Annotated in this window: 45 protein-coding genes and 5 pseudogenes (2 of these 50 running past the window's edge); 14 read left to right on the plus strand and 36 right to left on the minus strand. The window is 69.5% G+C overall.

The genetic code is table 11. The features are described 5' to 3' along the window. The 3 genes in view from OHA72_RS10025 to OHA72_RS10035 are tightly spaced (each overlapping or abutting the next) and all read right to left on the minus strand, a layout consistent with a single transcriptional unit that may run on beyond the window. Nucleotides 1-275 carry the 5' portion of an ATP-binding protein gene (locus tag OHA72_RS10025; RefSeq protein ID WP_327007561.1) on the minus strand. 3283 nt of this gene lie to the left of the window's left edge, so the window shows 275 of its 3558 coding nt (coding positions 1-275); the start codon lies at nucleotides 273-275; its stop codon lies off the left edge, out of view. Beyond that, nucleotides 272-997, minus strand: coding sequence for a DUF4194 domain-containing protein (locus OHA72_RS10030; protein WP_327007562.1), 726 nt, complete (start codon nucleotides 995-997; stop codon nucleotides 272-274). Before OHA72_RS10030 ends, OHA72_RS10025 begins: the two co-directional genes overlap by 4 nt. Next, nucleotides 994-2529 (minus strand): DUF3375 domain-containing protein, encoded by a 1536-nt coding sequence (locus tag OHA72_RS10035; protein WP_327007563.1) that lies wholly within the window; start codon nucleotides 2527-2529, stop codon nucleotides 994-996. Before OHA72_RS10035 ends, OHA72_RS10030 begins: the two co-directional genes overlap by 4 nt. Before the next feature lie 920 nt (nucleotides 2530-3449). Here OHA72_RS10035 and OHA72_RS10040 point away from each other — a divergent pair. After that, entirely contained in the window at nucleotides 3450-4277 is an 828-nt protein-coding gene (locus OHA72_RS10040) for a tyrosine-type recombinase/integrase (RefSeq protein WP_327007564.1), read from the plus strand. 15 nt (nucleotides 4278-4292) lie between these two features. Here OHA72_RS10040 and OHA72_RS10045 read toward each other — a convergent pair whose 3' ends face one another. Next, nucleotides 4293-4991 (minus strand): site-specific integrase, encoded by a 699-nt coding sequence (locus OHA72_RS10045; RefSeq protein ID WP_327007565.1) that lies wholly within the window; start codon nucleotides 4989-4991, stop codon nucleotides 4293-4295. After that, nucleotides 4882-5268, minus strand: coding sequence for a site-specific integrase (locus OHA72_RS64585; RefSeq protein WP_442788551.1), 387 nt, complete (start codon nucleotides 5266-5268; stop codon nucleotides 4882-4884). Before OHA72_RS64585 ends, OHA72_RS10045 begins: the two co-directional genes overlap by 110 nt. A 314-nt stretch (nucleotides 5269-5582) precedes the next feature. Between OHA72_RS64585 and OHA72_RS10050 the strand changes: the two genes are divergently transcribed. Then, nucleotides 5583-6875, plus strand: coding sequence for a hypothetical protein (locus OHA72_RS10050; RefSeq protein WP_327007566.1), 1293 nt, complete (start codon nucleotides 5583-5585; stop codon nucleotides 6873-6875). Between the two features lie 442 nt (nucleotides 6876-7317). Here the strand turns inward: OHA72_RS10050 and OHA72_RS10055 are convergent, their stop codons facing one another. The 3 genes from OHA72_RS10055 to OHA72_RS10065 all read right to left on the minus strand — a co-directional run bounded on the left by OHA72_RS10055 (nucleotide 7318) and on the right by OHA72_RS10065 (nucleotide 11982). Beyond that, nucleotides 7318-8748: an argonaute/piwi family protein gene (locus OHA72_RS10055; protein ID WP_327007567.1), complete on the minus strand. Its 1431-nt coding sequence runs from the start codon at nucleotides 8746-8748 to the stop codon at nucleotides 7318-7320. Further along, on the minus strand, nucleotides 8745-10103 hold the full coding sequence (locus OHA72_RS10060) for a DUF4365 domain-containing protein (protein WP_327007568.1): 1359 nt from the start codon (nucleotides 10101-10103) through the stop codon (nucleotides 8745-8747). The genes OHA72_RS10055 and OHA72_RS10060 overlap by 4 nt, the downstream gene beginning before the upstream one ends. Nucleotides 10104-11124: 1021 nt before the next feature. Beyond that, on the minus strand, nucleotides 11125-11982 hold the full coding sequence (locus OHA72_RS10065) for a hypothetical protein (protein WP_327007569.1): 858 nt from the start codon (nucleotides 11980-11982) through the stop codon (nucleotides 11125-11127). Nucleotides 11983-12377: 395 nt separating this feature from the next. On the opposite strand from OHA72_RS10065, the gene OHA72_RS10070 reads away from it, so the two are divergent. Then, entirely contained in the window at nucleotides 12378-13190 is an 813-nt protein-coding gene (locus OHA72_RS10070; RefSeq protein WP_327007570.1) for a hypothetical protein, read from the plus strand. 458 nt (nucleotides 13191-13648) lie between these two features. Here OHA72_RS10070 and OHA72_RS10075 read toward each other — a convergent pair whose 3' ends face one another. Continuing rightward, on the minus strand, nucleotides 13649-13978 hold the full coding sequence (locus OHA72_RS10075) for a hypothetical protein (protein WP_327007571.1): 330 nt from the start codon (nucleotides 13976-13978) through the stop codon (nucleotides 13649-13651). A gap of 474 nt (nucleotides 13979-14452) precedes the next feature. On the opposite strand from OHA72_RS10075, the gene OHA72_RS10080 reads away from it, so the two are divergent. Beyond that, nucleotides 14453-15598 carry a hypothetical protein gene (locus OHA72_RS10080; protein ID WP_327007572.1) on the plus strand — a complete coding sequence of 382 codons (1146 nt, stop codon included), beginning with the start codon at nucleotides 14453-14455 and terminating at the stop codon, nucleotides 15596-15598. Nucleotides 15599-15795: 197 nt separating this feature from the next. Here the strand turns inward: OHA72_RS10080 and OHA72_RS10085 are convergent, their stop codons facing one another. Beyond that, nucleotides 15796-16791 carry a competence protein CoiA gene (locus OHA72_RS10085; protein WP_327007573.1) on the minus strand — a complete coding sequence of 332 codons (996 nt, stop codon included), beginning with the start codon at nucleotides 16789-16791 and terminating at the stop codon, nucleotides 15796-15798. A gap of 100 nt (nucleotides 16792-16891) precedes the next feature. Further along, nucleotides 16892-17338: an STAS domain-containing protein gene (locus OHA72_RS10090; protein ID WP_327007574.1), complete on the minus strand. Its 447-nt coding sequence runs from the start codon at nucleotides 17336-17338 to the stop codon at nucleotides 16892-16894. 392 nt (nucleotides 17339-17730) lie between these two features. On the opposite strand from OHA72_RS10090, the gene OHA72_RS10095 reads away from it, so the two are divergent. Continuing rightward, nucleotides 17731-18372, plus strand: coding sequence for a hypothetical protein (locus OHA72_RS10095; protein ID WP_327007575.1), 642 nt, complete (start codon nucleotides 17731-17733; stop codon nucleotides 18370-18372). A gap of 438 nt (nucleotides 18373-18810) precedes the next feature. On the opposite strand, the pseudogene OHA72_RS10100 reads toward OHA72_RS10095, so the two are convergent. From OHA72_RS10100 to OHA72_RS10115, 4 genes and pseudogenes are all read right to left on the minus strand, one after another. Beyond that, nucleotides 18811-20209 (minus strand): annotated as a pseudogene (locus OHA72_RS10100) (IS1380 family transposase). Between the two features lie 122 nt (nucleotides 20210-20331). Continuing rightward, on the minus strand, nucleotides 20332-20685 hold the full coding sequence (locus tag OHA72_RS10105) for a hypothetical protein (RefSeq protein ID WP_327007576.1): 354 nt from the start codon (nucleotides 20683-20685) through the stop codon (nucleotides 20332-20334). 81 nt (nucleotides 20686-20766) lie between these two features. Further along, nucleotides 20767-22992 carry an SF1B family DNA helicase RecD2 gene (gene recD2 / locus OHA72_RS10110; RefSeq protein ID WP_442788552.1) on the minus strand — a complete coding sequence of 742 codons (2226 nt, stop codon included), beginning with the start codon at nucleotides 22990-22992 and terminating at the stop codon, nucleotides 20767-20769. A gap of 81 nt (nucleotides 22993-23073) precedes the next feature. Further along, nucleotides 23074-23937, minus strand: coding sequence for a hypothetical protein (locus tag OHA72_RS10115; RefSeq protein WP_327007578.1), 864 nt, complete (start codon nucleotides 23935-23937; stop codon nucleotides 23074-23076). A 244-nt stretch (nucleotides 23938-24181) separates the two neighbouring features. Between OHA72_RS10115 and OHA72_RS10120 the strand changes: the two genes are divergently transcribed. Then, complete coding sequence (locus tag OHA72_RS10120) at nucleotides 24182-25591, plus strand: restriction endonuclease (RefSeq protein WP_327007579.1); 1410 nt, start codon at nucleotides 24182-24184, stop codon at nucleotides 25589-25591. A gap of 85 nt (nucleotides 25592-25676) precedes the next feature. Here OHA72_RS10120 and OHA72_RS10125 read toward each other — a convergent pair whose 3' ends face one another. Together OHA72_RS10125 and OHA72_RS64590 are read right to left on the minus strand one after the other, a co-directional pair. Continuing rightward, a complete protein-coding gene (locus tag OHA72_RS10125; protein ID WP_327007580.1) occupies nucleotides 25677-26723 on the minus strand; it encodes a helicase associated domain-containing protein in 1047 nt (348 codons plus the stop codon). Between the two features lie 130 nt (nucleotides 26724-26853). Next, a pseudogene (locus tag OHA72_RS64590) lies at nucleotides 26854-27165 on the minus strand (hypothetical protein); the annotation flags it as partial. Here OHA72_RS64590 and OHA72_RS10130 point away from each other — a divergent pair. Beyond that, complete coding sequence (locus tag OHA72_RS10130) at nucleotides 27079-27456, plus strand: hypothetical protein (protein ID WP_327007581.1); 378 nt, start codon at nucleotides 27079-27081, stop codon at nucleotides 27454-27456. The pseudogene OHA72_RS64590 and the gene OHA72_RS10130 overlap by 87 nt on opposite strands. 18 nt (nucleotides 27457-27474) lie before the next feature. Here OHA72_RS10130 and OHA72_RS64595 read toward each other — a convergent pair. Further along, nucleotides 27475-27978 (minus strand): annotated as a pseudogene (locus tag OHA72_RS64595) (DEAD/DEAH box helicase family protein); the annotation flags it as partial. Nucleotides 27979-28355: 377 nt separating this feature from the next. Continuing rightward, on the minus strand, nucleotides 28356-28649 hold the full coding sequence (locus OHA72_RS10140) for a hypothetical protein (RefSeq protein ID WP_327007583.1): 294 nt from the start codon (nucleotides 28647-28649) through the stop codon (nucleotides 28356-28358). Between the two features lie 99 nt (nucleotides 28650-28748). On the opposite strand from OHA72_RS10140, the gene OHA72_RS10145 reads away from it, so the two are divergent. After that, complete coding sequence (locus tag OHA72_RS10145) at nucleotides 28749-29597, plus strand: hypothetical protein (protein WP_327007584.1); 849 nt, start codon at nucleotides 28749-28751, stop codon at nucleotides 29595-29597. A gap of 13 nt (nucleotides 29598-29610) precedes the next feature. Here the strand turns inward: OHA72_RS10145 and OHA72_RS10150 are convergent, their stop codons facing one another. Further along, nucleotides 29611-31530: a protein kinase domain-containing protein gene (locus OHA72_RS10150; protein ID WP_327007585.1), complete on the minus strand. Its 1920-nt coding sequence runs from the start codon at nucleotides 31528-31530 to the stop codon at nucleotides 29611-29613. 340 nt (nucleotides 31531-31870) lie between these two features. Further along, nucleotides 31871-32152, minus strand: coding sequence for an ATP-binding protein (locus OHA72_RS10155; protein ID WP_327011523.1), 282 nt, complete (start codon nucleotides 32150-32152; stop codon nucleotides 31871-31873). A gap of 232 nt (nucleotides 32153-32384) precedes the next feature. On the opposite strand from OHA72_RS10155, the gene OHA72_RS10160 reads away from it, so the two are divergent. Beyond that, the gene (locus OHA72_RS10160; protein ID WP_327007586.1) at nucleotides 32385-32939 is read left to right on the plus strand and encodes a hypothetical protein; all 555 of its coding nucleotides are present in this window, start codon (nucleotides 32385-32387) and stop codon (nucleotides 32937-32939) included. Between the two features lie 31 nt (nucleotides 32940-32970). Here the strand turns inward: OHA72_RS10160 and OHA72_RS10165 are convergent. The 5 genes and pseudogenes from OHA72_RS10165 to OHA72_RS10185 form a co-directional block, all read right to left on the minus strand. Then, nucleotides 32971-33193: pseudogene (locus tag OHA72_RS10165) on the minus strand (ISNCY family transposase); the annotation flags it as partial. After that, nucleotides 33194-33418, minus strand: a pseudogene (locus tag OHA72_RS10170) (DUF4158 domain-containing protein); the annotation flags it as partial. A gap of 758 nt (nucleotides 33419-34176) precedes the next feature. Then, a complete protein-coding gene (locus OHA72_RS10175) occupies nucleotides 34177-34734 on the minus strand; it encodes a hypothetical protein (RefSeq protein ID WP_327007587.1) in 558 nt (185 codons plus the stop codon). A 566-nt stretch (nucleotides 34735-35300) separates the two neighbouring features. Next, nucleotides 35301-36911, minus strand: coding sequence for a hypothetical protein (locus tag OHA72_RS10180; protein WP_327007588.1), 1611 nt, complete (start codon nucleotides 36909-36911; stop codon nucleotides 35301-35303). Continuing rightward, the gene (locus OHA72_RS10185; RefSeq protein ID WP_327007589.1) at nucleotides 36908-40144 is read right to left on the minus strand and encodes an AfsR/SARP family transcriptional regulator; all 3237 of its coding nucleotides are present in this window, start codon (nucleotides 40142-40144) and stop codon (nucleotides 36908-36910) included. Before OHA72_RS10185 ends, OHA72_RS10180 begins: the two co-directional genes overlap by 4 nt. Nucleotides 40145-40662: 518 nt before the next feature. On the opposite strand from OHA72_RS10185, the gene OHA72_RS10190 reads away from it, so the two are divergent. Beyond that, entirely contained in the window at nucleotides 40663-41346 is a 684-nt protein-coding gene (locus OHA72_RS10190) for a hypothetical protein (protein WP_327007590.1), read from the plus strand. 756 nt (nucleotides 41347-42102) lie between these two features. On the opposite strand, the gene OHA72_RS10195 is transcribed toward OHA72_RS10190, so the two are convergent. Beyond that, complete coding sequence (locus OHA72_RS10195; RefSeq protein WP_327007591.1) at nucleotides 42103-42303, minus strand: hypothetical protein; 201 nt, start codon at nucleotides 42301-42303, stop codon at nucleotides 42103-42105. A 75-nt stretch (nucleotides 42304-42378) separates the two neighbouring features. Then, nucleotides 42379-44079: a hypothetical protein gene (locus OHA72_RS10200; protein WP_327007592.1), complete on the minus strand. Its 1701-nt coding sequence runs from the start codon at nucleotides 44077-44079 to the stop codon at nucleotides 42379-42381. 294 nt (nucleotides 44080-44373) lie between these two features. On the opposite strand from OHA72_RS10200, the gene OHA72_RS10205 reads away from it, so the two are divergent. The 3 genes from OHA72_RS10205 (at nucleotide 44374) to OHA72_RS10215 (ending at nucleotide 46031) form a co-directional block, all read left to right on the plus strand. Next, nucleotides 44374-44517, plus strand: a complete 144-nt coding sequence (locus tag OHA72_RS10205; RefSeq protein WP_327007593.1) for a hypothetical protein — start codon at nucleotides 44374-44376, stop codon at nucleotides 44515-44517. Between the two features lie 330 nt (nucleotides 44518-44847). After that, complete coding sequence (locus tag OHA72_RS10210) at nucleotides 44848-45447, plus strand: hypothetical protein (protein WP_327007594.1); 600 nt, start codon at nucleotides 44848-44850, stop codon at nucleotides 45445-45447. Nucleotides 45448-45605: 158 nt separating this feature from the next. After that, a complete protein-coding gene (locus tag OHA72_RS10215; protein WP_327007595.1) occupies nucleotides 45606-46031 on the plus strand; it encodes a hypothetical protein in 426 nt (141 codons plus the stop codon). 116 nt (nucleotides 46032-46147) lie between these two features. Here OHA72_RS10215 and OHA72_RS10220 read toward each other — a convergent pair whose 3' ends face one another. The 3 genes from OHA72_RS10220 to OHA72_RS10230 all read right to left on the minus strand — a co-directional run bounded on the left by OHA72_RS10220 (nucleotide 46148) and on the right by OHA72_RS10230 (nucleotide 49820). Next, nucleotides 46148-47317 (minus strand): IS110 family RNA-guided transposase, encoded by a 1170-nt coding sequence (locus OHA72_RS10220; RefSeq protein ID WP_327007596.1) that lies wholly within the window; start codon nucleotides 47315-47317, stop codon nucleotides 46148-46150. A 394-nt stretch (nucleotides 47318-47711) separates the two neighbouring features. Then, the gene (locus OHA72_RS10225; protein WP_327007597.1) at nucleotides 47712-49169 is read right to left on the minus strand and encodes a nucleotidyl transferase AbiEii/AbiGii toxin family protein; all 1458 of its coding nucleotides are present in this window, start codon (nucleotides 49167-49169) and stop codon (nucleotides 47712-47714) included. 243 nt (nucleotides 49170-49412) lie between these two features. Next, the gene (locus OHA72_RS10230) at nucleotides 49413-49820 is read right to left on the minus strand and encodes a hypothetical protein (protein WP_327007598.1); all 408 of its coding nucleotides are present in this window, start codon (nucleotides 49818-49820) and stop codon (nucleotides 49413-49415) included. A 348-nt stretch (nucleotides 49821-50168) separates the two neighbouring features. On the opposite strand from OHA72_RS10230, the gene OHA72_RS10235 reads away from it, so the two are divergent. Then, complete coding sequence (locus tag OHA72_RS10235) at nucleotides 50169-51209, plus strand: hypothetical protein (RefSeq protein ID WP_327007599.1); 1041 nt, start codon at nucleotides 50169-50171, stop codon at nucleotides 51207-51209. Between the two features lie 242 nt (nucleotides 51210-51451). On the opposite strand, the gene OHA72_RS10240 is transcribed toward OHA72_RS10235, so the two are convergent. The 5 genes from OHA72_RS10240 to OHA72_RS10260 all read right to left on the minus strand — a co-directional run. Then, nucleotides 51452-51940, minus strand: coding sequence for a hypothetical protein (locus OHA72_RS10240; RefSeq protein WP_327007600.1), 489 nt, complete (start codon nucleotides 51938-51940; stop codon nucleotides 51452-51454). A gap of 216 nt (nucleotides 51941-52156) precedes the next feature. Next, nucleotides 52157-52996, minus strand: coding sequence for a tetratricopeptide repeat protein (locus OHA72_RS10245; protein WP_327007601.1), 840 nt, complete (start codon nucleotides 52994-52996; stop codon nucleotides 52157-52159). Nucleotides 52997-53341: 345 nt separating this feature from the next. Further along, on the minus strand, nucleotides 53342-54577 hold the full coding sequence (locus tag OHA72_RS10250; RefSeq protein ID WP_327007602.1) for a hypothetical protein: 1236 nt from the start codon (nucleotides 54575-54577) through the stop codon (nucleotides 53342-53344). Continuing rightward, a complete protein-coding gene (locus OHA72_RS10255) occupies nucleotides 54574-57129 on the minus strand; it encodes an AfsR/SARP family transcriptional regulator (protein WP_327007603.1) in 2556 nt (851 codons plus the stop codon). The genes OHA72_RS10250 and OHA72_RS10255 overlap by 4 nt, the downstream gene beginning before the upstream one ends. Beyond that, a protein-coding gene (locus tag OHA72_RS10260) for a hypothetical protein (RefSeq protein ID WP_327007604.1) crosses the window boundary here: on the minus strand, nucleotides 57126-57671 show its 3' portion. The gene runs 1422 nt beyond the window's last position; only the last 546 of its 1968 coding nucleotides appear in the window; the start codon falls outside the window, past its right edge — the gene reads right to left on this strand; its stop codon occupies nucleotides 57126-57128. The genes OHA72_RS10255 and OHA72_RS10260 overlap by 4 nt, the downstream gene beginning before the upstream one ends.

The raw sequence follows: 57671 nt of genomic DNA on the forward strand, positions 1-57671 counted from the left end.
ATCAACGCGATGTACGCGTCGAGCAGGGTGCTCTTGCCGGTACCTGACGCCCCTGACACCAGCGTCGCGCCTGGGTGAAAGTCGAACTGGACCCGGCCCTCGAACCCGCCCCAGTTCACCAGCTGGAACGACTCAGCCTTCCACTGCAACGTGCCCTCAGTGGCGCCGGCGACATAGAACAGCGGGGCCGGTGGCTGGCTGCGCGGCTGAGGGAGCGACTGCGCGATCAGCGAGACCGGCAGCAGCGCGAACTGGTCAGGATCACTGATCGTCACTGCACATCCTCGTCACTGATCGCGTCGTCGGTGACCGGCTCGCTGCCGTCCTCGCCGGTCTGTGTACCTGCGGTGCCTTGAAGCCAGCGCAGCAGTTCCTGCAGCCGTTCCAACGGCAGGACCACGTCGATGGCCGGGCTGATCTCGAACCGGTCGGCGGTGCTCGCCCCGATCAACAGCCCGGCCCGGTTGAGGCTCTCGATCGCGTTCATCGTGCGCCGGCCGTCGGCGACGTGGTCGGTGGCGTGTGCCGGGCGCAGCGCGGCCACATGGTCGAGCATGTCTTGGCGCTCCACGAACGAACGTGATGTCCCGGCTGCTTCTTCCGACCGGCTCCGGGTCCGCAGATACACCATCAAGGCCGTCTCCTCCCGGCTCCACGCGGTGTCGTGCAGCAACGTCGGGAACCTACCGCCTCCCTCAGGAACTACCTGCCGCTTGTACGCGACCTCCCGCACCACATCGAGGTGCAGGTCGAGGAACAGGTCGTTGAGCCGGGACCGGATCGGACGGGGATTCGCGACGAGCGTCTTCCACTCCTTCGGATGACTCCGTGCGGTGATGAACCGCTGCTTGAGTAGCGCCACCAGCACTCGGCGCTGCGGTAGTTCCAGCGCGCCCTCGTCGCCTTCGAACAACGCGACGCTGCTGGTTGACTCCCGTTCAGGATCGTCCCCGCCGTCGACCGCGCCGATGACAGGGAAGACACCGTCGACGCTCATGCCTGCTCCGATCCCGCGGATACGCCGGGCCTGTCGGCCACGGTGCCAGCGATCCCGTCGGGCTGTTGCCACATGGGTACGACCAGCGGAACCGTCAGCTCGCGTCGGGAGCCGTCCGGCCGGACCGTGTGGTAGATCTCCCGGCGTTCGTCGTCGCGCGCAAACCCGTCCATGTTCGTGATCAGATGCAGCAGGCCGAGGACTTCGACCGGTCTGCGCAGCGTCGCCGCCAAGGTGCCGAACAGCGACCCCAACGAGGTCAGCGGCCGGTCCGCGGCGAGGGCCTCGTCCACGGCCGTGCGGAGCTGATCGAGAGACGGGCCACCTTGCGCCAGCAGATCAGCGAGGGACAGCTCGTCGGGCCGCTGCCCGGTCACGTCCTGCAGCGGCGGCGGCCCGGCCTCTTCCTCCGGGTTATGGAACCGCTCCCGGAGGTGGTTGACCTCCACCCGGGCCGGCAGCAGCGGCAAGGGCACAGCAGTACGGGGGCCGGCGACCATCATCCATTGGGCCAGTTCAGCGTCGAGCTGGCGCAGCGTGCTGTCCAGCTCCCGGTCGCGGGCGGTGTTGTGGGTCTGGATGTACTCCCGCAGGGTCGCGGTGACCCGGTTGCGCTGGGTCAGCACCGCGTCGATGCCACGACGGATCAGCCCGACGGTGCCGCGCAGGTCACGACGATCGGCGTCGTTGAGGATGTCCTCGGCCGTCGGGTGGCTCAGCAGCGCCGACAGGTCCTCCCGCAGCTGCAGCAGCAACTCGTCATCGCGCAGCAGGGTGAACGCCCCCTCGAACGCCCGGCCCTCGGCCGTCGCGGTCATCAGCGAATCGCTACGGCGCAAATAGTCGTCGATCACATCACCGGCGTGGCGGTCCTCCGCCCGGAACGACCCGAGGATCTGCGCGCGCAGCGCGGTGAACGCCTCCTCCACCCGGGCGAAGTCGCTCGGCAGCGCCGCCACCAACTGCAGCAGCTCCCCGAACCCCTCTAGCATGTAGTCCGCCGACACCTGCGGCACGTCGCCCCCCTCGAGGAGACGGTCGCGCTCCCTCGTCAACCGCGCGATCTCGCTGTTGAGAATGTCCACCCGCGCGCCCCGGTCCGGGTTCGCCTCCGTGTTGAACCGGCGCACGGCGTTGACGATCGTGGCGATCCGATGCTCGCTCAGGCTCGCCCGCTCACGGGTCAGACTCGTCACGAGGTTGAGTGCGTCCTGCGCGTGACTGGTCAAGGTGTAGATCTCGGTGCCGTCGTCGTCGACGCTACGGACTAGCCACTGCCCACGCATCCACCGCAGGCACAACTCACGGCCCGAACCAGACGGTAGATCCGTGATACCGGCGATGCGCAGATGATCGAGGTAGGTATCGACCTGGGCATGCAGCCGCGCGGCCGGAATGCTGCGGTTATCCCGAGTGAACGCGCCACGGAACATCGCGATCACCACCCTCGCATGGTTCCTGTACAGCAGCGTGAGGGTTGGCTGGTCGAAAGCGCCGGCAACCCGCGCCAGCTCGCCGACGATGTCGGTCACAGGACAGGACACCTCCACACCGATGCACCCGACAACCGCAGGACAGCCGCGTCGGTTTCACAGATCCATTGCGCGCCGAGGCGCAGCCCACCGCCAGCCCTCATATGCAGTTGCATTCGAATCTGCATGTGACATCCCGTCGACGCCGCCAGTACGCATTGATGATGCCAGGCGGGTACGACAAAAATTGCAATCGTACATTTGTGCGATTACCCGTGGGGCCTTCGGAGCTGGGACCAGCTATGCCCCACAAAGGTCGGTGCCGCCGCATTGGCACCCCTCATCACGCCCTGACCGGACGGCCTACCCAAACGCCCAGGCCAAATGGCCGAACCTCTTCAAGATCAGCCTAATCTATCGACAACAGCCGATGATCTCTAGTTGCAGTCTGAGCGCTTCCCACCAGGCGCAGCAATCAGGAGGCATGTCGATGGCTACCAACTCGGCCGTGTTCAAGCGATGCGGGTGCACCAATCCAGCGACCGGCACGCAGATGGACCGATCGTGTCCGCGGCTGACGGAGCCGGAGCACGGCAGTTGGTACTTCTGCTGCGCTACCGCCGACGTGTTCGGCCGTACCGAGCGGATCCGTCGCGGCGGCCACCCTACCCGTGAAGCCGCGCTGGAGGCGCGACGGGCCTTCCTCGCCAGCAGCGTCGAGGAACGCAGGGCGTCGACCTGGACGGTGGCACGGTGGCTGCGGGTCTGGTTGTCCGGTCGCGTCGGGATCCGGCCGACCACCCGCTTGTCGCACGAGGGATACATCGAACAGTTCCTTGTCCCGCACCTCGGCCACATCCCGCTCGTCGAACTCAACGCCCGTCAGGTGGCCGCGATGTTCTCCCAGATCGGGCAGCGCACGAATCGATCTGGTCAGCTCCACACCCCATCCACATTGGCGCACATCCGCACCACCCTCCGTGCCGGGCTCAACGGCGCCGTCCGCGAAGGCCCTGCTCCGCGACAACCCGGCCCGGCACGTCGAGCTCCCCGCGCACCCGCGCCCGCACCCGGTGGTGTGGACCCGCGCCAGAGTCGCGGCGTGGCAGGCATCCGGCGCCCGCCCGCGAATCGCGGTATGGACACCGGTGCAACTGCAGCAGTTCCTCAAGTCGGTCCGCGACGACCGGCTCCATGGACTGTGGTGGCTGCTCGCGCTGCGCGGACTGCGCCGCGGTGAAGCCGCAGCGCTCCGCTGGACCGACCTGGACCTCGATCATGCCGAACTCACCGTTGCCCGCGCTCGCACGAGCGCTGGCTATCAGATCTTCGAGGACACCCCGAAGATCGAGGCAGGAGCACGGACCATCGCCCTGGACAAGCAGACCGTCACAGTGCTGCGCGCGCACCGCCGACGGCAGCGGGCCGAACATCGTCACGCCGACCGGCCGTGGCAGGAGAACGGGTACCTGTTCACCGCCGAAGGCGGCGAGCCGTTGCACCCGCAAACCGTAACCCGCCGGTTCAGCAGACTCGTGGCCGCCAGCGGGCTACCGCCGGTCCGCCTGCACGACCTCCGTCACGGCGCCGCCTGCCTCGCCCACGCAGCGGGTGCCGACCTCAAGACCCTGCAGCAACAGCTGGGGCACGCCAGCATCGCGGTCACTGCGGACATCTACACCACGATCCTGCCCAGCACACAACACCGGGCGGCGAAGGCCACCGCCCGGTTCCTCCGCAAAGCCGCCGACGCAACATCCAGGCGGAAGTCGAAGAAGGGTCGTACCAGGCCCACCCGGCGGGACTAGGGACACTGCGTCAGATCACGCCTGCGAGGCACCCTCCAACGACATCCGCACACGTGCATGCGACAGCAGCAACGCCGCCGTCGCATGCACCGACTCCTTCGCCAGTTGCCGGAACACCACCGCGTACGTGTCCGCAGTCGTGACCGCACTGGAGTGACCCAGGTCGTGCTGGATCACCTTCAGGTCCACGCCGGCCGCGCCGGCCAGACCCGCCGCGGCGTGCCGGAGGTCATGCAACCGCACCGGCGGCAACCCCAGGTCACCAACGAGTTTCCGGAACCGGCGAGTCAGCCAGTCGGCACGCACCGGCCGGCCATCCGGGCGGCGGAACACCCGCCCCTTCGGATCCACCCGCCCGAACCGGCGCCGATGCCCATCCTGCAGATCCTTCAGCATCAGCGTGGAGAACTCGTCCAGCGCCAGGGTCCGCACACCGGCCACCGACTTCGGCGGGCCTGCCTGCTCCTCACCGCCGATAACGAGGACCTGCTCCCGGACCGTCAGTTCGCCCGCGACCAGGTCGACGTCCTCCCACCGCAGGCCGACGATCTCACCGCGCCGCAGACCACGAAGCGCCACCAGCCAACACAACGGGAACAGCGCATCACCGCGCACCGCCCTCAGGAACCGAGCCAGCTCCGGCAGATCCCACACCGCCACCCGGGGCCTTACCCCGTTCTCCTGCCACGCCTCGATCCGCTCGGCGTCCCACACGACCGCGTGCGCCCGGGACCCGCCCGGCAGCCGCACCCCGCGCGGCGTTACGGCCGATCATGCCCTGCCGCCGCGCCTCCGACAGCGCGCTGCGCAACACCGCCCGGATCCGATGCACCGACGCCGGTGAGATCAACCGGCCACCACGCACCCGCTCACGCATGATCACATCCATCGCCCGCTGAACGTCACGAGTACTGAGCTTGCTCAGACGATGCCAGCCCAGACGCGGGACCAGGTACCGCTCCACGATGCTGCGGTAGTTCAGCACCGTCATCGGCCGCAGCCTGCCCTCAACCTCCGAAAGCCAGAACTCCAGCCACCGGCGGACCGTCCACGTCCGGGCCACCGCCTGCGGGGCAGGCACCTGCAACACGCCGGCGCTCACTGCGCCCTCAGGAGACCGCCGGGGCGCGCCGGTATATCTTCGATATACGGCACATACGGCACGTACTGCGAATAGCGGTCTTGGCCGGCACGCGTGCCTTACTGCGGTGCCAGGTCGGCTCGGGTCGTACGCACATATCCTCGGCGGGTCGCTCGTTGTGCAATCCGATTGAATGCCAGTCGTGTGGGCGGGAGTATGCCGAGGTGATCGGCGATGAACCAACGTGGCAGGACCTTGATGACCTGATCAGCCACGGCGGGTTGACGGAGCAGGGCGTGGCGACGGTGCGGTGGGCGCTGGCACGGCTGCGTACGCTGCTGGGCGACTCATGGCTTGCTCGGCAGTACCGCAAGCAGGGCCGCCTGCCCGGCGAACTGCTCCTCGCCGGCACCCACCGGTACGCCTTGCCGCAGGCGCTGTGGTTCATCCTGCGGCTCGACCGTGCGGTCACCGATCCGACGTTCGCCAAGGTCAAGGCCGAGTTCCGGCGCGGGGCCGACAGCGCCATGTGGCGGCATGCGCTGCTCCAGCTCGAGGTCGCTCGTGCCGTTCGGGACCAGGGCGATGACGTGGTGTTCGAGCCGGCGATTCCCGGCTCGACCAGGAACGGAGATCTCCTGGTCGCCGGTGGCACCAACCGGGCGTGGATGGTGGAGACGACGACCGTCCCTCGCGCTGCCGTCGATCTGCAATGGCAGGCCTACGAGGACTCGTTCCAGACCGCGATCCGTCAGATCGAGCTTCGACATGGCGTCACCTGCGTCGTCCTTCTCGAGGATCATATGGCCCTGGATGAGACTCGGGCCTGGCTCGCCGCCGTCGAGGACGCCGCGAAGTCCATGATCAGCGGGTCGGACGTATGCACGGTGCGCAGCGAAATCGGCACCGTGACGGCGCATCGGGAACCGGTCGCTGTGGGCACGGCCGTGTTCACCGGCGCGGCCCAGTACCGCAACGGTTGGCAACGCCTCGGCAGGACCCTGGCGGCCAAGGCCGAGCAGGTCCGCGGACCCTGGCCGGCCTGGATCCGCGTCGACTGTCTGGATGGCCTGTTCCAGTTCACCGACTGGATGAAGATGGCACCACAGGACCGCCTTGAAGCGATTGCCGAGGCGATCCGGAGCAACGTGCAGTGGCCGGACAACGCCGAGGGTGTCGTCCTGTCGACCGGACCGGCCGTCAGCCTTGGAGCGACCGACCGGGCCGCCGAGGAGGCCACTGTGCAGACGCCCGACGGGGCGTTCGTCCGCCGGCTGCTCACTCCGCATCTGGTCCGCGAGACGCTGGTGGTGCCGCTGCTCGGTCACAGCAGCGACCGCGCCGAGTGGTGGCTGAGCGCTTACGCACATGAGCCCGAGTGGCTGGACCAGGATCTGCAGGCGGCTGGCCAGCCGCAGCTGGCGCGGCTGTGGAAAACCGCGGCCCTGCCGCCCCACGGCGTCCCGGTCGATGGTGAGGTCGCACCCGGAGCCGCTGACCGTGCCGCGGACCCTTGACCGACCTCATGATCGCTGGAAGTCTGACCGTGAAGACCTGCCTGCGCAGTCCACCGGAGGCAGCGGTCTCAGGTCATATGCACGGACATCAGCGTGCCGTGCCGTGCCAGGACAGTGCGGGTGCCGAGGCCGCCACCTCGGCACCCGCACTTCGTACTGCAATCCGGACCGAGTCTCGGATCGCAACCGAATCGATCGTGAGACACCCCTGCATCACGGAGCGATTCTGCGCGGCTCGGGCACATACCCGGACCGCTTGTGCCGTTTCTCGAACCGCATCACCGGTTCAAGGAACAGAGTGCCGGATGCCCGTTACAGGCCCGTGACGAACTGAAGTAATCGGGTGGCACGCTGCTGTGATGCCGACCGCACCTGGCCCGCAGGCGCTGATCTCAGTGGTGTGTGTGAAGACACCTGGTCGAGTGTCTGGGTTCATCCGGTGTCACATGTAGAAGGCGTATCTGCCTTGGGGGCGGTCATGCGGGCCGAGGTGGCGCAGGATCTCACCGACACGGTCAGCGGTGCGCAGGGTGATGGGCAGGCGGCCGTCGAGCTGGGTTTGGTTCCAGTTCATCTTGGTCAGCGCGAGGAGCTCCTCGGCGAGGTGTTCGGGGCTGGACTCGGTCTCGACGAGCCGGAACGGCAGCGGGGTGGGGATGTACATGCCGGGGTAGGTGCCGTAGAACGGCACGCTGCCGCGGGTGTAGAGCAGGTGCCGGCGGTCGTCGAGGCTGAGCATGGTGCCACGCAGGGGCGGGTGGTTGGCGGAGCGGAACAGCCGGACGGGGTCGCTGGCGGGCAGCCAGAGCAGTTCGAGGGTGTCGATGCCGGCGTCGTCGGCGGCGGCGCGGAACCCGGCGAGTTCGTCGGGGGTGTAGGACGAGGTCTTGTGCAGCACGACCCGGGCGGGAAGTGTCCGGTGCTCGCCGCGGTACCGGGTCAGTGCTTCAGTGAGCAGGGTCCGGGCGTCGTGGTGGCTGAGGTGGGGCTGCCGGTCGTGGCGGGAGACCTTGGCGGGGGCGCCGCGGACGATGACGCCGTCGCCGCGCTGGTTGAAGACCTGGGCGACGCTGGTCTCCAGAGTGGTGTTGTCGCCGCTGCGGTAGAAGGTGACGCCGACGTAGCAGCTGCTCAGGTCGGTGGAGCTGCGGGGAAGCCGCCACGGCACGCCACCGGACTTGTAGTACAGGGCGGTGTGCAGGTTCCAGGCGCGGGTGGCCTCGTCCTGCACGCGGGGCTTCTCGGTGGTGACGGGTTTGAAGGTGGGGTCCCAGGTGGTGCGGCGGATGATCTGGATCGGGCGGCTGTAGCGCATGGCGCGGGCCTTGAGTACGGCGCGGAAGTCGTCGACCGGCTCGGGTGGTGGTGCCTTCTTCCATGGCGCCTCGGGGTCGGTCTCGCGGACGGGGCGTTCGGCGAGTTCGTCGGGACGGGCGACCAGGATGACGTCGCAGCCGGGCTCCTCGTCGAGGATGTCGAGTTCAGCGAGGTACAGGTCGATCGCGGCCTGGATGGCGTCCTGCGCCTTGAGCCCTTCGAGGCGCTTCAGGTCACGGTCGCGGATGGGTCGTTCCAGCCGGGAGTCCCAGATGAGTGTGGAGCGGAACCCGGCGCTGGTGTCGAAGCCGGGGAACGGCACGAACAGGTGCCCGAGGCGGCTGTCCTTGGCGTCGATGGGTCGGCGGCACCGGTCCAGCCAGCGGCGCAGGCCTTGGATGGCGGCGGGGGTGCCGACGATGCCGGCGCGGATGGTGCGCACGTCGGTGTTGGTGGCGTCGGCGGGGCCGTAGTCGGTGATGCCGTGACGTGGGTCGATGTGCCGGGCGCCGGCGCCGAACTCGAGGTTCGGTTCGTCGATGACGGTGAGTTTCATCGGGGTACCTCGAACAAGGCGAGTTCTTCCTCGGCGTCCTGGACGGCGATGGTGTCGTCTTCGAGGGCCTCTTCGTCGTCGGCGACCTTGCGGGGGTCGGACAGCCAGGCTTTGTCGTCGATGCCCTTGTCGGTGTCGAAGGTTTCGAGGAGGCCGTAGGTGAGGATGGTGCTGCGGGGGTCGAGGGTGTCGTCGTCGCCGTGCAGGTAGTGCGCCCACATGCGGGTCTGGTGGTAGACGGCCGGGTTGCGGTCCAGGCGCTTGATCCCGGCGAGGTACTCCGCCAGGTAGAGGGAGTCCCGGTACCCGTCGCGGGTGTAGTGGTAGGTGGGCACGAGCGCGCAGTACCAGCTGCCGCCGACGGTGAGGAACTGCCATTCCAGGGCCGCGTGCAGGCAGTAGCTGACCTGGCTGGGGTCGGTCTTCTTGTACTTCGGTGTGAACACCTGCCGAGTCCTGCCGCTGGCGCTGCGGATGCTCCGGGCGGTCAGGTCAGGCGTCGCGCGCCAGTAGACGATCTTCCGGCCGCCGTGCCAGGCGCAGTCGGCGGCGACGTCGGCGCGGAACGCCTGGTTGAGCAGGTGCACCAGCCAGCGTTCTCGCACGTCGTCGCCGGCGTCGGCCCACTCGGAGACCGCCATCTCACTCACCCCACCTGTGATGATCTTCCCGAGGGCGGAGAGGTGCGGAGGGCGCCAGGTGTAGATGCGGTCGCCGCGCAGGATGAAGTCCTCACCGATCTGCAGGGCCGGGTCGAGGTCGCGCTGGCGGGCGAAGACCTCGCGCGCGTCCTGGGTGTCGATCGGCGCGTGATAGATGACCTCTGGGGGGCTGATACGAAGGAGGTTGCTGGTCAGCGTCTCGGGCCGGTCCTCGGCTACGGGCACATGCGCGTCACCGTGCGGGTCGGCGAGGTTGAGCAGCCGATGAGCGGCCGACCGGTCGAACCGCTGCGTGTCCTTGTCGAAGTCGATCCGCCCGGACGCGCGGTGGGCGGGATCTGCGAACCAACCCTGGACGTGCATCCACCACGCTTCGCCGGTCTCCGGATGCGAGCAGACCAGCAGCACCGGCACCGGCGCACTCATCCAGTAGCCGACGTCGGCGTCACTGCACAGGAAGTGGAACGTGGTGTCGTTCTCACCGGGGAACCGCCGCTCACCCTTACCCTTGCTCTGCACGAACAGCGTCCGGTTGGCGACCTCACCGGTGACCGGGTTGCGCAGCTCGATCTCACCGTCGATGCCGGCGTCGGTCTTGCGCTCATGCCAGACGAAGCCCATCTCGTAGACGCGCATATGGATGAGCGCGATCCCGCCGTCGCCAGTGTGCGCGCTTTTGTCGATCTTCTTCACGACAACCTTTCCGGATCCGAGATGGTCGCGCCTCGTCTGGCTGGGGTCCACCGCTCGACCGTCAATGCACGCCGACCGGCCTGCGGAATAACGGTACGTCAGGGGTATGACACTTTCGGATGCTGCGGTGGCGCCCGCCCCGCCGTGAGCCGCATCCGCCTTTCCACCGCCGCACATCTTGAGGCTGCTGAGCCGGCTCACGTATCCCGCGTACGCCACGACGCGGTCATCGAGTTCAGTGCGGTGACGTTCTTCTCCGCGTCGGCTCGCGGCTGGTGGCCGCCGCGGGAGGACGCCTGAACAGGCGAGGCTGATCCCGGCGAGCCGACCAGTACGGCGGACCGCCGGCTGCACTCGGCGTGGACCGGCCCACGTCATCGCGCACGACGGACCTTGAACAGGTCTCCGCTCCTGGCCCGCTATGCGAGACTTGTCCGATAATTGGGAGGGTCTATGTGGAGTGACGGTGGGCTCACGCCACCGTGCGGGGTCCACCCCGCCGGTCTGGTGTTCAGATCAGTTGAAGAGGTTTGGATGGGTGGGGGCTATCGGAGATTGCTGTGGCTGGCCAACGATGCCGGCGAGTGTGTAAGCCATCTGTGGTTCTTCCGCGAGGTGCACGGCGACTGTCCGCGGAGCCCCGGCCCGGATACGTGCACGACATGGTCACGGCCACGCACCGGCAGCGTGAGGGCCTGCTGCGCGTATTGGTCGACTGGGCCCATGCTCACCAGCCGTCTGACAGCCCGCTGTATTGCGACGACCGCGGCCTGACCACGGATGGTGGTCCGGCGGCGGTGCGATTGGGACTCATTGCCGCGGCCGACTACCGCGCCGACCGATCGGATCGCAAGAGCTACCGGCAGCTGCGATCCAGCGACCATCTGGGCCACTCGATGGACCAGTTCGCGCGGTCACCGCAACTGCCTCGCGCAGCGCAAGCACCTGCTCCAGGTCCGCCCCTCGGGCAGCCTTCAATTGATCTCACTCAGCCGAGTGTGTCGGCAGCGGCGGTAGTACCTCACGACTCAGACATGATTGTGAAGATTTTAGGGAAAACGTCGTCAACCATGTGATAGTGAAAGTCGCCCAGGAGAGCCACCAAGTCCATGATGAAGGCTGGGTCAGCACGGTGACCAGGGTCATCGGTGAGGACGATGTTGAACTGGTGCTCGATGGCCGTTCCTCGACCCTCGTCGCTGCCCTCGATGTAGAACAGCACCGATCCGTCAGCCATGGTCCCGTCGCCCGGGTACAGCTTCCGTTGAGTCTCCCCGTTGCTGCCCCACGAGATCAGGTCGGGGAACCAGGCGAGAGTGGCCAGCCTGCGGTGCTTATCGATGTTCCACAGTCTGTCGAGACGGTGGAGATAGCTCCACGTAAAATTAGTCTCGTAGGTCCGTTTCGTCTGGTGTCCGAGCTCCTTCGAATCTTCCATGAAGATGAACGGCTGCACCGCCCGGAAGGCTCTTTTGGCCCGGTCGTCGTACAGCCCCGGTCGCTCCTTGTGGAAGGCGTCGAATACTTGAGAGTCCTTGGTGATCGGGAAGGTTGCCCGACGCTCCAGCTCGGCGGGGATGACGCCGCCGTGGCAGGCTTCCGCGACCCCGTAGGCCAAGCTCTCAAGCGCGGCCCGCAGATTGCTCAGCACATCACCGACGACGGCGCTGATCGACGTGGGGAACGGCCGACGGTAACGCAGCCGGTAGGCCAGGCGGTCCTGCCTGTCGGTGGGTTCTGGCGTGACAGTGTACGGCGTCGAGTCGCGGAACTCCTTGACCGCTGACCTCAGGTCGTCGAGGTGTTCATGGGCGCGGTTCGCCTTGACCCACCAGGAGGCGTTCTTGTCGTCCCAACGGGGACCGTAGTTGACAACCATCAGACGATCTTCCCACCGGTCGCCCACCCCGCTGCTCGAATAATGCGTGCCGCGCCACCGTCTCATCGATGGCGCCTACCACACCATGCGGCAACCGGTCGCTCCATCCGCGTACCCTCGCACCGTATGGAAGGAACGCGCGTGTTCGCTGAACAGGACGCTGCCGTATCCGGTGCGGACGCCGAGCATCCGCACCCCGATCGGCGGCAGCGCGGTGCTGGCCGTGGCTGAGCTCCCCATCCCGGAGCAGTTCCGCCGCCGGGTCCAGGCCGCAGCCGCGCAGTACCAGGTCCCACAACCGCGAGTCCAGGAACTCGCCGCGGCTATCGGCTCGATGCCCGGATGGCAGCAGACCGGCTACGTCGCTGGATGGACGCAAGCCGCGATTCCTGTCCGTGATCGAGCGGCACGCGGGCTGCCCGGAGCCGGACTGCGACACCTGCTCCGACCTCACCGACATCCTGGCCATCCTTCTGGCCGCGGACAAACTCCGCCTCGACGACGCGTTCGACACCATCGTGCGCGACGGCCTCGACACCGAAACGAGGGAACAGACGGTCGAGACGGCAGCAGGCCGCGCGGAACCCTCCACGCCGATCCCGTCGGCGGATGCCGCGGGTGCGGAACAGCTAGCACCCCCGACGGTGTGCGGTGCGGTCCCGCCTGACCAGGCCCCCGGCGAACCATCGTGCATCCGGCCAGAACGTCACTGGAAAACCGTGCCGGCTGGCGAGACCGGACACCTGCACCGGAACGGTTACCGACGCTGGCCGGCCACGACCATGCGTCGGACGGCGCCGCTGCGGCTGCTGCTGATCGGGGTCGTGACCGCAGTGGTTGTTACCGCATCGACGGTGACAGCGGGTGTGCAAGTGTGGCGGGCGCTTCCCACGCTCGGAGCGGACTCGCCACTCGCGCACGGAGCACTTGCCGGCCTCATCGCGCTGCTACCGACCGTCGCAGCCGGGTGGGCGTACACCCCGCGGCGTACGCGACTGCGGTGGCAACGGGGGCTTGCGCTCGCCGTCGGAGGTCTTACCCTGGCCCTGGACTTCACCGCATGGGTCGTCTACGCGAGTGCGGAACAGCTGCCGTCACCGTGGTTCGCGGCAGCGATGTTCACCTTCACCCACGCCTGCGGTCCGCTCACGCTGATCCTCCTTCTCCAAACATGGACGTCCTCGACGACCAGTCCAGGTAGTGGGTGACAGCCGCAGTCGCGGCCGACCGTCAAGCCGCCGAGCATTCGGCGTGCTCGGTGACCGGTCGGCTGGCCCTGTCGCCGCAATGACGCGACACCGAGACCGATGCGTCCTCAACGGAAAATACGCACCCGCCGACTGCCGGCTGCCCGCGAACGCCGGCGACTCGTTACGGACCGGCGCCCACGACGGATTCGAGGTCACCGACACCAACACCGCAACCTGACCGCGACATCTTCGTCGGGCTCGTCAACCGTGCCTTCGCCGGCACGACCCCAGTCCGGCACCGAGCACGTCGTCGTCGCACAATGCGCGCCCAGACCGACGACGTCATCATCGCGAGGAGAACATCCGCGCCACGAACGGATCACAACGGGTCGCACACGCACCCAACCTCAGCGCCGCCCGCCACTGCCCGTCCAGCGCACCAGTTCGACCGGAACCGGGCAACCAGGTGGCAGCCGTCAGCGGGCACCGGCCAGGCCGGCGAAGTGCAGCACGAGCGCCTTCGCACCGCGGGCGAGTTCGTCGGTGAGGTCACCGACGCGCTGGTGCGTCGGATGCCGCAGCATCCACACGGCGCTGAGCCTGATGATGGTGTCGATGCCGCTCGGGCGCAGCATCGCCGCGCGGTCCGCGCCGAGGGGCTCGGCCCGGCGGTGCTGCCACAGCCGCAACCAGGTCCCAGTGCGCTGGTCGAACGCCAGATGCCGGGTGCCCTGCGGATTGAGCAAGAAGATGGTGTTCGGATCGCTGTCCGCCGGCACCCAAGGTTGCTCCTCAGCGGTGGCCACAATGCTCCTTCCGACACAGCCGCAGGTCCCGAGCCTAGCGAAGTGCATGCCCACGCGACGCCCCGTGCGGGCGGCCGGAACACCACCTGCATAACGCGTCCCGACGGCCGGCAACGCACCTGCACGTCTGGGCAGCGGCCGGTGGCCGTCGGCCGTGTTGGTCGTCATCCCTGCCGGGCGGTCGTGTGCAGGGAGCGTACGGATGAGCCGGTTGCCGGGTGCCGGCCTGCGGCTTGACGGACGCTGTCGTGCTGACGGATCGTGGCGGGGTCAGCGCAGGCGGCGGGTGAGCGCACGGGGTAGCGGAGTGCACACCGGGCTCGCCTGCGGCAACCTGTTTACCCTGGTACCGGCCTGTGCCGTTGCATCTCCAGGCAGCGATGCAACGGTCGCGGCGGCCCGGGCGCGCCACACGACGCGTGGGCCGCACCTGCCCGGTGGTGATCGGCGGCGGGAGAGGTGGAGTGAGGTGAAGTGACGACGTATGCGTGGGACACCCGGTCCGGGTTGCTGCTGGCGGTGTGGGCGGCCGGTGTCGGCCACCACGCGGCAATGGTGTGCCAGCTCGGTTCCGCTGCCGCTCCGGAGGTCACGGCACGGTTGTGCGACGCCATGACCCAGTTGTCGCAGCACCTGTGGGACACCTACCAGCATCCCGCCGACGATGACGATTCCGATCTTCCCGACCTGGCGGCGCAGGAACGTGGTGAAGGGTTCAGCGGCGTGCTTGCCGCGGTCGGCCGGCCGCACCTGCCGGACACGCACGGGCTGCTGATCGTGTCCTACGATCCGGTGCTCGAGTCCGCCCACACGGTCGGCCGGGCGTTACACGAGCTCGGCGACGCCGAAGTAACCGTGGCAGTGACCGCCGAGGTCAGGACCGAGATCGACGCGGTAGGCCGGGCCGGCCTGGGCGATCTGTCCGGCCGCGCCGCGCAGGCGGTGTCCCTCGACCGGCTGGACGTGTCGCCGGTCCAGGTCGCCGCGGCCGACCGGCTCCTGCACGCCGATCCGCTGGGCAGCGACGCCCTGTTCACCAGCGTGGACCCCGCCGCGGCGTGCGTGGCCGCCGCGCATTGGCTGGTCGCCGCCGCCGAGGTCACCGCAGCCGCGGCCGGCATCGCACCGACGGACGTGTTCACCTACGCCGATGACCTCGAAGCGTTATCGGTCGAGGTCCCCTCCTACGTCGTGGATGTCGTCGTCGATCAGTCCGCGACGCCGCTGGAGGCGGTGACCGGGCTGCTCACCGAGGCCGCTGCGGTCCGCGCCGGGCGGATCCCGAACCCGACCGCGCTACTGCAACGGGTGGACGCCGCCCGGGAGCAGATCCTGCGGGTTGACGTCGGGCACCGCGAGCAGGCACTCGCGGTGCTGCTGGACCGGTTGACGCCGCTGGACCCGCAACGCCCGGCCCGGGATCTGCTCGAACACCTCCTCGACGGGCTGCGGGCGTGCCTGCTGGTGTACCGGGAGGAGAAGGCTGTCACCGCAGGCGTCACGACCGGCGCCGCCGACGAGGACGATCTCTTCGACACCACGACCGACCTGGCCGAGGCGGCGTTCACTGCCGCGGTCCGGCACCAGGCAGGCCGCGTCCACGACCGCCTGACCGGATGACGGCGCAGACGGCCGACTCGTGCCGTGATGATTGAACGGGTCCGGCCTGGGCCGACGGGGCCATCTTGTGCCGGTTCGGTTCGGCAGCGATCCCAGGGGTTCGCCGGTAAGGACGACGATCCCGATCGGATCACTGTGAGAGCGGGAATGACCGGGGTGGCTCCGCCCGCTCCTGGGTCGCCGCTACCGGCACCGGGTTACACCGGTTTCCACTGGTAACCGGGTTCGTCGAAGTCGTCGTCGGCGTTGGTGCGCGCGACGTGCCGCCATCGCCGGGCGGTCGGTAGGTGTTCGAGTTCGACGGTGTGGCCCTGCTCCATCAACTGCTGCGCCAGTTGCCACGCCGGTTCGTCGGTGGGGTCGGCGATGTCGGCGGTGGTGTGCGCCGTGTCGCGGCGGCTGGAGATCCGCCACGGCCGGTCGGGCACCGCAGCGGCCTTGAACGCGGCTGTGTAGTCCGGGTTCCGGGCGGTGGCGTACCGGCCGCGGACGGCTTCCAGCTCGAACGTTGCCGCGGCTACATGGACCTGGCGGGTGGCGACGAGCCAGCGGTCAGGTGAGTATTCCTCGTCGCCGTACTCGTTGTAGTAGGGCTGGCCCTCGCGGATGATCGGTGCGGTGGACACGAGCATCACGCGTTCGCGCTGGACGTCGAGCACGGCGACCGGGAGGCGCCAGCGACGGTCCAGGTAGCGGACCTCCTCCGGCAGGCGCAGTTCGGCGCCGGGGAGGCTGCCGCGGGCGCGGCTGAGCCGGTTGGTGGTGAACACCCACAGGGTGGCGAAGAACCCGGCCTGCTTGTCGGCGTGGTTGCGTCGTTGCAGCTCACCAACGGCGATGGCGCTGTCCTGGACTTCGACCGCGACCCGCACCGGGCCGTTGCGGCCCCGGATGGTGACCGCGACGTCGACCCGTCGCCGGCCGCCGCTGTGCGGCTCCTCCAGGGCCACGTCGTAGCCGTGTTCCCGGAACCGCTGGGCGAGGAGGACCTTCGCGCGCATGTGCGGGATCGACTCGCCCTGGGCGCCGCACCGCGGTCCGGCCGGTCGGTGCGCGAAGTGCGAGACGACCACCCGGCCGGGTTTGACGATGACCGTCCAGCCGCACACCGGGCAGCGGTAGTCGGGGGATGCCGGCAGGTGCTTCGACGCTTCGACCCGTTCCCCCGAGCGCGCGTGGACGGCCACGAGCATGCTGCAAGCCTGCCACGCACCGCTTCCACCACGCCACGTCGCGGAGACCACTCACCAGGGCCCGCCCGTGCGGCCGGTCCGCCCATACTGCCGGCAACGGCTACCGCAGGCTGGCACCCCGAACGGCGGGCGTGTCCCCCAGGGTGCTCACGGCGGGCCGGCGGGTGGGATCGAGCGGTGCGCCTGGGGTGTCGAGCAGGTCGATCGGGTTCGCGGTGATCGCGGTGGACACGGCCCCGTAGGTGGGGATGATCCGCATCGTCTGGGCGGCGCGGAGTGTGGCGCAGACTGGTCCGGGTGGGCGGGCCAGGCGCAGCGCACCGCCGGTGGTGGTGGCGGCCGCGGCGGCGGCGAGCAGCACGGCGATCGCGGTGCTGTCGCACTGCTGGGCGTTGCGCAGATCCACCACGATTACCGGATCCGGGCGCTGCAGTAGCAGTTCCAGCTGGGAGTGCAGGATCAGCGCGGTCGCCGCGGTGAGGTTGCCGTGCACCTCGAGCACGTCGACGGTGTCGGTGCGGCTGGTGGTGAGACGCAGCTCGGACATGCCCTCACCGTAGGTGAGCGTCCCTCACGTCGGTACCGCCGCACCGGTGGTCCTTCCAGCCCAGCGGCGGCGGACGGTTGCCGACCGGTGGCCCTCGTCCCCGGGTCCCGCGTTCAGCCATCCTCGTCGGCGCTTCCACGGTCCTGGCATCAACCCAACCGGCCCAGGACACACGGGTCCGGTAGTCCCGCCGGACTTGATCGGTAGCGCCGCGCCTCGTCCTGATCGGCCCCCCTCAGCCGACGCATCCTCGACGGCGGGGGGCGGGGCCCATTGCGTGACATTGATAAAATCCGTTGTCACGGGCGACCGGCGCAGCATCCGGTGGTGAGGAGGACCCGATGACGCCTGAACCGTGTACAACACGAGACGGCACGTTCCGGCACCTGTCCGTGGATCTCACCGCCGCGGCCGGCGGGGAGGACGGGAGGACGGGTTACACGCTGTGTTCGACTCCGGAGCGTCCGGTCCATGGCGCCGATCAGTCGAACATCAGCTGTGCGTTCGACGAGTGGCGCACTGACATGTGGGTCAACATCGCCGAATTGCCGCCGTGTGCGGAGTGCCTGAGGGTGGCGGAGTTGCTGGCCGACCCTGACACGGCACCGCCGCTGCATCGCAGTCCCCGGCTGGTCTACCCCTCCGTGCCGATCGGTGATTCGATTCGGGGCCTCCTGGAGCTCGACATCGCCACCGGCGCCCCGCCCGGCCGGCGGGCCGCCGTGCATCTGCTGACCTTCACCGCGATACCGGACCAGCCGGGCTTCACTGACCTCGTGGAGAGCATGGATCTGGTATGGGACATGGGTGACACCGTGCGGATGGGCCAGGTCAGAAATTGGGCGGCGGTGGTCGACTTCGCGGCGACCGCCGACGTACCGGACCGTGACCGGCAGATGATCGCCGTGGCCGCGAGCCTCGCCGGCGGGTCACCGGTCAGCCTCGAAGCCGCCGTCAGATTCGTCGACGATCCGGCGGCGGCCCGGCGGGTGAACGAGGCAATCGTGATCGCCACCGGTCACCGCGACCGGTGAGAGCTCACCGAGAGGCCGGCCCCGAGCGCCCACACCTGACCGCGGTCAGGGCTGTCCCGGACTCGGCGCGAACGGCACCGGGGTGGTCGAGTAGCAGCTGTACGAGCTGGATTCGGGAAGGATGCACCGCTGCCCGCCGAAGGTCGATTCCCGGCGGACGGTGGTCGTGCCGTCGTGGCGGGCTGGCTTGCTGCGGGCGCAGTCGGCGAAGTCATATGGAGCTGCCACGGCCGGGTGTACGTGTTCAGTGGGCACCGGGCCGCGAATGGGGCCGCTCGGCAACTGGGGCCTAGCCTCGCTCATTCGTTAGTAGTCGATCATGGCGGCTGAATGCCTGTTGATCTTTGTTTAGTCTGCTGGCGTTGAGGTGGGCGTGCTGATGGCCCGGCGCGCTGGCCGGGTCCCTCCGTGCGGTGTCGACGCGATGCGGCGTGGGTGTCAGCCGATCGGGCGGGGTAGTGCGGTGAGCCGGGTCAACGCGGTGGCGAGGTCTGTTGCCCAGGGCCAGGTTGCGGCGATCCGGAACTGGGTCTGCCGTGCGGTGCGGGTGATGCGGGCGGCGACGTGTAGCAGCCGGTAGCGCAGCTTCTTGGGTTCCGCGGTGGCGAGTTGACCGTCCAGGAGCAGGTGCTGGGTCCAGGCGAGGAGGTCGATGCCGGTGAGGGCGAGTTCGAGCCAGGCCTGGTTGATCGCGAAGACGCGGGATGGGAACCGGTCGAAGCCGCTGTCTTTGCCGGTGCGGATTCGGTCCTCGACGCGGGCGTGGCCGCGGTGGCGGGCTTCCAGGAACTGGATGTTGCCGTTGCCGGGTGGGGTGTCGGTGGCCATGACCTGGTGGCGGAGGCCTTCGATGGTGTCGAACAGGGAGAGTTGGGCGCCGGGGTGCGGGCGTTCCCGGCGCGCAATGAATCGGGTCTCGGCCGGGAAGCCGTCGTCTGGCACGAGACCGGTGAGTTCGCAGATCTCCGCGCCGTCGCGGAAGTCGCCGTCGGCGTCGAGGGCGGGGATCCAGTCGGTGGCGTGGCGGATCGCGGCCCGGACCGGTTCGGTGATCGCCGCCCCGACGGAGAACCGGGTGTCGAGTCCATCCTTGCGCAGGGCGCGGATGTGGGTGAGGAATCCTTGGGTGCAGCCGGCTGAGTCGCTGCGGATGAGGATCGGGGTGCCGTGCCGGTGCGCGTCGGGGATTTGGTGCAGGGCGCGGTCCAGGACGGTGATGTGGTCGGCGGTGGTGTTCGACCCGGCTCGGCCCTCGCGGAGCAGGCCGGATAGCGCTTCGCGGGAGCCGTCCAGGAAGCACAGCAGTGGGTGGAAGCCGAAGGTCTTCTTCCACGTCCGGGTGGCGGATTCCTTCTCCGAGTGGCAGATCACGATCGTGGCGTCCAGATCCAGGACGATGCCGGGCACCGGCTGTCCCGCCGCTGTTGAGGCCGGTAGCCCTGTTCGGGTCTCCGATGCCCGCGCCCAAGCCAGTTCCCGCGCCTGGGCGCGGGCGTCACGCAACCGGGCCAGTCCAGCATCGTCTACATTGGACAGCACCCGCCATGCGGTCGGGTCCGACGCGACCGGACCGAAGAGGCCGGGTTCGTTGCGCAGCACCGCCAGGTCGGAGATCGCTGCGCCGCCATCGGCGAGCAGCACCGCGAGGTCGACCGCGACACGGCCCGGGTCATGACCGGACTCCCGCACCCGCAACCCCCGCGAGCGCATCACTGAACGCGGACGTCAGGCCCGTGGCGTCGGCCAGGTCAGCGAGGAGGCGAGCACCGGCATGCCCGACGACACCCCGGCCGTCAGCACTGACCACGATCTTCGGACGTAAACCGGTAACCTTCACCTTGGAAGTGCCCCCTACGCCGGGATGGATAAGGCCCTAGACAAGTCCTGTCCTCCCAGATCAGAGGGCACTTTCGCGTTCCCGGGATGCCGCTCCGCCGCACCCTTGCCGAACGCGTGAGGCTAGATCTGGTGCGCACTGGTGTGGGCGGTCAGCACACCGCCGGTTGGTTCGTACACGCGGACCCGCCACCGTCCCGGCTCCAGCTGCTGCTCGTCCCAGGTCGGGAGTGGTTCGAGGAACTCGCTGAGCCGGTAGATGACGGCGAGCGCCGCCCGGGCGTCCGCCTCGGAAGGGTAGCTGTGCCTGGCACGGCCGGCGGCGTCTCGCCGCCCCCGGCATTCGTGCAGTTCCACCGACCAGACCCCGGAGCCGTCCACGAACTCCTCGACCCGCAGGAAGAGGTACCGGACTGGGTCTCGGTCGGGGCCGGTGACCAGCCAGCCGACCTCGCGCAGCTGCGGGATGCCCACCATCTTTCGGACCCTAACCGAGTCGCCGGCGCGCCGGGTTCGGTTCTCTGGTCGGCCTGCCGACGCAACAGCCCGGTCGGCTGGTCAGGTGGTGAGGCGGTGGGTGAGGGCGGTATGCCGCCGGCCGGCGCCGACGGTGCGGACGGCGGCGGCGAGGGCACGGCGGGACCCGACGAGGACGACGAGCTGTTTGGCGCGGGTCACGGCGGTGTAGAGCAGGTTGCGTTGCAGCATCATCCACGCGCTGGTCGTCAACGGGATGACCACGGCGGGGTATTCGGAGCCTTGGGAGCGGTGGATGGTCATGGCGTAGGCGTGGGACAGTTCGTCGAGCTCGTCGAAGTCGTAGTCGATGGACTCGTCCTCGTCGGTGCGCACGGTCAGGGTCTGCTCGTCAGTGGACAAGGCGGTGATGACGCCGAGGGTGCCGTTGAACACCCCGGCCTGCCCTTTGTCGTAGTTGTTGCGGATCTGGGTGACCTTGTCCCCGATGCGGAACACCCGCCCGCCGGACCGCCGTTCCGGCAGCCCGTCCCGGCCCGGGGTGAGCCGCTGCTGCAGCAGGCCGTTGAGCGCGCCTGCGCCGGCCGGGCCGCGGTGCATCGGGGCCAGGACCTGGATGTCGCGGCGCGGGTCGAGACCGAACTTGGCCGGGATGCGGGTGCAGGCCACGTCGACGGTCAGCGCGGCGGCCTCGTCGGTGTCCTCGCACGCGAACAGGAAGAAGTCGGTCATCCCCTGCAGTTGCGGTGGTTTCCCGGCGTTGATGCGGTGCGCGTTGACCACGACCCCGGACTTGGCTGCCTGCCGGAACACCTGCGTGAGCCGGACCTGCGGCACGTTGTCGGCGGCGAGGACGTCGCGGAGGACCTCCCCGGCGCCGACGGACGGCAGCTGGTCGACGTCCCCGACGAGCAGCACGTGCGCGCCGGGCGGGACGGCCTTGATGAGCTTGTTGGCGAGGATCAGGTCGAGCATGGAGGCTTCGTCCACGACGAGGAGGTCGACGTCCAGGGGGTTGTCCCGGTCGAAGGACGCGTCACCGCCGGGACGCAGTTGCAGCAGCCGGTGCACCGTCCCGGCCGGGTGGCCGGTGAGTTCGGCGAGGCGTTTCGCCGCCCTGCCGGTCGGCGCGACCAGGGTGACCTTGGCCTTCTTCGCGGCGGCGAGGGTGACGATGGAGCGGACGGTGAAGCTCTTGCCGCAGCCGGGGCCGCCGGTGAGCACGGCGACCTTCGACGTCAACGCCAGCCGCACCGCCTGTTCCTGCTCCGGGGCGAGGGTCGCGCCGGTGCGGGCGTGCAGCCAGGTCAATGCTTTGGGCCAGTCGACGTCGCCGAAGTGCGGCATCCGGTCGGCCGGCTCCCGTAGCAGCCGGTTCAGGGCTCCGGCGAGGGCGGTCTCGGCTCGGTGGAACGGCACGAGGTACACGGCGGTCACCGGCCCGTCCGGTCCGGGCAGCGGTTCGCGGACCACGCCCTCGTCTGCGGCGAGGGTGTCCAGGCAGGTCCCGACGAGCGCGGCGGGGACGTCGAGGATCTTCGCCGCGTCGGTGATCAGGTTCGCCTGCGGCAGGTAGCAGTGCCCGGAGTCGGTGGCCTCGGACAGGGTGTACTGCAGGCCGGCTTTGACCCGTTCCGGGCTGTCGTGCGGGATGCCGACCGCTTGGGCGATCGTGTCGGCGGTCTTGAACCCGATCCCCCACACGTCCGCCGCGAGGCGGTACGGCTCGTTCTGCACCACGGAGATGGAGGCGTCGGTGTACTGCTTGAAGATCCGCACCGCGAGGGACGTCGACACGCCGACACCCTGCAGGAAGACCATCACCTCCTTGATCGCCTTCTGTTCCTCCCATGCTGCGGTGATCTTCGCGGTGCGTTTCGGGCCCAGGCCGGGGACCTCGATCAGCCGGGCGGGTTCCTCCTCGATGACCCGCAGCGTGTCCAGGCCGAAGTGGCCGACGATCCGCTCGGCGAACACCGGCCCGATGCCCTTGACCAGGCCGGAACCGAGATAGCGCTGGATGCCCTGGATCGTGGCGGGCAGCACGGTGGTGTAGGACTCGACCTCGAACTGCCGGCCGAACTTCGGATGGCTCGACCACCGCCCGACAAGGCGCAGGCTCTCGCCGGGCTGCGCGCCGAGCAGCGCCCCGACCACGGTCAGCAGCTCGTCGCCGCCCCGGCTGGTCGCGACCCGGGCGACGGTGTAGCCGGTGTCCTCATTGACGTATGTCAGCCGCTCCAGGACCGCCTCGAGGACGGCACCCTGTGGACGGGTCGAGGCGGCGGTCGCGGTCACGGCGACCATCGTGCCCGCTCGCCCGTCCCACCCGCCAGCCCGACCAGTCGGGATCGGTGTTCACCGTGGCCGGGGTGTTCGGCCGAGACGTCACGGCCAGATGGTGTCAGCGAGCAGGTCCGGTCTGACTGGCCGGATCTGCAACGCGATCAGCGGCTGGGCCCGGGTGGGGTGGATGACGTCGAGCCATTCCACACCATGGTGGCGGCTCAGGCAGATCGGGATCTGCGGGAAGTAGCGCAGGGCGAACCCGGCGAAGTATGGGGTGTCGGGACCGGCGAGGTCGCGGCCGTGCAGATGCACCTGGGCCGGGTCGATGCCGCGTTCCTCGAAGTGGGCCAGTACGGCGTGCCCGGCCCGGAACAGCGGGCTGGTCGGCGCCCACCGCCGGTGCAGATGGTCCTGGGCGGCCGGATCGGCGACCGGCCTACCGGGCAGTTCGAAACGGTGCAGGGTGATCGTGCCCGCCGCGACGGCCGCACTGAGGCGTTCGCGGTACGGGCGGGGCATCCACCGGTCCAGGCCCTCGAACTCGGGCAGCATCGCGTCGCGTGGGGCCCGGCCGGCGGTGGTGTCGACCTCGATGGCGTGCAGCCGGTCCACCGCGACGTCGAGGGTGTCACCGGCCCGCCACAGCAGGGTGAGCGAGAAGTCGACCCGGTCGCGGGCCTCGAACAGGAACTGGCAGCTGCGGGAACCGCCGACCAGAGCCCGGCGGATGATCAGGTATGGGTCGGGTCCGTAGGACAGGCAGGTGGTGAAGTGGCGGATCCATCGCTCGTCGGTCCGGTCGATCTCCACTTCGATGTCCAGGTCGTGTGGTTCGGTGGCGCCGCGGGCGTAGGAGCCGAACACCGAGACCTCGGTGACGATGCACAACGGCCACTCTTTCCGCCCGGCGTGCAGGGCGCCCAGCAGTTGCTCGGCCAGTTGGGTGGCCCGCTGGCGTTTCATGACCGCCAGTCTGCCAGCCGCCGCCCGCGGCGCGGTGGACACGATCGCCGGGCCGCGCATCGACCGATGACCCGGTCGATGACATCGACCGGTGCTCTCCCCGAACGGGGCGCCGCTCCTGCCTCGGCAGCACACCGTCTGGTGCACAGCTGCCGCGGGAGGGTGACGGGTACACGTGCGTACCGCGGCAGCTGTACCGGCCGTGGAGACGTCTTCTGCGAGGCCGGGCCGGGATAATCGCCGGGTGATTGCTGAGAGCACGACCGCGACGGCGACGAGTCTGGTCCAGCGCTACGCCGACCTGGAGGTCCGGGCCGGTGGGATCAGCGCGTCGGTGCGTGGGATGCGGTTCAACGCGCTGCTCGCCGACGCGCTGGTCCGCGACGGTGTGGACGCCGACGCCGATCGGCGCGGCCCGAACGGCGAGGTCGACGTGGCGTTCTTCCTGGACGGCACCTGGTACCTGATGGAAGCCAAGTGGTACACGGACCCGATCACCGTCGAGCCGCTGCGACAGCTGCGCGACATCCTCACGCAGCGACGGCCCGGCACGATCGGTATCCTCGCCTCGCGGTCCGGTTTCGACGACAGCGCACGCCGGCGCGCCGCGGAGGTCCGCGACGTCGTCCTGTTCGACCGCCCGCACCTGGAGGCGCTGATCGGTGGCGTGGCCACCGGCTCCGAACTCGTCACGGCGGCGAACCGGTCCATTGCCGTGTACGGCCAGCCAGACGTGCCGTTGGCCGCGTTGCTGCGCCCACGCCGCCCCGACCCGGCGCCGCTGCAGCTCGGTGTGCCGGAGGAGTTCACGACGGCGGCGGTGGCGGCCCCGGACGGCGTGGATGCCACCGTCGTGGCGCACGGCCCGGCCATCACCGGCGTCGGCGTCGACGGTGACCGGCTCCTCGTCGCCGTCACCGATGGTGTGATGGACCTGGGCAACCATCGCCGCAGCCGGCCACGGCGCCGGTTGGAGCTGACCGGCGGCGTCGGCGACCCGATGGTCACCGCGGACGGCGACCTGCTGGTGGTCCGTGGTAGCGGGGTCCTGCGCGTCGCCGGTGACGAGGTCGTGGTGGCCGCCGGCGGGTTCGCCCGCGCTCCGCTGCTCGTCCCCGGCCCTGGCGGGGTGCCGTGGCTGCTGGACCGTCGCGGCCGAACGCGGCCCACCGAACGCCGGAGTGCCACCGGGTCGCCGAGCACGGAGCACGCCGCCCTGGTCGAGCCCGGCGCCGGGCTCGGCGACGCCCGCCGGTGGCCGGCCGGGCTCCCCGCGGGCGCCTGTCAGGCCGCGTGCTGGCTGCGGGACCGCACGTTCTTCGTCCTCGGCGCCGGGCACAGCGCCGTCATCGACATCGACACCGGCCGGTACGAGTGGATCATCACGCCGGTCGGCCAGCCTCATGGACTGGTCCGCCTGGACGAGCGGCGGGTCCTCCTTGTCGGCGCCGACCGGTATGTGCAGACCGTCGTCCTGGACACCGTCACCCACGCCGCGTCACCGCCCACGGCGGTCAACCTCGCCGGTCCCGTCCGCAGCGCGACCCGGATCGGCGACGCGGTCTACGTGTTGGCGCGCGCACCGCTGGACCACGCCACGACCGTCCCGGTAGTCGCCCGTCTCGACCTGGGTCGCATCGGCGCCACCTGCTGACCTCCGGAAACCGGACGTCACCAGACCCCGCGCCGGACGCCGCGGGGGCTTCGCTGGGCCGTGTGCTGCGTCGTGGGCGCCCGGGTTACCGCTGGCGCCAGGTGGGGCTGAGGGTGTCCAGGGCGTGGCTGCGGTCGGTGGTGAGGGTGCCGTTGCTGAGGTTGGCGCGTTGTTGTTTGAGCCAGGCGCCGAGGCGGTACCCGTCGCTGGTCTGGTAGGTGGTCGGGACGTGCAGGTGGCCGTGGGTGTGGTGGTAGCGGCGGGCGGCGGCGAGGCCGAGTGCGAAGCGGTGGTCGCGGGAGTTCCAGATGATGCCGAGGGCTTCGAGGGCGGTGACGCGGTCGGCGGTGAGGGTGCCGCGTTTGTGCAGCATGCGTTGGGCGACGATGAACTGGCCGAGGCGGTAGCCGTCGGCTTCGGTGTGCTCGTCGGGGACCTGCAGGTGCCCGTTCCGGGCGTGGAAGGCGGTGGCGGCGGTGATGCCGCGCTGCCACATCGCCTCGTACGGCGACCACTCGATGCCCAGGGCCTCCAGTGCGGCGGCCCGCGCGGCGGGCAGCCGCCCGCCGGTGTACTGCTTGCGCTGCCCACGGATCCACTGGCCGAGCGGGTAGCCGTCGGTGGTGACGTGGTCCGGCGGTACCCGCAGGTGCCCTTCGCGGCGGCGGTGGGCGGTGGCGTGGGCGAGCCCGATGTGCCATCGGGCGTCGCGGGGGTCCCACTGCATGTGCAGGGAGTCCAGGGCGTCGATGCGGGCGGCGGTGAGCACGCCGCAGCGGCGGGCTTTGCGCTGGTGGTGCAGCCACCGGCCGAGTGGGTACCCGGTGGCGGTGGTGTGCTCGACGAGGACGTCGAGGTGACCGTTGGTGGCGTGGAAGGCGGTGGCCGCGCCGTACCCCTCCCACCACGGTGAGGTGGTCGCGGTGATCAGCCGGATGGTGAGGTGTTGCAGGTACTGCTCGACGTCGTAGCGGTCGGGGACTCGGACCACGATCTTGTCCGGCAGGGTCCACCGGTCCGCCGGTCCGGACCGGCGTTGCTGGTCGAGGGCGGCGGCGAGGGTCTCGTCGTGGGCGCGCAGTGCCCGCACGACGTCCCAGACGGTGTCGTAGCCGGCCAGGTCGGCCTGCACGGCGGCGTCGGGTTCGTCTTCGGCGAGGACCGGGATGAGGATGGTCGCGATCCCGGTGCCGGCGGGGGTTGCGGCGCAGCGCCCGCCCGACCGCCTGAACGATGTCGACGTTGGACGTCTTGGGGTGGGCGAACACGACGCTGTCGACGGCGGGGACGTCGATGCCTTCGCCGAGGCAGCGGGCGTTGGACACCACGGTCCACCCGTCGTGCGGCGGGTCGGCGAGGTCTGCGAGGACGTCCCGCCGGTACGTCGAGGGGTGCCGGCCGTCGACGTGGTGGCAGGTCAACGCTCGCTCCGGTCGGCCGGTGTCGGGTAGCGCGGCGAGGGTGTCGGGCAGCGCGGCGGTGAACGTGTGGGATGCGGCGATGCGCGGGTGGTAGACGATGGCGCGGCGCAGGTCGAACTCGGCGGCGGCGCGGGCCAGGGCGGTGATGACCATCGCGGTGCGCAGCGGCCCGTCGGGATCGTCGGGCGCGCTGGGTCGGCCGGTGGTGGTGAGGGTGCGCAGGAGTGGGAGGAGTTCGGTGCGGGTGACCGCGACGACGGCGATGCGGTAGTCGTCGAGCCAGCCGTCGGCGATGGCCTGGGCGAACGGGTAGCGGTAGAGGACCGGTCCGAACACGGCGGGGTCGTCCATGGACACCACGGACACGGTGGCGGTGCCATCGCCGGGGCCGGTGTCGTCGAGGCGTGGGGTGGCGGTCAGGTACAGCCGCCGCCGGGCCGGTAGGTCCGCGTCGTCGTGCAGCAGGGCGTTGTGTTTGCCGTCGCGGCCGGCGGTGTGGTGGGCCTCGTCGACGATCAGGATGTCGGCGGCCACACCGGCGCGGTGCAGGGCCTGACCGAGGTTCCCGGCCGAGTGGTGCGTCGTGACGATGAGTCGCCGGCCGGGCGTCGCGGTGAGTAGCCAGGCGGTGATCGTGTCCGGGTCGGTGGTGACGGTGGCCGGTAGGTCCGCGACGTGCACGGCGGGGTCGATGACGGTGTCGTCGGTGCAGACCGCCAGCACCGCCGCGCCGCTGCCGGCCCACACCTGCAGGGTCTGCGCGGCCAGACCGACGGTTGGGCAGACCACCACGACCGTCCCCGCCGGTGGGCAGACCCGCAGCGCCACATGGGCGGCCGCGATGGTCTTGCCGGTACCGCACGCGGCGACGACCTGCCCCCGGCCGCCGCCGGCCAGAGCGGCCGTGGCGGCGTCGACGGCCGGAACCTGCCAGCCACGCGGCGCCGGCAACGCAATGACGTCCATGACCAGCAGCCTTCCGCCATAGGGATGAGTCGATCAGTGCCGGCTGTCCCGGGGGTCCGGCACGTCGCCCCGGCCAGCCCGAGCCCGCGACGCACGGCGTGCGACTCGGTCCGGCAACGCCGGTCGCCCATCGTTCGGTCGGTGTGGATGGAACCTCGACTGACGGCGGTGTCCAAGTCGCGCGGGACGGGTTCTGCCGCCGTGTGCCGCAACCGGCGCGGGACCGGACGCGGCTTCTACCAGCGGCGGAGCGGCGGGTCCGCCGCACACGGGCCGACACACAGCACCCACCGGGTCGGGTGCTATCCCTCATCGCCGTGGGCGAGCGGGGCGCCCGACCCGCTGCGATCGGGTGCCCTCTCCGCATCGATGTCGTGCTAGGTGCTGCTACTGACCGTCGAGGGGCACGGCCAGGCGGCGGCGATCATGTGCAGCAGCGTGGTCTCGTCACCGTCGGCGTTGAGCACCGCGTGCAGCACGATGCGCTGCACGGCGGGCGGCGTACCACTGCTGAACCGGACCACCCAGGTCGGGTCACCGTCGTCGTGGATGCGACGCAGCTGGGCCTTGAGGTGGCGGGCGCCGTTGATCGTGGCGTGCGTCGTGCCGTGGCCGTCGGCGTATGTGTACGGGGTGATGCCGTACGAGGTGGCGCGGCGGCTGCACGCCAAGCCATTCGCACCGGCCGCTTGGCTGGGCGCTAGTCTGATCGGCCGGGGCGGCGTGGCCCGCCCACGTGACCTTGTATCTCGGACGGCGGTGGCCTGTCGATGCGACGCACATCCTGGTTCCGGTCGCGGCTGCTGTCGCTGACCGTGGCGGTGTCGATGCTGTCCGGCTGTACCCTGCTCGACGACGAGCCGCCCCCGGGCCCGCCGCCCGCGGCGTCACGCGAGATCAGGGTGTTCGACTTCGCCGACGCCGAGTGGTTCGACGCGTCGGTGAGCAGGACAGTGCGGCTCAAGGACGGCACCGCGACGCGCGGCGACGACGACGCCATCGGACCGATGGAGGGCGGCGGCTCCTGGAAGCTCGAAGGGACACCGCAGTTCGCGGACGCCGACGGCGACGGCGACGAGGACGCCGCGGCGGCGCTGCGGACCTCCGGTGGTCAGTCCTCGAACGTATTCTGGTACGTCTGGCTATGGCAGGACGGCACTGCGCAGCAGCTGCGCCGCCCGATCGCCTCGACGATCAGGTGCTCCCGCCCGATCGAGGCCGTGAACGCGGTGACCGGTGGGTTCGAGATCCACGCGTTCCTCTTTCAGTTCGGTCGGGACAACTGTGCCGGCGGCGGTGCGATACCGATCGTGTATGTGGCGGGGGTCCGCGACGGGTGGCCCGTGCGAATTCGACCGCAGTACGGGCCCATCGACACGTGCGACCCGCACGATCTGGTCGTCACGCTGCGCCCGTCCGGGTTGGTCCAGCTGCGCGTCGACTCCGACGAACGGTCACCGGTCGTCGAGCCCGCCGGCCGCTACGACAGTGTTCTGGTCAACGAGTTGGCGGTCAGCCCGTACCTCACCCCACAGATGCGCGGCGAGTGGGTGTTAGCCCTGGCTGTACGAGGGGAGGAGCGGATCTGCGGATGGGCGCACGTGGATCAGGTGCTGTGAGCCACCGGCCCGGCTACCGGGGGTACCTTTGCCACAGCTCGACGAGGTCGGTGCCAGCACTGTCGGTGACCAGCAGCCCGATGAGCCGGTTCTTCGGGTCGCTCCAGACCAGGGCCCGCTTCGTCGGGCTCCACGCGAAGACGTGCAGGCCCTCCGGCGGATCGGCCTCCCCCCGGGCCGGATTGGCCGGGGGATCCGCGCCGAGATACCGCGCGCGGGCCACCTCGAAGTCCGCCTGGCCCTTGAACTCGGCGAACATCGCCGTCAGACCGCCGCCGTTGTCGCAGCGGATGTGCTGCTTCGGGTGGACCTGCCCTGCGGGGCGGGCGGGGAAGCTACCGTTGACGGCCTCCTCGCCGATTTCGCTGCTGCACCACGCCCAGCTGGGATAGCCGTTCCAGGGCTCGACGAAGTCCTCCATCGGGAACAGCGCCAGTTCACCCGGTTTCCTCGGTAGTCCGGCGATTGGGTTGCCGCTCTGCTTCGCCTGCGGCTCGCCTGGCGGTCCCCAGTCCACCAGCGCGACGGTGCCAATAGCGGACGCGGCCAACAACACGGCCGCGGCGCCCAGGAGCAGTCGCTTCCGGCCGCGTTGTGGCGCCGCCGGTGTCGGACCGGCCGCCGTCCGGGAGCGCAGCGCCCGCAGGATTCTGTGGTCCGTGCCAGGGTTGCCGGACACCGCCGTGCGGACCTGTGGATGGGCGGGGAGCCGGCGCAGCGCTACTGCGAGGCTGGACGCCGCCTGCCCGGCACGGGTTGCCATCCACTCGGCGACCCTCGCCAGGATGTCCAGGTCGTCGGCTTGGCCGCTCAGGACGAGCAGGCTGTCGATCGCCTCGTCGAGCAGGTCCCATTGCTCGACGACCTCGGCCTGCCGGGCCACCACGAGCAGCCACGCGACGCCGCGCTCCCGCGCCACTGCCGACCCGCCGGGGACCGGCCCGCGCAGCATCCGAACTATCTCCGCGGCGCTCGACGGATCGGCGGCGACGGCCATGCGGATCTGCTCGTTGTCGAGGCCGAGGAGATCCTCCTGGAGTGCTTGGTAGTGCTCGCCCGACTGCGCCGCCAGCCGCAGCAGCCGTGGCCCAGCGCCCGGGTCGCCGGCTCGGGCGTCGGCGAGCAACTGCCGGCCGCGCTCAATCACCGCGTCGGGGCTGTCCAGTTCGTCGGCCATCGTGGCGAGGAGGTCGTCGACGCTCGCCAGGCGGCGTTGGACGTCGTGCGCGGTCGCCGCCTTGACGATCGTCCGCCACGGTCCGTCGGCGGGCAGCAGGGCGATGTTGGCGTGCGGCAGCCTGCCGGTGAGTGCCCAGCCGATGATCTGCCCGATGCTGTACACGTCGGCCTGCGGGCCAGCGGCGTGGGCGTCGACGGCGAGTTCAGGGGCGGCGAACCCCTCGGTGCCGAATGCGGTGCCCATCCGGGTACGGCCCGCGTCAGTCGTCTGCCCCCGCGGTCGCCGGCCCAACCCCCAGTCAGCGACCACCCATCGACCGTCGAGCCACAGCAGATTGTCCGGCTTGAGGTCGCGGTGGATCCAGCCCTGTTCGTGCGGGACGCGCAGCGCCGCGCACACCGCCTCGACCAGCTCTCGCAGGGCCTCCGGCCGGGCCAGTTCCCCGGCAAGCGTCGACGCGGTCGCGTCGGCCAGCGGCATGATGAACCAGTCGAATGCGGGGCTGTGGTCGAGCACCGGCATCACGTGGGGGCAGTCACCGAACAGCCGGGCGGCCTCAATCTCGCGCCGCATGCGCGCGACCATACCGGGGCGGTGCCCGTCGACCCGTTTGAACGCGACCCTGCGGCCGGTCGGCTTGTGCGTGGCCGCGAAGACGGTGGCCTGTCCGCCGCGTGCGATCGGCCGGGGGTCGAGTGCATAGTCCTTGCGGTTGCCGGATTCGAGGGGCAGCACCGCGCCGTCGGAACTCAAGCCTGGACTCCCGCTACGTATGGGCACGTGCCGATGGGGTCGCCCCATCATCGCACGGCGCCGTCACTGTTGTGCGCCAGCTATTTGGGTCAGCGCTCATCTGCCGTCTCGTTGTCGGCGGATCTGCCGCGGCTGACAGGTCGGGTGTGACTTCAGAGGTCTACGACCCTGATCTTCGTCGGTGGTCGGCGCCCCGTTCCGGGGTGTCGGGGCCGGTGCGTGGCCGCCAGCACGCCCCGGCCGGAGTTCGGCGAGGACCTCATGAACCAGCGCACCGTACTGGTGGTCCTGCACGCCGGGCTGGATCGCCTGGGACGCGGCCATTCTTCGGGCGGATCGGTCACTCCGGCTGGGTGATGACGGGGTGTGGCGGTTCGGGGTGGGAGAGCAGCAGGACCCACACTCGTTTTCCGCCGTGGTGGGAATCCACGCCCCACCGTTGTGACAGTGCTTCGATGATGGCGATGCCGCGTCCGCGTTCGGTGTCCGGTCGGCCGTGTTGGTCGCGGCGGCGCGGGATCACGGCGGAGCCTTCGGCGACGCTGACGGTGACCTGGTCGTCGTGTGCGGACAGTTCCAGGGCCAGGCAGCCGCCGCCTTGGCGGACGACGTTGGAGACCAGTTCGCTGACGACGAGCTGAGCGTGGGCGCTCTGTCCACGGGGCCGAGGTGCTCGGTCCGGCGTTCATGGACAGCGGGCCATGCTTGCGCTGCGTGCCGGTACGGTGACAGACATGCATGACAACTCTCGATATGGATACGGCCGGGGAGGTCGACCGTTGTGGTCGCGGCGGGACCCCGACGGCGAGGCCATCCGCAGACCCTCGCCGGCTACGGCGATGGACGGTAGGGGCATGATGATCCCCTCGGTGCCACTGCGCCGCTCCTGCCAGGTCTGGGCAAGTGTGCTCATCTTGCTGAGTGCGGCCATGGGCATCGCTGTGGCGGTAGTCGCCGTTACGGTGATCGGATCGATCAACGAGCAGTTCGATCCCACCTATGGGCGTCCCCCCACGGGGGCGATGATGTTCGGTGTGGCCATCACCATCATCGTGAGCGTGCTCATGATCGCCTTTGGCGTGTGGCAGTACTTCGTGGACTCGCGCACCGAGTCAGCGGCCGTGACCGCCTGGGTGCTGTTCGGGATCGTGGTGGGCACCGCCTTCTGCACACCGGGGTGGTTCACCGGCGCCAGCTTCTACGCGGATCCTGGCGGCTCCGGCATGTTCAGATGGTTCGCCTTCGTCAGGCTGATTCCGAACTGGCTTCCGACCACCGCGCTCACCCTGGCCATCGGCAAGGTGGTCACGTTCTTCATCGCGGTGTTGGTGCTGTCGCGGGCGCGCTCACGACCCGCCGCCCCGGCTGCGCCACCCGGTCCAGTTGGCCCGCCGGTCGCTCGCGGGTGAGACTGTGGAGCTTTGACAGCGGACATCAAGGCGCCGTGCGGTGCGCCGCCATGTAGTGCGGTAGCTCGGTGAAGTACATGCTCTTCACCGTGGCATTGAGCGTCTCGACCGTTGCCCTTCAGGTGCGGCGTATACCCGGGCAGGTCCACCACCCGAACCGCGAACACCGCACACGGCGCGGCGACGGTCTTGGACAGGAAGTCCTTGCCCCGATCGAGTCGCACCAGCACCGGCAGGCCGCCAGCCGGACCGTATGCGTTCGGCGCCAACGCCACCTCGTCGGGCACAAACCCGAGCCACGGTAGCGAGCACAGCTGCACTGCCACACCCAGCACGTTGCGACCGGTGCGGAACTGACGCACGAACGCCTCATCCACACCGGTCAACGTGAAGTACCGGATCAACTCCGCCTGGTTGATCTCCGGGAAGCCCCGAAGCCGCGCCAGTTCCTCCGCCGAGAACAGGTCCTGAGTTGCCACAAACCCACCCGCCTGAGCATCGACCGTCACCGAACGGACGGCATGCTATGGCTCCGCGCAGAGCTTGATCAACCCTCACTTCTAGCGTTGTTTTTGGTCTGGAAACTACGGACGGGCCACCAACCGCCACACCGTCCGGTCCGACACACCCAGGCCCTGCGCGGCCAGCGCTACCTGTTCCCGCGACAGCGGCCCCGCCGCACTCAGCTCCACCAGCCGGCGCACCGCTGCGTCCCGCAGCGAACGCGGCCCGCCACCCACCGCCGTCACGCAGTCCTCCGGTGATCGCTCCTGGACATTTACCTGTCGCGGCCCGGACAAATAACTGGCGCGCTCAGGGCATTTAGCTGGCGCGCAACAGTCACTCAAGGCTGGTGTTAATCGGGGTGCCAGGCAGGCAGGGCAGGCGAAGATCCGCAGTGCGTCGTACGCGCGTCGTAGCGGCCGACAATGACGCGGCCCGCGGCCCGAATCACTGGAGCGTGGGATGTCGGAACCGCTGCGGCTGGTGAGCTATTGCAGGATTTGTCACGATGCCGAGTCAGCCTCGGTGACGCCTGGCGCTGAGATCGACGTGACGGCTGTGGTCTCTGGAGGGGATCGGCGGGGCGGTGTGTGGCGGGTGCCGCTCGGACGGTGCCGCCGCTGCAGCGGGTGCGGGGTCAGGTGGAGAGCAGCGCCGCGACGATGGCGCCCGCGGCGAGGAACGGCCCGAAGGGCAGGTGATAGTCGCGGTTACTGTCGCGGCGGGCCTGCCATCACTGGCTGATCGTGAACGGCAGGGCGAGCAGGTAGGGCAGGGTGGCGGCGGCAAGGGCGGTGTCCCAGCCGGTGGCGGCGGTGAGGCCACCGATCAGCGCGGCGAGCCGTACGTCGCCCATGCCGACCCCGGTGGGGGTGAGCACGGAGACGGCGAGGTAGCCGCCACCGAACAGGGCCGCGCCGGCGAGCCCGGCCAGGAGCGTCCACGGCTGGCCGGCGGCGACGGCAGCCGTCATCTGCAGGGCGGCGATGATCGCGGCGGCGTCCGCGATGACGGGTGTGGGCAGCCGCCGTACGGCCAGATCGGTCAGCGTGAGCAGCAGCCCGGCCTGTAGGAGCACGAGCCATGCGGCCGTGGTCAGCATCGCCGGGACCGACGTCGCGGGTAGGTGCCGGCACAGCGCTGCGGCGCCGAGACCCCCGACGGCGCCACTGGCCCATCGGCGCATGCCGCGCCGGGCAGCGGGCGGCTCGTCGGGTCGCGTCAGCCGGTCCGCGACGGCTGGGAGGTGCGCGGCGGTGACGGCGCTCAGCACGACGACGATCGAGGCCATGACGGTGATCATCGGCGGGTCGGAGCTTGGCTGGCGGCGCGTGCTGCGGGCTGGGGCAGGATGCGGGGCTGGGCGAGGCCAGCGACGGCGGCCTCGCCCAGCGAACGCTGGTGGTCTCTGGTGTGAGTGACCGTGGTGCGGCCAGAGCACGCTCCAGGACCCGGCCCGGGGAACTGCCGCACGGCGTTGCCACAGGGGCAAGAGGCGGGTGACGGAAACAGCTGGACGTCCCGGACCGCCCTACCGGAGGTTGCCCTCCATTCGGGTATGGCCCCGAACGTAGCTTCGTGTCGCACGGTCGGGCAGGTCGTTGCCGCACCGGCCCTGCGACGCCCGCCCACAACACGGGCAGCGGTGAGCGTGCGCCGCCACGGACGCCTGCGCCGGCCTGCCGGTGTCCCGTCCAGCAGCCGGGTCCGTCCTCGACGGCGCGCTGTGCCGGCGGGCCGACGGCCCCGCCGGTCGGCACTGGTCCGGGAAGCGTCCTCACCGCAGGTGTCCGGGCAGCGCCTGGCGGGAGCGCAAGGCGCTGGCATCGCCGAGCGCGGCGTACGGCCCGGTGCGGGTCATGGGTTGATGTCGTCGGTCTGCGGCCAGTACCGGCGGACGGTGCGTTCGGAGCGCCCGATCCGGGCCGCGATGTCACGGGGATGCGGGTCGGCTTCCCGCTGGTACCAGTAGGCGACCGCGGCGGCGGTGTCCTGCGGCACCGTGTCCCCGTCCCCACCGCCGTCCCCACCGCCGTGCCCGCCGGCACGGTCCCGGCCGGCACCGTCGCCGTCGCTGTCCTCGTCCTGTTCGTTGTGGCGTTTCACGAGGGTGTCCCGAGACGTGTGGTGCTCGGAGCCGGGACGCGGACGTTCGACGGACGCGGCGGCGTAGAGGCCCGTGCTCAGCTCGGGTTGCACCGCGTCCTGCCCTTGTGCCCGGACTGCGGAGGCCGTCATCGGGTGGGACGACCCCGCCACTGGTGCGGCGGCCGCGGTGTCGTCGGGCGGGACCCCGGCTGTGGCGGCTGGACCGGTGGTGATGGGTGGGCGGTCGTGCCCCTGCCGGTTGCCGTGAACTACCGCGGGCGCGGTCCGCTGTGTCGTCGGCGGCGCCGGCGGTGCCTGGACGGCCGTGGGTGGTTGCTCGCCTTCGGCGGATGCCGGTGCGCCGCTGTCGATGGTGTCGGCGGCAGCTGCCTGCGCGCTGGCCGGGGTCAGGTCGGGGCTGTCGGTGGCGGGGCCGGCTTGTGGTGCTGGTGGCGGCGCGGTCGTGGTGCGGGCAGGTGCGGTGTGCTGGTCTGCGTGGTGGGGTGTCGGTGGGGTGAGCCGGGCTGGGGTGAGGTCATGGGCGATGAGGGCGGTGAGGCCGTCGTAGTCGGCGCTGTCGGCGAGGCGTTCGGCGATGACGTCGAGGTCGTAGACGGCGACGGCGATGTCGGCGGTGGTCGGGTCGACAGCGGCGCGGATCTTGCGGTGCAGGACTGCGGCGATCGCTTTTCGGCGCCGTTGGGCGTCGAGTTCGGCGCGGGCCGCGTGCAGCGATGCGTACAGGCCCAGGTCCGGGTGGGCCTTCGCGATGGATCTGGCGCGGCGGGTGAGCCAGGGGTGACGCATCCAGTGCCCGACCGGTTCGTAGGCGGGGGTGGTCGGGGGTAGGACGCCGTGGGCGCGGAGCCGGTCGCGGCGGGAGTTCCCGGCGTGGGTCAGCCAGACCAGGTACCCCAACGCTGACATCCCGGCGAAGAACCCACCGAGCAGCGGCTCCGGATGCGCGGTCCAGTTGAACGCGACAGCGCCGGCGGCGACGACCGCGGACAGGACCCGCGACCCGATCGCGTGTTCGCCGAGCCGGCGCCGGACGTCGGCGTTGGCGAGGACCACGACACCGCCGAGTTCCAGCGCGGCGACCGCGGGGACCGCCCACACCAGTGGGATGTGCAGTGACTGCACCGCGCCGGACACCTGCCCGGCGAGCGCGACCACGAGCACCACCAGGTAGAAGCCGCGCCGCATCACGGCCGCCTGTCGTACCGCCTGCTGCAGCTGCGTGTCGACGTCCTGCCGGTCGGCGGACGACGGTGACTGGACGCTGGCGTGCCGCGCGGCGACTGCGCCAGCGCGAGGGGCGCCTGTGCCGGGTCGCTGCCGCACGCCGTTGACGGGTCGGGTGTTCGCCGGGCTGCTCATGCCGCCGCGTCCGCGTCCGTGTCGGTGCCGCGCACCGGGCGCACCGGGAGCGGCGGGAGCGGCGGGAGCGGTCCGCCTGGTGCGGGAACGGTGGTCTGGGTGGCTCGAGGTCCGGTCCGGTCGTCGGCGGCGCGGATGGCCGGCGTGCCGGTCCGCTGCGGCTGGTCCGGCTGGTTCGGCTGGTCCGGCTGGTCCGGTCGGCTGGGCTGCTGCCGCGGGTTGCGGCGGGTTGCGGTCGGTGTGGCGGTCAGGAGGCGGTCGGCGAGGGCGGAGGTCTCGTCGCTCGGTTCGGCGTCGAGGTCGGCGAGTTGCCGGGTCAGGGTGTGGCGCAGTGCTCGGACGGTGTCGGGGCGGCCGAGCGCGGCGTTGGCGCGCATCGCGGCCTGGTACAGCACTTCGGTGTACGGGCTGTGCCCGATCGCGGCGTCGAGGATCCGTAGGACGCGGTCGGGTTCGTCGGCGAGGGCGTCGGCGAGGGCGAGTGCCGCGTCGACGGCGTGGCGTCGGGCGGCCTCCCGGTGCGGTTCGACCCATTCGTAGTCGACCCCGTCGGCGAGGTGCCCGCGGTAGGTCTGCACGGCGTGTTGCCGGGCGGCGATGCGTTCGGCGGGGTCGTCGGCGAGTTCCGCTTGCTGGATGGCTGCGCGTAGCTGCCACAGGTCGACGTCGAACGCGTCGCGGTTGAGCAGGTACCGCTGTCCGGTTCGGATGATGTAGGTGCCGGCGCCGCCGGCGTGGCGTAGGACATGCCGCAGGTTGGAGACGTAGGTGTGCAGGCGGTGGACGGCCTTGTTGGCGGGGGCGTCGGGCAGCAGGTCGTCGAGGATGGACTCGTAGTGCACTGGGGTGTCGTGGACCGCCAGGTATGCCAGGAGTTCGAGGGACTTCGGCCGTAGCGGGTCCTGGCTGGCTTCGGCGTTCACGACCCGCGGTGCGCCGAGCAGTTCCACCGATACGCGGCCGGCCGGCCCGGTCGGCACCTCGGTGATCGCATCATCGGCTCCCGCTCCGCTGCCGACGGCGACAGCGGGATCCGGCTCCGGTGCGTCCGGCGGCCTCGGCTGCTCGGCGGCACCAGCGGAGCCGGGTGCGGCTGGGCGCGGCGCCGGGGCCGGGGCCACGTCGGGACCGGGTCGTGCGATGCCGCCGTGCGTGGTGCCGGTGGCGGGATCGCTCGTGTCGTCCGGCGGGGTGGACCCGCCGGAGGATGCCGGGGGTTGCCCGGTGTGGGCCTCGGCGAGCACGTTGAGCAGGTCAACGGCCTCAGTGACGGTCAGTACCGTCAACCGTCCGACATCGGCGGCGTGACGAGCGCTGCTCGCGGCCGTGGTTGCGGTCGGACTGGCGCTGTTCGGGGTGGCTGGGCTGGTGGTGCCGTCCGCGGCGACGGTGGCGGTGTCACCGTGCGGCCAGGCGCCGAGCAGGACACCGTGTATGTCGAGTCGCCGCCCCTGCTGCAGTAGGGCGGCGACCCGCCCGCCGTGCACGTCCGATGCGTCGGTAAGGAGGACTATCGGCGGCAGGGGTTCCTCGAGCGGATCGGCGCGGCGTACCTCGGCCACGGTGTCCACGGCATGCTGCTGCAGCACCCGGCTGCGGTGCAACGCGCCGGTCTCGATACGGTCCAGCGCCTCCGGCAGCCCGTCGGTGATCACGATCCGGGGCATGTCCGGGAGCGTGGGTCCGGTCCCGAACAACCGCCCGGCGGTCGACGCCGGGATGACCACCACCGTTCGGGCCGCTGGGTCGTCGGCGCCGTCGGCGACGGCGGTGACCAGCAGCCCGCGGGCGGCGGCGTCCGCGCCGCCTCCGACCAGACCCAGTCCGGCGGGGCGACGCCACCCCGATCCGGGCCTGATCCGGTCCGCTCCGGCCGAGTTCCGGTCCTCCTCGGCGCGGTCAGCGTGGCCGGCGTCGTGGTCGCCGCCAAGCTGATGTTCGACGATGGCATCGGGGGACAGGCGCGGCTCTTCCGCTGCGATGCGGTGGTCATTGCCGTCGTCTGCGTCCGTGCCGCTGCCAGCGTGGGCGTCGGCAGGTGCCGGATCAGCGGCCGGCGCCACTGTGGCGGACCTGCCAGGGGAGCTGGCATCGGTGCGTCGTCGGAGCATCCGGACGACGGCGGGCATGGCAGCGATGTCGGTGTCGTGGGATCGAGCCACCGCTGACGGGGTTGCCGGTGTGTAGCGTCGGCGGCGGTGGGCCCAGACCAGCGCCGCCGCCGCGATGATCGCCGCCGCGAGCCCGGCGTCGACCCAGCTGCCGCTGAACAGCTGGAACCCCGGCTCCTGCCGGTCGGTCTGGCCGGTGCGGGCACCGGTGTCTACGCCGGTGCCGGCGGGCACCGGTGTGACGGAGACCGACGCGGGACTGGAGGGGTGCTCGTCGGTGACGCCGTCGTCCGGCGCCTGTCCGTCGACCCCCGCAGGTGGTCCCGGGATGCTCGGCTGGGTCTGTGCCGCGGGGGGCGCCGTCACGGCTCCCGACCCGGGATCGGTGTGTGTGGTGGGGGCTGGTGGGGTGTCGTCCGGCAGCGTCAGGACCCAGGCCGGCTCGATGTGGTCACCACCGTGCATGCGGCCGGCCCGGTCGTAGCGGCCGGCGTTGAGCCGGTAGATCTCCTGCCACCGGTGCGGATCACCCAGACACCGCTCGGAGATGCTCCACAACGTGTCGCCCCGCCGCACGGTCACAGTCATCGGCTGGCCGTGTGTCCTGTGCGTCCTGAGCGCAGCGCTGCCCGGGCCGGTGACCTGCCGCACCGGGACGATCGACGTGTCCACGGACACCCGGACCAGGTCCGGTATCGCGGTCGCCGCGTCCGCCGCCGAGGCTGGTAGGACCTCGGTCGGCGGACCAACCGTGTGCATCGCTGTACCGGACGGCGGCGCCCCACCGGCAGCGGAGGAGCCTGCGGTCACCGAAGTGATCCCCATCAGCAGCGACCCGGCGAGGGTGGTGACGGTGGTCCGCAACGGTGCCGGCAGCAGCCGGACGGCCCAGGCACCATGCGTGAGCACCGCGGCGACGTCCAGGACGACAGCGACGACGAGCCACGCCCACAGCAGCCACCCCGTTGCGGCCACGGCGAACACCAGCACCGGCACGGTCATCGGCTCCGCGGCCGCAGCGCCGACATCCAGGTCCAGCCACACCTGCCGCGTCGTCACCAGCGCTACCGGCAGACCGAACAGCGCGCACAGCAACGTCAACCAGCCACCGACCCGCCGCAACGCCGCCACCACACGCCGGCGACGTCGATACGCCGACCGTCGACAGAGCCGACGGCCGTGCGGCACGACCGGCGGCGAGGTACGGCGGCGGGATTCCAGTCGTCCGACAAGCATCGTGATCGCACTCCATGTAGGCCGACATCGATGGATGCCTGTGACGGTAAACCGCAACCGGTCACGATGACCCCGACCGGCCGGTCACACCGAATCACACGTGGTCACACCACGTCACACGTGGTAACACGGCAGGTCAACGCGCCTTACGTTGGTGTGTCCGTGACCGGCGCAGTCGCGCGCCTCGAACCCATTGCAAGGACCACAATTGGACTTGGGTCATTACCTCGCGGCGCTGCTGTTCTTGTCGCGGCTTCCTGAAGACTGACCCCCAGCGGATTCGCAGGTTCCCCAAGAGGGGTCAAATTTCAAAAATCGGCGACAGTTCTCGCAGATCGAGAACCAGTCCTTGCGGGTCATCTGCCGCGACGGCAGGTCGCGATCCGGTTGTCTAGGCTGTCTTCGTGTCGCCACCAGGTGAAGATCCACAGCGCGCTGGCCCGCGCTCGCTGTTTCCGCTGGACGCCGGCGCCGTGGTTCCTGGCGCGGTCGTCGAACTACTGCGGATGTTGGGCCAGGCGTGCAATGATGCCGGCTTGGCCGTGCTCGGCGCGCAGTCCCAGTTCGCCTATGCGGCAGAGGCGTTCTGGCGGCTGACGGACCAGAGCCCCAACATGTTGACCTGGGTCGCCGAGCAGCATTACTTCGCCTGCCGCGATCACGTGGAACGTCTGACCGCCATGTATGCCCAGGCGGCTGCCCGCTACGCGGTCTGCGCGGTGGAGATCGCGAGTCGGGTCGCTGATGGACAGCCCGCCGCGGTGCCTACGTCGCTGCCAACCCTGCCATCGGACGTCCTCGTCCTGGCGCAGATCCACGTCCCGCTGCTGCAGATTCCGGAACGGGCGGTTGCCAGCCGGCAACGCCGTCGCCTCGCCGTGGAGAACGCCGGCCTCGCCGGCGACCATCAGCGTCTGACCGCCGCGATGGCAGCCGTCGAAAGCCCCGCAACCACCTTCGATGATCCCGACGAGGTGGACCAGCGCCAGGCGGCCGATCTGTTGGAGACGGAGTTTCCTTCCACCCTGCATGAGTATGCAACCGCATGCGCGTTCGCGCTTGCCATCATGTCCGTGCCGGAACGGTAGGGCGTGTCGCTATCCACACCAGCTGCCTGGACCTGGTGTGGATGCCGGACCAGCTCCCGCTCACACACGGCGGCGATGGGCTCAGTCCGAGACGTCGTCCCGTTCGACCGCCCGCATCTGGAGGCGCTGATCCCTGGCGTGGCCACCGGGCCCGAGCTCGTCACAGCGGCGAACCGATCGGTTTCCGTGTACGGCCGGGCGAACGTGCCGCTGGCGGCGTTGCTGCATCCGCGGGCGCCCCGACCCGCCGTCGCTGCAGCTCGGCGTGCCGGACGAGTTCACCCCAGCGGCGATGGCGCCTCGGTGGCCGTGACGAACCACGAGATCGGCCCCGCCCGGTCATATTTGGCCCCAGCATGATCGAATCGACCTCACGCCGCAGCAACCGTATGTAGTTGGTGTTGATAGGTCACCGGCGCGCACTCATGCCGATGAGCGAGCACGTGATCTTGGCGATGGCGATCTTGGCAAGTCCGGTCGAGCGGTCCCCGCCGGGGATGGCCTCAGGCGTTGACCGGAAAGCTCTCTCGGCCGTATGGCCGCGCGGATACAGGGCCTCGTATGACGGAGCAGCTAGAGCTCGCTGGTGACGGGTCACCCGCGACCCTCCGCATCGGCAACTACCAAGCAGTCACTTTTCGCCGTTTCGTGCCGGATCCCTTCCGCTTGCCACCGGATAACGCGCCTCGGCCGCAATTAACAAGCTACTTGTGCTGATATCTCCTCTTGGGCGGTCGGAGCCTGAATTTGAACGCCTCAGGTGCGATCATCCTCGTGCATCGCTGCCCATAGTCGCCCAATGGGGAGTTGCTCGACCACCTGATCGCGGCCACGCTCCACACGCATGTCCAACGACAGTGCGGCACAGATGTTCGCGGTCGCCACAAGGTCATCGTCGGGACCTGTGGCGAACCGATCGACCATCTCCTCCGCACCGGGTTCGCCTGTCTGCGCCATCCGCGTCGCGGAATCTTGACCCAGGCGCCGCCATGCTGCGAAGTACGAGTGCCCGTCCCTCGACATTCCATCTCCCTAGTTGGTGTCGAGCGTCGCCACGACGGCGTGGTATTCACGATACGACGTGACGACGCGGACCAGAATCACGAAGAACGTCGTAAGAGCGATCACCGACAGGGCAATCCATCTCAGCGTGGTCCCCGGAAGGTCGACGGCTCCCCCGAAAATCGTTGCATCCTTCGGGATCACATTCCGTTTCTGATTTGCATCGAGGACGTAGATCAGGGCCGCCGAGGCGGATGCCGCAAGCGCTACGCCGAAGCTTGCAAAGGCTGCGAACGACGCCTCCCTTAGCCGCTCCGCCGAATGCCCGAACAGGGACGCCGCCAACGCAGGTAACGCCAGCAGCAGGGCTGGAATGTCGGAATTCGTATCCGACCCGCCATCTTTGAGACCAGGCTGGGCTATGGTGAATGTCACGATCAGAACTGCCGAGGCAAGGGCGACGATCAGTGCCGGAACCATGGCTCCCGGCGGTACTTCTTTGACCGTTACGGTCGTCACCAACTTCCGGACGGGCCAGACGTCAAGGTTTCGAATGAGCAACTGAGCGCTCGACAGGGTGCGCTTCTTTCTCAGCCTGATGTACGGACGGGGGCGCGGGCGATGGCCGGGCGGGTCGTAATCATCCTGCTTGACGTATCCGCCTGAGACGAGATCGAACAGTGAATGTTGGGCCACATACTGGGTCGCCCTCGCCTGCAGCGAGAACCGGTAGTGCGGCACGACGAACGGCCAAGAGACGGGAACAGCCGTTACATTCGTTGTCAGTCCGACCATGCTCCTGACCCATTCGGCCTTCGCGACGACAGCGCTTTTCACCGGAACGGTCCGGCTATACTCGATGACCGTATCGGTCCTCAACAGTTCTAAAGGAAGCCGGACACCGATTACGTAGAACTTTCCCAGGTACGCACAGAGCCACTTCAGCGCCTCCAGCCTTGGACGATCGGCGATGGGCACCGAGCCGAGGAGGTTATTCACCCGCCTGATGCAGTCGTCAATCACCTGGTCGTCGAGGACGCCCTGTCCACACGCCAGCAGGGTGAGATGTCCCAGGGCGCCCTCGTAATGCGGAGCGAGCGTCATCAGTGTTGCGGGTCCTGTTCCCAAGACGGCGCGCCGATAGAGAATGTCGATCGCGAACGCCAGCATGCCCTGAATTTCCGCATACTCCGCCACTGCGAGTCGCTCGCCGGCAGCATCCCTGATAATCAGGTCTTCGAGCATCGTCCCACGTCTCAGGTGAATGAGCGGAACAACCACGTTGTCCGGCGGTGAGGTCACCATGGTGAACATCTGAGACGGCAGGCCCAACGTTAGGACTGTCGTGACGGACAGTGCCCTGTCGTCGATCAGGCTCACATGTTCCTCCGCAGATCTATAGAAACGCTGATCGTGGAGAAAGTTGGTGAAGTAGAAGATGTAGCTGCGCGAATAGCGATTTCGCGCAAGACTCTTGGCGAACAAGATCTGCTCCAACTGCTCATACCGGCCAGGCAACACCGGCGGCCCGACCTCCGTGTTTCGGTACGAGCTTCCTATCGCCATTCTCAGCGTCAGGTAAATCCCGACGAGGACCGCCATGGACGCCACCAACGATCCCCGCGCCACGCCCGACAGGTATCCGTCACCGATCACGACGGGCAGGATCACCAGCGCTGACGCCATACAGACCAGGGACCATGCCCGCAACCGCCGCTGGAGGTTGTTCAACGACTGCTCCCCACGAGTTCTCGCGCGGCACCGCTGCACGGAATTGAAGCAGCGCCGAGCACGGCCTGTCGATGCATCGGTCGAACCTGTCGCACGACCGAACGAATTGGCTAGTACATGCACAGTCTTCCATAGCAGCGGGCCAACTTTTTGATGATCCGGTCGGCTCGCCCGGCTGAACGTCCTGCAATGCTGACGTTCTGCCCGCAAGTTTCGCCTGCCGGATGGTTCCGCGGCAGACGTGCTGCGTGTTACGTAAGGGGTGTCTCGCTTGGTGATCTTTGTGAGTCGGCGGTGGCGGACGAGAATGGCGGCGAAGTCGGCGAAGGCTTGGAAATGCTCGGCTTTGCGTTCGTAGCGGAGGGCCAAGCGGCGGTTGTTCATGAACCAGGGCAGGCAGGACTCGACGATCCACCGGTGCCGGACCAGCCGATGTGAGGACTCGACACTTTTGCGGGCGGTGCGGACCGCGATGCCTCTGCGGCGGATCTCTGCCCGGATCGCCTTGTGGGCGTAAGCCTAGCGGCAATGTGGATCACCTATGAAGCTAGCAAACGAACTATCCGCGGCGCCGAGGTACTTGAGGCACGCATTGAGGTACGTCGGCTCGTTGAGTAGAGCCAGTCAGCGCGCACTCATCTGCCGCTGCGGGCGCTCGGTGGGCGGTCAGGGGTCGTTACCGACGGTGAGTGGCTCGCCGAGCCTGGGCATCCGATCATGCCGATGACAGCGCACTCGACTTTTGACCTAGGCTGACCGGCAGACGGCTTGTTTGAGGGCGGGGCGGGCAACGGCGGCCACGTGCAGCCGTGCTCGCCGGATGTCGTCGCTTCGGTCAGGCCTTCGGCAATCCGGCGGGAGGGCATGATGGGCCTCGGGGCCAGGCTTGGCGGGCCGCCGAATATGCGTATCCGCCTGGTGGTCGTAGCGATCGGGTGGGCAATCATTGGTGGTATCGGCGCATGCGGCTCAGGTTTCATGCTCGTGTCGGACTGGCGGGCCGCGCACGGCGGTGGCGTCACTGGCACGTTCACCCTTACCGAACCGCTAGGTTGTGATCGTTACCAGCCGCCGCGGCAGCGGTGCGGCTGGTTCGGGGATTTTCGCAGCGATGACGGCAAGAAAGTCCGCCGGCACATGGAGTTGGCCGGGGGACTGCCCATGGGTGCTGAGGTGGGCGACATGCTTCCGGCACGCGACGCCGGCAGCCTGACCGCGGTCTACCAGGTCAACGACAAGAATCGTTGGCGATCGACGGCAGGGCTCTTTGCCGTGTTTTCTGCCGCGTTCCTGCTCGGCATCATCGTGCTGCAACCGTGGTCGTGGCGGGCCCGGCTCAGGCGCCGCCGCGCGACGAGTCGCGGATAGTCGCTGCTGGGGTCGCGGACGGCGACGGCAAATCCGTCACGGAGGTGTCCAGCCCCAAGGAGTTCCTCCGCTAACTCCTACCGTGGTGATGGGAAGGTGCGATGAATCTCTGGTATAAGCCCCCGGCCCTTCGGATCTTCGTGGGAATCTGTTTCCTGGTGTTCGGCGTGATCGGCATGCTCGTCCTGATGGCGTCGTTCGTCCTGTCATGGCAGCAGGCGCCGCATGGTGGTGGCCGGACCGGAACCTTCACGCTCACCGAGTTCAAGGGGTGTGACCGGTTCAAGCCACCGGAGCAGCGGTGCGGCTGGTACGGCGATTTCATCAGCGATGACGGTGCCGTCGTCCGCAGCCGTCAGGAGTTGGTCGGAGGTCTGCCGAAGGGCGCGCAGGCCGGGGAGACGCTGCGCACCCGGGACGTCGGAAGCCCCGGGCTGATCTACCAGCTCGACGACGCCGAGAGCTCCGGACAGACGGTCGATTTCGTCGCCGTCGTCACGGCGATGTTCGTCGTCGGCTTGGCCCTGAGCCGGCCAGGGCGGATCAGAGCATGGCTTCGGTCGAGGTCCAGTCGACCTGCATGACCTTGACGAACTGGGTGGCCGCGTTGCCGGTCACGCAGCTCCGGGGTCAGGGCGTGGGCAAGAGTCTACAAGGGCGGTCCGGTCTGCTTGATCACCTGCGCGCACATGGTTCCCCTCTAGTCAAGGGGTGGGGCCGTGGCTGTTCTAGGCTTGCGGGTGGCGGGTCCGGGTTGTGACTTGTCCGAAGAGGCGGTTGTCGGGGTTGGGCCGCCCGCGCTGGATTGCAGAGTCGCTCCCGAGTGTCCTCCCGGACCCGTCCCGGCCGTTGCGGCGTCGCGCAGCATGCGTTTGTAGACCACGTCGGACAGGTGTCGTTTGAGGGCGCGTAGCGCCTCCATGGTGGTCTTGCCTTCGGCGAGGCGCCGGCGGTAGTAGACGCGGCCGGGTGTGTCGCGGCGCAGCTGGACGATGGCCATGATGTGCAGCACGCGATTGATACGCCGGTTGCCGAGGCGGGAGAGCCGATGGCGGTGTTGATCGCCGGAGGACGCCTCGAGTGGTGCGGTGCCGTTCCATGAGGCGAAGTGCGCGGCGGTGCGGAACCGGCGGATGTCGCCGATGTCGCCGATGAGGCGCGCGGCGGCGGATGAACCGATGCCGTAGAGCTCGGTGAGCGTGCTGCCGTAGGCCGCCAGGAGCTGGTGGAGGTGTTTGTCCGCGGCGCGGATCTTCGCGTCGATGGTGGTGAGCTCGTCGATGAGTTCACGAGCCAGGTCGTGGCGGGTCTGGGCGACGATGCCGGCTGGTGGTGGTGCGGTGCGCAGCAGGTAGCTGGCCTGGCCGCGGGTCAGGAACTTCTTGGCGCCGCCCGGAATCAGCTCCAGCAGCAGGTGATGGATGCGGCTGACCGTCTCGGTCCGGGCCCGGCCGAGTTCGTCGCGGCGATCGATCAGCAGCCGCAGCACCACCGTGACGTCCTCCGCGACCACCTGCCGCAGGCCGGGGCTGCGCAGCCCCGCCACCGCAACGCTGTGCGCGTCGACCGGATCGGTCTTGCGGCCCTGGCCGGTGTCGAACACCCGCACCCGGGCGGACAGCTTCGCCGGCACATCCAGGACCGACTCGCCGTCGGCGATGAGGCGCTGCGCGATGTGCCGGCCGATGCCACCGCACCCCTCGACGGCCCAGACCCGTTCGGCGAACCGGCGGCCGGCCGCGAGCATCCGCTGATAGCCGTCGGTGTCGGTGCCGTAGCGTCCCTGTCCGAGCACGCGTTCCCGCTCGTCGATGACCTCGATCGTCGCCGATCGCTTATGCGGATCCATGCCGATCACTACACGGCTCATATGCTGGCATCCTCCCTGCAGACGAATGAACGTTCGACAGGGAGGGCAACGCTACTTTGAGCTGGACATACCCCTCTTGAGCCACTCCCCGGGCGGTAGCCGGCGGGCGCACACCATGTGAGAGTCACACCCGTGATGCCGTGGACAGCCGCAGAACAGAGCAACCCACCAGCCACCTCGACCCAGCCTGGCCGGGCACAGGTCGTAGATCCAATTAAATAAGTAGCCGCCGGTCGTGCGCGCCGTCTGTCGTTGCTGGCCACGCCATTGAACAGCGCTCTCGGTCTTTTGACGTGCCGATATTCGTGCATCAGGTGAGCGTTCCTGCCGCCGTTCGCAGGGCGCCGCGCGTGTGCTGCCGCATGGAAACGGTTGTACGGTGTGCGCGGTCAGATCAGCCGTTGATGGCGGGGAGATCTCCACTGAACGAGCGCCAGAGCGCGGTGATCAGTCGTTGCTTCCAGGCGTCGAGATCACCGGCGATGTGGGGCTGGGCAAGGCGTAGATCGTTCCAGTCGACGGTCCAACGTTCGACCGCGTAGGGGCCGAATGCGTCGGCATCGTCGCCGATCTCCCGGCGCAGCAGCTCGCGGACGATCGCCGGTTCGACGGTGGTGTGCTCAGCGAGCAGGACGGCGTCGTAGAGGTCTTTGGCCTGGGGGTTTGCGTCGGACTCCAGCCAGCACAGCTTCGAGGCAAGCGCCAGAGCGGGCGGAGTCGCGAGCATCAGGACGCCGGGCGCGACGTCGAGAAGTTCCGGGGCGACCGGCAGTTCGTCGCCGAGGATGACGTCGACCATGACGGCGGCGTCCGGGGCGTCATCTACGGTGACCGGGTAGCGCAGCCGCATGCCGGGCGCGTTGCCGTACCCCCACTGCAGCCAGGCGTCCACCCGCGACGGGTCGGGTCCGAGCTGAGCCAGGCCGTCTTGCAGTGCCTGCGCATCGCCGGCCCAGGGCTTCAAGGTGTGCAGCAGGGCGACCAGGTCGATGTCGGCGGGTTCACGGGTGGCGTCGCCGAGTTGGGCGCGCAGCGCGATGCTGCCGCACAGCACGAGCCGATCCGACCAGCGCGAGGTGGCGATCTGATGCAGCAGCGCATACATCGCCTGGCGGCGAGCCTCATGCCACCGTGCGGCCTGCGCGGCATCGGCGAAGACAGGCACCTCGCCCTTGTCGTTGCGCTGGACGCCTTTGACCCAAGGATCCTGCCGCGCGGGCGGCATCTGCATGGCCGTACCGTCGGTGAGCCAGCCGCTGTCCAGGTGCAGCGCGGTGTCGCTGACGACGTACTCCTCCTCGACCTCGACGATGTCGTGGCCGGCGGCGGTGAGCGCTTCCCGGAGGGCGGCAAGCTGCGACAGGGCGGTCGTGCGGCCAACCCGGTGGCAGCGCTGGGTCACGAACCGCTGTTCACCGTCGGTGTCACGTCGGCGGGCATTGCGGGACAGCCGTGCATTGTGCGGTACGACCAGCGCGGTGATGGACGCGAGCCGATCCGGGGCAACGTCCGGTAACCGGAGTTTGAGGTGGTGCTCGAAGTAGCGCTCGTCCGGTTCTTCGATGGCTTCGGCGTCGGTGGCTGGGACGCCGGGGTTGTCGGGGTCGGCCTCGATCTTCACCCGTACCAGGTGGATGCCGGCATCTCGCAGCCGGATCCGCTCCTCGAGAGCCTCCTCGGTGACATCCTCCCAGGTGCCATTGGCTCTGAAGGTGATCATCGGCTGCCCTGGGTGGTAGCCGCGATCGAGGACGATGTCGCTGAACTTCAACCCGTCCCGGGCCGCCATCGTCGCGACCTCGCGATGCTGGCTTGCCAGAGCGGTCAGATGTATCTCGAAGTTCCCGTGCATGGCGACACAGTCTAGGAGCGAGCGACGTTGCGCGTTGATCAGGTAGTACTGGCCAGTGCTGTGCACCGAAGCGCCTGGACGTAGCTTGCGCGCACATTTGCCGCCGGTCGTGCGCAACGGCCGACACGAAGATCGTCACGCTGTGTGGCAGCAGCTCGGCGCCGCGGCGTACTTGTGCAGCAGACCGTCGTTGAGGCGCGCGGCCGGCGGCCCGGTTGGGTGGGGTGGGCCAGGCAGCGTATCTCAGCCGATAGCCGTGTCCTGCGAGTCCAGGTTGCCGCCAGGACCGGTGAGCCGGTGTACGGCAGGACCAGGCTTCGGCGGCGGAGGTGAGGGATCGGGCCGTTGGTGCCCACATTCAAGGCGGTTTCCGTCGCTGTCGGCGACCCAGGCGCCCGCGCCGTTGCAATAGACAGCGATCGCGTCCGGGTAGTACTGGACGTCGAACGGTGCATGGGTCGTGGTGTTGCCGGGCCAGACCAGCGGTCCGTCGGCCCCGGCGGCGATGACGGTGATCATCTCGTCCGGCTTGAGCCAGTAGTCTTCGCCCCACGGCTCCAGCGCAACTTCCAGCAACGCGCTGGAGCAGTTCGTGATGCTGAGCCGTGCCTCGTGTTCAACTGTCGCCATATCACGCCATCCGCGTTGCACTTCGCTGATCGTTGCCGGTAACCGTAGCCGTCGACCGACGCCCTGCCTCGATATCGATGCGCACCGTACTCACGACCGCTTGGTTCAGGTGCGCGCTTATAGCCGCGATGAGCCTCCATCTCCGACCTTTTGCCAGTGCATTGGCGGATCTTGTTCACGTTAGTTGGCTGAGGTCGGGCCTTCGTGAGGGCCGCATCGTGGGCGCGGTGTTGGCGGAGTCAGCCGCCGTCACCGTCCGACGGTCTGCACGGCGTTGATCACCGCAGGCGGTGGCCGCACTTTCGCGGGTTGTACTGTGCGCGGATGTCCCGAACATCGCGCACCGCGGTCGCCTTCGGGCTAACCTCGGTGGGCCTCGCCGTCCTCGGCCTGGTGGTCCTGCTCTGCAGCAGCTACATCGGAGTCCGGGACACCTATGTGATCCTGGCAGCCTGGGACGTCGGCGATCCCCTCCCCGCCGACGTGCTCGATGACTTGCTCATCGCCGCCGTGTTCGAAGCCATGCTGCCGGCGACCCTGCTGGTGGCGGGGTTGCTGGTGTGCGCGGGGCTGGTGCTGGCGGGCCGGGACGCCGGGCGCGCCGCGCTGGTGTGGCTGTGTGGTGTCGGGTTTGTCGTGGCGCTGGTGCAGTACTCCAATCGCGGGCGCCTGCTGGGCAGTTGGGACTTCGTCGTGCGGATCGGCCTACCGTCGTGGGTCGGTGTGCTCGGCGTGCTGGTGGCCATGATCGGCCTGGCCGGGGCGGTGGTCAGTCTCGGCGTCCCGGCCGCCCGCCGGGCGTTCGCGGCAACCGGCACCGACCAGGCCGGCACTGAGCAGGCCGGCCGGAGCGGACCGCCAGCACCGTTGCGGGCGGTGGTGGCCCGGTTCACGGTGGGCGGCGTGCTCGGTGTTGCCGGGCCCGTCCTCATGATCGGCCACAGTCTCATGGATGACGGCGACCTGGCGGACTTCGCCGACATTGTCGGCCTCATCATGCTGGCCGGCGCCGGCGCGATCCCGGTCGCGGCCGCAGGCGCGTGCTTCGCGGCGTGGGTCGCCGGTCACGGCTGGCGGAAGGGGGTGCACATCGCCCGGATCGCCGGGGTGCTGCTGCTGCTCCTGCAGGTGTTGTCCCTGTACTGGGCTACCCGCATCATCGCCAACGGCGTGCGCGACAGCTCCTTCCTCGACAGCGACCTTAAGCTGATCGGCACGCTGATGCTCGTGACCGCCGTGGCCGGTATCGCGGCGACCCTCGGCGGGTTCGCCGGGCTGGCCGACCCGCGCAGCGAGCGGTTCCTGCGACCGGCCAGCCGCCGCCCGGCTCAGGATTGGCAGCCCGGAACGGCGGCCGATCCACGACCTGCGAACGATCCGGCGCCAGCGGGCGGCTACACCGTTCCTTAAATGTGGCTGCGCTCAGGCGTGGCAGGCAGCGGATGCCGCAACGGTTTGGCGTCCTCCACCGTACCGGCGAGCTCCGGAAGCGCATACTCATCTGCCGCGAGTCGCTCGTAACGCATCGTAACGGAGACCGAACGCCCAACGACCGTCGTGTCGAGTGGGCGCGTCGAAGGAGACGGCCGGCTTCTCTCGCACGCCACACAACTGGCCACCGAATGCTTGCGGCGCAGACGGCCGTCGTCGTGCTACGACCACGGTCCGGCGAGGAACACGACCCGGTCGTCCGTCACTTCATAGACCATCATCGGCGGATACGTGTTGTCGCCCTCGCTGTACACGAGGACCTTCTTCCCTAACGCACTGCCCAACGTCCGCAAGAATTGGCAGAACACGTCCAGCCGATCCTGGCCCTGAATCTCGTAGAGACTCACGTCGCTGAGAATCTCCTCCGCCGCCCACGGCCGCACGATCCACTCCAGGTCGCGGTCCGGCCACACCCTCAACAGCGGCAGTTCTCCGTCGACGCCACGAGCAAACAGCTGCGCTGCCCGTTTCGGCACCGGAAGCACCCGGTCACCCACCTCATACCTGCACGCCCACCCACGCGACTGGACCAACCCGAGCAGCCGACCCCAGTCGGCCACCGTCGTGTCGGCCACGATCACGTCAGGTGCGCTGCCGTTCTCGACCGGGTCGAACCACTGCTGAACCTCGTCCCACAGCACATCACACACAGCGCGATACTGCCCGAGCCCGACAGCACCGGCATCCGGATTTGCTACGGATCATGCGCACCACCGTCGCCGAACCACCCTGACCGAAGCCACCGGCCGGGGTCACGTTCGGCTTGACATCTACATTTGCTGCCAATCAGGCCCGACGCCGCCGGCCGGAATGGCTTTGATCAGCTGCTCACATCTGCCGCAGACCGGGCTCGCCGCGGGGCCGGCTCACGTAGCGATGTGAAGGTCTATCCAGGTGCCGGTGATTGATCTTTGCCAGGCGTCGAGCAGTTCGCCAGCCCTGTCCAGCGGGGCGGCGATGAGGCAGCGCTGTTCGCCGCCGAGTGATTCGGCCTCTTGCGTGACCGAGCCTTCGCTGCAGCATCTGCACAGAACGTAACCGTTGCGCAGCGGTTCGAACCCGAAGCCGTTCGCATCGAACAGATCGGCCAACGCCTCGATGCCGGCCGGTTCCGCGGTCACGGTCACCGTCAGCGTCGGTAGGTCGGACGGCTCGAACAGCATCAGTTCATCGAACACCCGATAGGTCCGATCGCCGACCACCCGATCGCCCTTGGGCTCCCCGTCGTGCACGACGATCTCGCCGTATCGCCGAGACGTGTCAAACGGCACGTTGATCACCCGAGCCCGCGTCGGGCACAGCCGCTGGACCCACACGACCTCGGATCCGGCAGCGCCGACAAGCCGCACGCACGCGCGGCCGAAGTTGCCCACAATGGGTCCCTCGCCAGGCGGCAGTTCGATGCCGAACGATTCCCACGCGTCGCGGGCGGTCACCCAGTCACGCTGGATCGTCGCGGCGATACCGAGGTTCCAGAATGCCGGGTCCTGGCCGCCGCGCGCAGCGTGCGCCGCCGCATGGACACCGAGCCGGTACGCCTGCGCCCAGTTGCGCCGGAACTTGTACGCCAGCGCGGCGTCATACCACCACTCGCCGACCCGTGGGTCATCCGGCGCCTGAACGGCGAGCTGCTCGTACAACGTCGCCGACCGTTCCCAGTCCTGCGCCGCCCACGCGTCCCGCGCCTCGCGGACAAGTTCGTCCATCACCGTTCCCTTCGACCGGACGGCGAGCGTACACCTCAAACACCAAACCATGATCGGGTACACGGATCTGCCGCAGACAACGCGCGTCGAGCTCCTAACACGCATCACTGTGCGTAGGCGGAGCGCTGGTTCGCCAGCAGGCCTGGTTGTCGCCGCCGACGGTGGCGTCCAAACCCGCGAACAAACCAAGCCCGGGCTGTGCGGGGGCGACGTGCACGGCGGGGCGTGCCTGGCGGGCTCTGGGAGCTTCACCGGTGTCGGAGGTGTGCGCCGCCCGCCCGTGGTAACGCTGGTCGAGCGCGGCCGGTCCACCGGCGGATGTCGAGGTGATGTTGCGGGGCGATGTCAGTCTGTTGTCCAGGTCGGTGTGCCTTGGTTGGCGGTTACCCTGCCGGCGACGACGATGTCCTCCACGGCGTCTACGTCATACCACTCTCGTGGATCACGTAGGTACATGGTCCACCGGTAGTGGATCGAGGCGCGGCCCGCGGTGGTGGTGGTGACGGTGAGCGTGTCGTCCGGCCTCGGGTCGAGGCGGACCTGTGGGTACTGCAGCACTGTCCAGGTCGGATCGTCGGTGATGGCGTACTTCGTGGAATGCCGCAGTGGGCATGTGTCGATGGTGCCGAGGGTCAGGTCGGTGTCCGGGGCAAACACGCGCTGGGCGGCGCACGCGTCGATGCGTTCGTGGATCTGCCGGAGCACCTGCTCGGACACTGCTGGTTTGACGGTGTCCGGTAGGACGACGGTCCTGGGCTCCTGCGGGTCGCCGGTCGTGACGGTGTCCGCGGCGCTGATGGTGATGGTGATCTGGCTGGGTTCCAGCAGTGCGGTGCCGGCTTTGCTGGCGGTGTAGACGCCGGGTGGTGCCCACACGGTGACGGGGACGTCCGCGGTGATGGGCGGGAGCTCGGCGCCGGCCATCTTGATCACGGACCGGGTGGGGCCGGGGAAGGTGAGGGTGGCGCCGGGTGGTTTCGTGATGGACCAGTACCCGCCGAAGAAGTTCTGTTTGTAGTAGTCCAACCCGACATGGTCGGTGACGCGGCGCCCGTCCAGGTCGTAGGAGACCGTGACGGACTGCTGCTTCGACCCGCGTGAGCTGGTGTGGTCGGCAATGGTCTGTTCGCCGTCGATGTGCATGTTCGTCGGGGGCAGGTAGCCGGTGCTGAGCGCGGCCGTGCCGCACAGCGGGTTGCTGGAGCATTTCCCGCCCGCGTACAGCGCATCGGAGTCGCGGTCGGCGAGCTGGTCGAACCACTGCTGGACGAGCTCGCGTGGCGACGGGCCGTCGGAGTTGCGGATGACCACGACCGCGGTGACGACGACGAGCACGGCGAGTACACCCGCGGCGACCTGGACTGCCCGCCGCCGCGACCGTCCGGGCTGCGGTGACACTGCGGGTGCCGGTGGGGCGCTGTACGGGGGCAGCGGCGGCAGCGGTGCGCGGCCACCGACCTGGAACGGTGACGTGTGCGTGTCACCGAATCGGATCAGCACCGCCGGCAGTTCCGGCGTCTGCCCGGTTCCGCTGGTGATGCGGTCATTCGGTGACGTCGGGGAACCGGTTGTGGCGTTCATGGGCGGCTCCGTTCGGCAGGGCTGCGGACCGTGCCGGGACCGGCGGCGCTGAACGCCGGTGCGGTGTCGGTGAGCGGGTGCAGGCCGTCGGGGACGTCGTGGAGGAGTCTGGCGGCGAGCGCGGCGGTGTCGGGCTCGGGTACGGCACCTGCGGCGGCGAGATGTTCGGCCAGCGTCGCCGCGGCGCGGTGCAGTCCGTCGCTGTCGCCTGCGGCGGCGTGACGCAGCAGTAGCCGCCGGTGGACCGCTTCGTTGCCTGGTGTGTCGCGGGCCGCGCGGCGCAGCAGCCGTACCGCGGTGTCGTGGTCGGGTTCCAGGTCGGCGAGATGGACCCGCAGGTCGAGGGCGTGCCGGGCCAGGCGTTCCCGGTCGGCGGTCAGCCACTCCTCGGCGCAGCCGTCGGCGAGGTCCCCGTTGCACAGGTCGGCGGCCTGCCGCAGCAGCCGCAACCGGCGTGGCTGCTGGACGGTGCCGGCGGCGGCGTCGAGCAGGTCGTGCAGCCGCCACACGTCGACGTCGACGGTGTCCGGGTCCAGCCAGTACCGGGTCAATCCAGGATGGGCCGTGTTCGTGGACTGTTGTAGGACCGGCTGCCCGGCCGCGTCGGCTAGGGCGCGGCGCAGTTCCGACATCGTGGTCAGGTACCGGCGGTGCGCCGCGGTCCTTGCCACGTCCGGCCATATCGTCTCCTTGACGGTGTCGGCGGTGACCGGTGCGCGGCGTACGGCGAGCAGGAGCAGGATCTGCCGGGCGGCGCTGCGCCGGATGGTGACCGGGGTGACGCTCCCGTCCGGGTGCGGGCGCAGCACGACCGGCTGGCCCAGCATCCGCAGACGTAGCCGTCGTGGCAGGTGCGCCGTGTCCGGGGGTGTGCGTGGCCACGGCTCGCCGACCGCCCCGGCAATACCTGGGCCGTCGTGCACCGACGGTCCCGCCGGGTCGGTGACCTGGTCCTCGTCGGACGGGAGGCCGGGAGACCGGGTGCCGGTCGGTGGGGGAGGGGGCGGGATGGTGAGCAGGCCGAGACCGGTCAGTACCGCCCGTGCCGTCGCCCGGTCCAGGACAGCGATCCGGCCCGGGCCGCCGGTGGCGCCCGCGACGTGCACGGCGCCGTCCCGGGCGACGATCCAGGTGACAGCGCCCGGCCACGCACCGACCCGGACCGCACGGGCCGGTTGGGCCGGACGGGCCGATCCGGTGCCACCGGATCCGTTCGCCGGGTTCGCCGATGCCGATGCCGATGCAGGCGTCGACGGCGGTGGCCGTCGGCCGGCCGGTGACCCGGCTGCGGGCATCGCAGCCGGGGTGACCGGGTCCGTGTCGTTCAGCAGCAGGACACCGCAGGCGACGTCGCTGATGATTTCCTCGTCGGTGCGTTCGCCGGAGACCGGGTCGGTCGCACCCTGTTGCGGTGCGACAGCTGGCGGTCGCTGACCGTCGGTGACGTACAGCCGTTCGGATCCCGCGGCGATACAGCTGGCTCCGAGCAGCGTCTCCAGGGCCTCCGCTGTGACGGTCACCGGCGGTGCGTCCCTGTGTGGGTCGGTACTCAGCGCGACGAGTAGCCCGCGAGCGGCGTCATGCGCGCCCGGCCCGACCAGACCGACGCCGGGCCACGGCACCGCGGCCGCCGCAACCGTTGTGGACGTCAGGGTGTTGCCGGGGACCTCATCGGCGGGCCCGGTGTCCGCGCCGGCAGGAGAACCGCTCGGTGCACCGATGCGGGGCGCGGTGTCGGCGACGGCATCGACCGCGACCGGTGCCACGGCACGATCGACGGCGGGGCCTGCCGAGGGCCCAGCAGCGTCGTCGCCGGCGTCGGTGACGGCGCGGTCGTACCTGAGGAGTTGTCGTAGCTGCGCCGGCAGGGGGAGCAGGTCACTGTCGCCGCGATGTGCCCCGGCGGGCGGTCGGGGCCGGTAGCCGCGACGCCGCTGCGCCCACAGTGCTGTGGCCGCGGTGCCGATCGCCGCGAGGACCGGCAGCGGCAGCCAGCCACCAGGGACTGTCACTCCGTCGATGTCCGGACCGCCAGCGGTGGACCCGGCGACTGCCGTCGGCGGCGCGGCAGCGTGTGTCGGTGTGTCACCACTGCTGGTGCTGCTGGTGCTGCGGCCGTTCGCGGCGGCGGGCTGGGCCGTGTTCCTCGCCGGCCGTGGCGGATCCTCGGCAGGGTTCCAGGTCGCCGCGGTAACGACGGGGGTCGCGGGCGGCGGCTGCAGGTCCTGCGCACCGCCGCGCAGTGCGTTGAGCATCAGCATGAGCCCGCTGGCAGCGGCGGTGACGGCGGTGTGCAGCGGCACCGGCAGCCGCGGCGCGCGACCGACGTGCCGGACCGCGTCGATGGCGTCGAGGATCATCAGCCGCAGCAGCAGCAGCCACAGCAACCACCCGCATCCGACCGCCGCCGCGACCAGGCCGCCGACCGACAGCGGCTGCGCCACGATCTGCGGCACATCCCAGTCCACCGTCCGCTGGAACACCACGAGCGCGACCGGCAGACCCGCCAGCGTCAGCAGGACCGCGAACCCGGCGATCACGGCACGGATCAACCGGTCCATCTCGACCCGCTCACATCGCCGTGTGGAGCCGCCGCCGGATGCGGCGACCGGCCTTGCCCGGCGGTGATCCCGGCAGCCGCCGGCACCGGCACCGGTGACGCCGGTGACGCCAGCCAGCCGGTGGGCGGGACGAGCAACAGGCGGCGCAGCAGCAGCCACACCGCGCGGGCCGCCCACCAGCCCGCCACCGCGAACGCGAACCCGGCCGCGACCATCCCGGTCGTGCGCCACCCCAACGACCCGGCGACCAGCGCCGCCAACGGCACGGCCAGCAACAAACGATGCAGCGTCCGCCGAGCCAGCAGCAGCCCCACACCAGCGCCGACACACAGTCCGCCGAGCCGCCCCACCGGTCCGATGATCTCCGAGGACGGGGTGACCCACTGCTGCAACTGCCACTCGAGCAGCTTCAGCACCGCCGGGCTGCTGCGCTCGTCGTAGCTGATCAGCCACGCGCCGAACCCGACCAGCGCCGTCACCGGCGACGGGAACCGCAACCAGTCCAACCAGGAACCCCGCGGAGGGTCCGGGCG

It is taken from the genome of Dactylosporangium sp. NBC_01737, assembly GCF_035963215.1.
Lineage (GTDB): Bacteria > Actinomycetota > Actinomycetes > Mycobacteriales > Micromonosporaceae > Dactylosporangium.

Bases quoted from the DNA above. Each gene is read 5' to 3' on its own strand.
- OHA72_RS10030 (WP_327007562.1), bottom strand. From the start codon at position 997: ATGAGCGTCGACGGTGTCTTCCCTGTCATCGGCGCGGTCGACGGCGGG.
- OHA72_RS64585 (WP_442788551.1), bottom strand. From the start codon at position 5,268: ATGACGGTGCTGAACTACCGCAGCATCGTGGAGCGGTACCTGGTCCCG.
- OHA72_RS10055 (WP_327007567.1), bottom strand. From the start codon at position 8,748: ATGAAACTCACCGTCATCGACGAACCGAACCTCGAGTTCGGCGCCGGC.
- OHA72_RS10065 (WP_327007569.1), bottom strand. From the start codon at position 11,982: ATGGTTGTCAACTACGGTCCCCGTTGGGACGACAAGAACGCCTCCTGG.
- OHA72_RS10085 (WP_327007573.1), bottom strand. From the start codon at position 16,791: ATGCTCGTGGCCGTCCACGCGCGCTCGGGGGAACGGGTCGAAGCGTCG.
- OHA72_RS10090 (WP_327007574.1), bottom strand. From the start codon at position 17,338: ATGTCCGAGCTGCGTCTCACCACCAGCCGCACCGACACCGTCGACGTG.
- OHA72_RS10105 (WP_327007576.1), bottom strand. From the start codon at position 20,685: ATGGTGGGCATCCCGCAGCTGCGCGAGGTCGGCTGGCTGGTCACCGGC.
- recD2 (WP_442788552.1), bottom strand. From the start codon at position 22,992: ATGGTCGCCGTGACCGCGACCGCCGCCTCGACCCGTCCACAGGGTGCC.
- OHA72_RS10115 (WP_327007578.1), bottom strand. From the start codon at position 23,937: ATGAAACGCCAGCGGGCCACCCAACTGGCCGAGCAACTGCTGGGCGCC.
- OHA72_RS10145 (WP_327007584.1), top strand. From the start codon at position 28,749: ATGCGACGCACATCCTGGTTCCGGTCGCGGCTGCTGTCGCTGACCGTG.
- OHA72_RS10160 (WP_327007586.1), top strand. From the start codon at position 32,385: ATGATGATCCCCTCGGTGCCACTGCGCCGCTCCTGCCAGGTCTGGGCA.
- OHA72_RS10175 (WP_327007587.1), bottom strand. From the start codon at position 34,734: ATGGCCTCGATCGTCGTCGTGCTGAGCGCCGTCACCGCCGCGCACCTC.
- OHA72_RS10180 (WP_327007588.1), bottom strand. From the start codon at position 36,911: ATGAGCAGCCCGGCGAACACCCGACCCGTCAACGGCGTGCGGCAGCGA.
- OHA72_RS10195 (WP_327007591.1), bottom strand. From the start codon at position 42,303: ATGGCGCAGACAGGCGAACCCGGTGCGGAGGAGATGGTCGATCGGTTC.
- OHA72_RS10220 (WP_327007596.1), bottom strand. From the start codon at position 47,317: ATGAGCCGTGTAGTGATCGGCATGGATCCGCATAAGCGATCGGCGACG.
- OHA72_RS10225 (WP_327007597.1), bottom strand. From the start codon at position 49,169: ATGCACGGGAACTTCGAGATACATCTGACCGCTCTGGCAAGCCAGCAT.
- OHA72_RS10245 (WP_327007601.1), bottom strand. From the start codon at position 52,996: ATGGACGAACTTGTCCGCGAGGCGCGGGACGCGTGGGCGGCGCAGGAC.
- OHA72_RS10250 (WP_327007602.1), bottom strand. From the start codon at position 54,577: ATGAACGCCACAACCGGTTCCCCGACGTCACCGAATGACCGCATCACC.